This is a genomic window from Chitinophaga sp. 05T412 (assembly GCF_056396465.1).
Genome location: NZ_JBFTLN010000003.1, coordinates 115,344 through 173,014, shown reverse-complemented (window position 1 = coordinate 173,014; position 57,671 = coordinate 115,344). Strand labels below are relative to the sequence as shown.

The 57,671-nt window shown below is 44.7% G+C and carries 56 protein-coding genes (2 of these 56 cut by a window edge); 26 read left to right on the top strand and 30 right to left on the bottom strand.

What is annotated here, in order from left to right:
* On the top strand, positions 1–801 hold the 3' portion of the coding sequence (locus AC1DFM_RS07970; protein ID WP_477076178.1) for a heavy metal translocating P-type ATPase. Its footprint begins 1,245 nt before the window's first position; only the last 801 of its 2,046 coding nucleotides appear in the window; its start codon lies beyond the left edge, outside the window; the stop codon is at positions 799–801.
* A gap of 62 nt (positions 802–863) precedes the next feature.
* Here AC1DFM_RS07970 and AC1DFM_RS07965 read toward each other — a convergent pair whose 3' ends face one another.
* The 5 genes from AC1DFM_RS07965 to AC1DFM_RS07945 form a co-directional block, all read right to left on the bottom strand.
* On the bottom strand, positions 864–2,504 hold the full coding sequence (locus AC1DFM_RS07965) for a RagB/SusD family nutrient uptake outer membrane protein (RefSeq protein WP_477076177.1): 1,641 nt from the start codon (positions 2,502–2,504) through the stop codon (positions 864–866).
* 43 nt (positions 2,505–2,547) lie between these two features.
* Positions 2,548–5,886 (bottom strand): SusC/RagA family TonB-linked outer membrane protein, encoded by a 3,339-nt coding sequence (locus tag AC1DFM_RS07960; RefSeq protein ID WP_477076176.1) that lies wholly within the window; start codon positions 5,884–5,886, stop codon positions 2,548–2,550.
* Between the two features lie 193 nt (positions 5,887–6,079).
* Complete coding sequence (locus AC1DFM_RS07955; RefSeq protein WP_477076175.1) at positions 6,080–7,249, bottom strand: FecR family protein; 1,170 nt, start codon at positions 7,247–7,249, stop codon at positions 6,080–6,082.
* Between the two features lie 102 nt (positions 7,250–7,351).
* A complete protein-coding gene (locus AC1DFM_RS07950) occupies positions 7,352–7,930 on the bottom strand; it encodes an RNA polymerase sigma factor (RefSeq protein ID WP_477076174.1) in 579 nt (192 codons plus the stop codon).
* A gap of 76 nt (positions 7,931–8,006) precedes the next feature.
* On the bottom strand, positions 8,007–8,597 hold the full coding sequence (locus AC1DFM_RS07945; RefSeq protein WP_477076173.1) for a TMEM175 family protein: 591 nt from the start codon (positions 8,595–8,597) through the stop codon (positions 8,007–8,009).
* Positions 8,598–8,684: 87 nt separating this feature from the next.
* Here AC1DFM_RS07945 and AC1DFM_RS07940 point away from each other — a divergent pair, with 87 nt between their 5' ends.
* The 4 genes from AC1DFM_RS07940 (at position 8,685) to AC1DFM_RS07925 (ending at position 11,011) form a co-directional block, all read left to right on the top strand.
* On the top strand, positions 8,685–9,098 hold the full coding sequence (locus AC1DFM_RS07940) for an NUDIX hydrolase (RefSeq protein WP_477076172.1): 414 nt from the start codon (positions 8,685–8,687) through the stop codon (positions 9,096–9,098).
* Between the two features lie 58 nt (positions 9,099–9,156).
* On the top strand, positions 9,157–10,089 hold the full coding sequence (locus AC1DFM_RS07935; RefSeq protein ID WP_477076171.1) for a glycoside hydrolase family 43 protein: 933 nt from the start codon (positions 9,157–9,159) through the stop codon (positions 10,087–10,089).
* An 86-nt stretch (positions 10,090–10,175) separates the two neighbouring features.
* Complete coding sequence (locus AC1DFM_RS07930; RefSeq protein ID WP_477076170.1) at positions 10,176–10,679, top strand: anthrone oxygenase family protein; 504 nt, start codon at positions 10,176–10,178, stop codon at positions 10,677–10,679.
* Positions 10,676–11,011 (top strand): hypothetical protein, encoded by a 336-nt coding sequence (locus AC1DFM_RS07925; RefSeq protein WP_477076169.1) that lies wholly within the window; start codon positions 10,676–10,678, stop codon positions 11,009–11,011. The genes AC1DFM_RS07930 and AC1DFM_RS07925 overlap by 4 nt, the downstream gene beginning before the upstream one ends.
* A gap of 133 nt (positions 11,012–11,144) precedes the next feature.
* Here AC1DFM_RS07925 and AC1DFM_RS07920 read toward each other — a convergent pair whose 3' ends face one another.
* The gene (locus tag AC1DFM_RS07920) at positions 11,145–12,320 is read right to left on the bottom strand and encodes an FAD-dependent monooxygenase (RefSeq protein WP_477076168.1); all 1,176 of its coding nucleotides are present in this window, start codon (positions 12,318–12,320) and stop codon (positions 11,145–11,147) included.
* Between the two features lie 171 nt (positions 12,321–12,491).
* Here AC1DFM_RS07920 and AC1DFM_RS07915 point away from each other — a divergent pair, with 171 nt between their 5' ends.
* Positions 12,492–12,863 carry a hypothetical protein gene (locus tag AC1DFM_RS07915; RefSeq protein WP_477076167.1) on the top strand — a complete coding sequence of 124 codons (372 nt, stop codon included), beginning with the start codon at positions 12,492–12,494 and terminating at the stop codon, positions 12,861–12,863.
* Here the strand turns inward: AC1DFM_RS07915 and AC1DFM_RS07910 are convergent.
* The gene (locus AC1DFM_RS07910; RefSeq protein WP_477076166.1) at positions 12,860–13,378 is read right to left on the bottom strand and encodes a methylated-DNA--[protein]-cysteine S-methyltransferase; all 519 of its coding nucleotides are present in this window, start codon (positions 13,376–13,378) and stop codon (positions 12,860–12,862) included. The two genes, AC1DFM_RS07915 and AC1DFM_RS07910, sit on opposite strands and share 4 nt — an antisense overlap.
* Before the next feature lie 99 nt (positions 13,379–13,477).
* On the opposite strand from AC1DFM_RS07910, the gene AC1DFM_RS07905 reads away from it, so the two are divergent.
* Both AC1DFM_RS07905 and AC1DFM_RS07900 read left to right on the top strand, forming a co-directional pair.
* The gene (locus AC1DFM_RS07905) at positions 13,478–14,053 is read left to right on the top strand and encodes a hypothetical protein (protein WP_477076165.1); all 576 of its coding nucleotides are present in this window, start codon (positions 13,478–13,480) and stop codon (positions 14,051–14,053) included.
* Positions 14,054–14,184: 131 nt separating this feature from the next.
* Positions 14,185–14,628 carry a YqgE/AlgH family protein gene (locus tag AC1DFM_RS07900; protein WP_477076164.1) on the top strand — a complete coding sequence of 148 codons (444 nt, stop codon included), beginning with the start codon at positions 14,185–14,187 and terminating at the stop codon, positions 14,626–14,628.
* Between the two features lie 8 nt (positions 14,629–14,636).
* Here the strand turns inward: AC1DFM_RS07900 and AC1DFM_RS07895 are convergent, their stop codons facing one another.
* A complete protein-coding gene (locus AC1DFM_RS07895; RefSeq protein WP_477076163.1) occupies positions 14,637–15,143 on the bottom strand; it encodes an RNA polymerase sigma factor in 507 nt (168 codons plus the stop codon).
* 167 nt (positions 15,144–15,310) lie between these two features.
* On the opposite strand from AC1DFM_RS07895, the gene AC1DFM_RS07890 reads away from it, so the two are divergent.
* Genes AC1DFM_RS07890 through AC1DFM_RS07875 form a run of 4 tightly spaced genes read left to right on the top strand, consistent with a single transcriptional unit; the run spans position 15,311 to position 22,350 of the window.
* Entirely contained in the window at positions 15,311–16,312 is a 1,002-nt protein-coding gene (locus tag AC1DFM_RS07890; protein ID WP_477076162.1) for a FecR family protein, read from the top strand.
* A 50-nt stretch (positions 16,313–16,362) separates the two neighbouring features.
* Entirely contained in the window at positions 16,363–19,782 is a 3,420-nt protein-coding gene (locus tag AC1DFM_RS07885; RefSeq protein WP_477076161.1) for a TonB-dependent receptor, read from the top strand.
* A 19-nt stretch (positions 19,783–19,801) separates the two neighbouring features.
* Positions 19,802–20,617 carry a hypothetical protein gene (locus tag AC1DFM_RS07880; protein WP_477076160.1) on the top strand — a complete coding sequence of 272 codons (816 nt, stop codon included), beginning with the start codon at positions 19,802–19,804 and terminating at the stop codon, positions 20,615–20,617.
* A gap of 32 nt (positions 20,618–20,649) precedes the next feature.
* Positions 20,650–22,350: a hypothetical protein gene (locus AC1DFM_RS07875; RefSeq protein WP_477076159.1), complete on the top strand. Its 1,701-nt coding sequence runs from the start codon at positions 20,650–20,652 to the stop codon at positions 22,348–22,350.
* Positions 22,351–22,477: 127 nt separating this feature from the next.
* Here AC1DFM_RS07875 and AC1DFM_RS07870 read toward each other — a convergent pair whose 3' ends face one another.
* Together AC1DFM_RS07870 and AC1DFM_RS07865 are read right to left on the bottom strand one after the other, a co-directional pair.
* A complete protein-coding gene (locus tag AC1DFM_RS07870) occupies positions 22,478–22,855 on the bottom strand; it encodes a 5-carboxymethyl-2-hydroxymuconate Delta-isomerase (protein ID WP_477076158.1) in 378 nt (125 codons plus the stop codon).
* A gap of 86 nt (positions 22,856–22,941) precedes the next feature.
* On the bottom strand, positions 22,942–23,799 hold the full coding sequence (locus tag AC1DFM_RS07865) for an alpha/beta hydrolase (protein WP_477076157.1): 858 nt from the start codon (positions 23,797–23,799) through the stop codon (positions 22,942–22,944).
* 113 nt (positions 23,800–23,912) lie between these two features.
* Between AC1DFM_RS07865 and AC1DFM_RS07860 the strand changes: the two genes are divergently transcribed.
* Entirely contained in the window at positions 23,913–24,311 is a 399-nt protein-coding gene (locus AC1DFM_RS07860; protein ID WP_477076156.1) for a winged helix-turn-helix transcriptional regulator, read from the top strand.
* Here AC1DFM_RS07860 and AC1DFM_RS07855 read toward each other — a convergent pair.
* A complete protein-coding gene (locus AC1DFM_RS07855; protein ID WP_477076155.1) occupies positions 24,259–24,927 on the bottom strand; it encodes an ATP-binding cassette domain-containing protein in 669 nt (222 codons plus the stop codon). The two genes, AC1DFM_RS07860 and AC1DFM_RS07855, sit on opposite strands and share 53 nt — an antisense overlap.
* A gap of 10 nt (positions 24,928–24,937) precedes the next feature.
* Positions 24,938–25,231 carry a hypothetical protein gene (locus AC1DFM_RS07850; RefSeq protein WP_477076154.1) on the bottom strand — a complete coding sequence of 98 codons (294 nt, stop codon included), beginning with the start codon at positions 25,229–25,231 and terminating at the stop codon, positions 24,938–24,940.
* Between the two features lie 189 nt (positions 25,232–25,420).
* On the opposite strand from AC1DFM_RS07850, the gene AC1DFM_RS07845 reads away from it, so the two are divergent.
* Together AC1DFM_RS07845 and AC1DFM_RS07840 are read left to right on the top strand one after the other, a co-directional pair.
* Positions 25,421–26,260, top strand: coding sequence for a hypothetical protein (locus tag AC1DFM_RS07845; protein WP_477076153.1), 840 nt, complete (start codon positions 25,421–25,423; stop codon positions 26,258–26,260).
* Positions 26,261–26,356: 96 nt separating this feature from the next.
* Positions 26,357–27,322: a peroxiredoxin family protein gene (locus AC1DFM_RS07840; protein WP_477076152.1), complete on the top strand. Its 966-nt coding sequence runs from the start codon at positions 26,357–26,359 to the stop codon at positions 27,320–27,322.
* 174 nt (positions 27,323–27,496) lie between these two features.
* Here the strand turns inward: AC1DFM_RS07840 and AC1DFM_RS07835 are convergent, their stop codons facing one another.
* The 10 genes from AC1DFM_RS07835 to AC1DFM_RS07790 form a co-directional block, all read right to left on the bottom strand.
* Positions 27,497–29,008 carry a TolC family protein gene (locus tag AC1DFM_RS07835; protein ID WP_477076151.1) on the bottom strand — a complete coding sequence of 504 codons (1,512 nt, stop codon included), beginning with the start codon at positions 29,006–29,008 and terminating at the stop codon, positions 27,497–27,499.
* Between the two features lie 13 nt (positions 29,009–29,021).
* Positions 29,022–32,066 (bottom strand): efflux RND transporter permease subunit, encoded by a 3,045-nt coding sequence (locus tag AC1DFM_RS07830; RefSeq protein WP_477076150.1) that lies wholly within the window; start codon positions 32,064–32,066, stop codon positions 29,022–29,024.
* Between the two features lie 36 nt (positions 32,067–32,102).
* Entirely contained in the window at positions 32,103–33,200 is a 1,098-nt protein-coding gene (locus AC1DFM_RS07825) for an efflux RND transporter periplasmic adaptor subunit (RefSeq protein ID WP_477076149.1), read from the bottom strand.
* Positions 33,201–33,228: 28 nt separating this feature from the next.
* Positions 33,229–34,065 (bottom strand): O-fucosyltransferase family protein, encoded by an 837-nt coding sequence (locus AC1DFM_RS07820; RefSeq protein WP_477076148.1) that lies wholly within the window; start codon positions 34,063–34,065, stop codon positions 33,229–33,231.
* Positions 34,066–34,071: 6 nt separating this feature from the next.
* Positions 34,072–35,376 (bottom strand): glycosyltransferase, encoded by a 1,305-nt coding sequence (locus tag AC1DFM_RS07815; protein ID WP_477076147.1) that lies wholly within the window; start codon positions 35,374–35,376, stop codon positions 34,072–34,074.
* A gap of 10 nt (positions 35,377–35,386) precedes the next feature.
* Positions 35,387–36,460 carry a hypothetical protein gene (locus AC1DFM_RS07810; protein ID WP_477076146.1) on the bottom strand — a complete coding sequence of 358 codons (1,074 nt, stop codon included), beginning with the start codon at positions 36,458–36,460 and terminating at the stop codon, positions 35,387–35,389.
* A 16-nt stretch (positions 36,461–36,476) separates the two neighbouring features.
* Complete coding sequence (locus tag AC1DFM_RS07805) at positions 36,477–37,430, bottom strand: DUF1573 domain-containing protein (RefSeq protein ID WP_477076145.1); 954 nt, start codon at positions 37,428–37,430, stop codon at positions 36,477–36,479.
* Between the two features lie 7 nt (positions 37,431–37,437).
* Complete coding sequence (locus AC1DFM_RS07800; RefSeq protein WP_477076144.1) at positions 37,438–38,919, bottom strand: TlpA family protein disulfide reductase; 1,482 nt, start codon at positions 38,917–38,919, stop codon at positions 37,438–37,440.
* A gap of 59 nt (positions 38,920–38,978) precedes the next feature.
* Complete coding sequence (locus AC1DFM_RS07795; protein WP_477076143.1) at positions 38,979–40,238, bottom strand: 6-bladed beta-propeller; 1,260 nt, start codon at positions 40,236–40,238, stop codon at positions 38,979–38,981.
* 82 nt (positions 40,239–40,320) lie between these two features.
* Positions 40,321–40,761: a hypothetical protein gene (locus AC1DFM_RS07790; RefSeq protein WP_477076142.1), complete on the bottom strand. Its 441-nt coding sequence runs from the start codon at positions 40,759–40,761 to the stop codon at positions 40,321–40,323.
* A 498-nt stretch (positions 40,762–41,259) separates the two neighbouring features.
* Between AC1DFM_RS07790 and AC1DFM_RS07785 the strand changes: the two genes are divergently transcribed.
* Positions 41,260–44,451 (top strand): efflux RND transporter permease subunit, encoded by a 3,192-nt coding sequence (locus tag AC1DFM_RS07785; RefSeq protein ID WP_477076141.1) that lies wholly within the window; start codon positions 41,260–41,262, stop codon positions 44,449–44,451.
* 57 nt (positions 44,452–44,508) lie between these two features.
* Here AC1DFM_RS07785 and AC1DFM_RS07780 read toward each other — a convergent pair whose 3' ends face one another.
* A complete protein-coding gene (locus tag AC1DFM_RS07780) occupies positions 44,509–45,270 on the bottom strand; it encodes a LytR/AlgR family response regulator transcription factor (RefSeq protein WP_477076140.1) in 762 nt (253 codons plus the stop codon).
* Complete coding sequence (locus AC1DFM_RS07775; protein ID WP_477076139.1) at positions 45,251–46,273, bottom strand: sensor histidine kinase; 1,023 nt, start codon at positions 46,271–46,273, stop codon at positions 45,251–45,253. The genes AC1DFM_RS07780 and AC1DFM_RS07775 overlap by 20 nt, the downstream gene beginning before the upstream one ends.
* Before the next feature lie 253 nt (positions 46,274–46,526).
* On the opposite strand from AC1DFM_RS07775, the gene AC1DFM_RS07770 reads away from it, so the two are divergent.
* From AC1DFM_RS07770 to AC1DFM_RS07755, 4 genes are read left to right on the top strand one after another with little or no spacing between them, the layout of a single operon-like run.
* Positions 46,527–47,447 carry a heme-binding domain-containing protein gene (locus AC1DFM_RS07770; protein WP_477076138.1) on the top strand — a complete coding sequence of 307 codons (921 nt, stop codon included), beginning with the start codon at positions 46,527–46,529 and terminating at the stop codon, positions 47,445–47,447.
* 7 nt (positions 47,448–47,454) lie between these two features.
* On the top strand, positions 47,455–47,916 hold the full coding sequence (locus AC1DFM_RS07765) for a hypothetical protein (RefSeq protein ID WP_477076137.1): 462 nt from the start codon (positions 47,455–47,457) through the stop codon (positions 47,914–47,916).
* A gap of 18 nt (positions 47,917–47,934) precedes the next feature.
* Complete coding sequence (locus tag AC1DFM_RS07760; RefSeq protein WP_477076136.1) at positions 47,935–48,699, top strand: DUF1223 domain-containing protein; 765 nt, start codon at positions 47,935–47,937, stop codon at positions 48,697–48,699.
* A 59-nt stretch (positions 48,700–48,758) separates the two neighbouring features.
* Positions 48,759–49,166 (top strand): organic hydroperoxide resistance protein, encoded by a 408-nt coding sequence (locus AC1DFM_RS07755; RefSeq protein ID WP_477076135.1) that lies wholly within the window; start codon positions 48,759–48,761, stop codon positions 49,164–49,166.
* Between the two features lie 66 nt (positions 49,167–49,232).
* On the opposite strand, the gene AC1DFM_RS07750 is transcribed toward AC1DFM_RS07755, so the two are convergent.
* Positions 49,233–49,730 (bottom strand): DinB family protein, encoded by a 498-nt coding sequence (locus AC1DFM_RS07750; protein ID WP_477076134.1) that lies wholly within the window; start codon positions 49,728–49,730, stop codon positions 49,233–49,235.
* A 3-nt stretch (positions 49,731–49,733) separates the two neighbouring features.
* Positions 49,734–50,156 (bottom strand): PaaI family thioesterase, encoded by a 423-nt coding sequence (locus tag AC1DFM_RS07745; RefSeq protein WP_477076133.1) that lies wholly within the window; start codon positions 50,154–50,156, stop codon positions 49,734–49,736.
* Positions 50,157–50,291: 135 nt separating this feature from the next.
* On the opposite strand from AC1DFM_RS07745, the gene AC1DFM_RS07740 reads away from it, so the two are divergent.
* Complete coding sequence (locus tag AC1DFM_RS07740) at positions 50,292–50,840, top strand: CHRD domain-containing protein (protein ID WP_477076132.1); 549 nt, start codon at positions 50,292–50,294, stop codon at positions 50,838–50,840.
* Between the two features lie 42 nt (positions 50,841–50,882).
* Here AC1DFM_RS07740 and AC1DFM_RS07735 read toward each other — a convergent pair whose 3' ends face one another.
* On the bottom strand, positions 50,883–51,095 hold the full coding sequence (locus tag AC1DFM_RS07735) for a hypothetical protein (protein ID WP_477076131.1): 213 nt from the start codon (positions 51,093–51,095) through the stop codon (positions 50,883–50,885).
* A 154-nt stretch (positions 51,096–51,249) separates the two neighbouring features.
* Positions 51,250–51,804, bottom strand: a complete 555-nt coding sequence (locus AC1DFM_RS07730; protein WP_477076130.1) for an RNA polymerase sigma factor — start codon at positions 51,802–51,804, stop codon at positions 51,250–51,252.
* Positions 51,805–52,022: 218 nt separating this feature from the next.
* Here AC1DFM_RS07730 and AC1DFM_RS07725 point away from each other — a divergent pair, with 218 nt between their 5' ends.
* Positions 52,023–52,730, top strand: a complete 708-nt coding sequence (locus AC1DFM_RS07725; RefSeq protein WP_477076129.1) for a hypothetical protein — start codon at positions 52,023–52,025, stop codon at positions 52,728–52,730.
* Between the two features lie 5 nt (positions 52,731–52,735).
* On the top strand, positions 52,736–55,507 hold the full coding sequence (locus tag AC1DFM_RS07720) for an outer membrane beta-barrel protein (protein WP_477076128.1): 2,772 nt from the start codon (positions 52,736–52,738) through the stop codon (positions 55,505–55,507).
* Positions 55,508–55,559: 52 nt separating this feature from the next.
* On the opposite strand, the gene AC1DFM_RS07715 is transcribed toward AC1DFM_RS07720, so the two are convergent.
* Positions 55,560–56,078 (bottom strand): hypothetical protein, encoded by a 519-nt coding sequence (locus AC1DFM_RS07715; RefSeq protein WP_477076127.1) that lies wholly within the window; start codon positions 56,076–56,078, stop codon positions 55,560–55,562.
* Between the two features lie 98 nt (positions 56,079–56,176).
* On the opposite strand from AC1DFM_RS07715, the gene AC1DFM_RS07710 reads away from it, so the two are divergent.
* The 3 genes from AC1DFM_RS07710 to AC1DFM_RS07700 all read left to right on the top strand — a co-directional run bounded on the left by AC1DFM_RS07710 (position 56,177) and on the right by AC1DFM_RS07700 (position 57,323).
* Positions 56,177–56,380, top strand: a complete 204-nt coding sequence (locus AC1DFM_RS07710) for a LytTR family transcriptional regulator DNA-binding domain-containing protein (RefSeq protein WP_477076631.1) — start codon at positions 56,177–56,179, stop codon at positions 56,378–56,380.
* Between the two features lie 109 nt (positions 56,381–56,489).
* Positions 56,490–56,963 carry a CYTH domain-containing protein gene (locus AC1DFM_RS07705; RefSeq protein WP_477076126.1) on the top strand — a complete coding sequence of 158 codons (474 nt, stop codon included), beginning with the start codon at positions 56,490–56,492 and terminating at the stop codon, positions 56,961–56,963.
* Positions 56,964–56,972: 9 nt separating this feature from the next.
* Positions 56,973–57,323 carry a DUF2200 domain-containing protein gene (locus tag AC1DFM_RS07700; protein ID WP_477076125.1) on the top strand — a complete coding sequence of 117 codons (351 nt, stop codon included), beginning with the start codon at positions 56,973–56,975 and terminating at the stop codon, positions 57,321–57,323.
* 11 nt (positions 57,324–57,334) lie between these two features.
* On the opposite strand, the gene AC1DFM_RS07695 is transcribed toward AC1DFM_RS07700, so the two are convergent.
* A protein-coding gene (locus AC1DFM_RS07695) for an alpha/beta fold hydrolase (RefSeq protein WP_477076124.1) crosses the window boundary here: on the bottom strand, positions 57,335–57,671 show its 3' portion. It continues 404 nt past the right edge of the window; only the last 337 of its 741 coding nucleotides appear in the window; its start codon lies beyond the right edge, outside the window — the gene reads right to left on this strand; the stop codon is at positions 57,335–57,337.

Here is a 57,671-nt window from a genome sequence, read left to right as displayed (position 1 = left end):
ATTGTAAAAGGTGGTCTCGAGCGACTGAAAAAAGACGTGCCCAGTGCAGAAGGACTTACTGCCGTTTCCGGAAGAGGTATCAAAGCAGCGTATCAGGGAAAAGAAGTGGTGATTGGTAACCTCGGTTTATTCGAACATCTCGGCCAGCAAATGCCGGCTGAAGTAGCGGCCAAAGTAGATCAGCTGGAGCAGGAAGGAAATACTACGATGGTGGTGCAGCTCAATGGCGCCATCATCGGATTAATAGCCCTGATGGATGTACCCCGCAAAGAGGCCGCATCCGCACTGGCTTTGCTAAAAGAAATAGGGATTAAAAAGATGGTGATGCTCACGGGTGATAATCAACGTGTAGCCACCGCCGTAGCTAATAAAATCGGTATTACGGACGCCTGGGGAAGCTTGCTGCCAGAGCAGAAAGTAGCCGCCATTGAAAAGCTGAGTCAGGAAGAAGGCCAGGTAGCCATGATTGGCGATGGTGTAAACGATGCTCCCGCCATGGCCAAAAGTACCGTGGGTATTGCCATGGGTGCTGCCGGATCTGCGGTAGCTCTGGAAACTGCCGATATCGCGTTGATGGCCGACAACCTGGATAACMTGCCTTTTGCTATTGCGCTGAGCAGAAAGTCGAAAGGTATTATCCGCCAGAATTTGTGGATGAGTTTAGGCATGGTGGCGATACTGATTCCCCTCACTATTCTGGGCGTAGCTACCATTGGCGCGGCAGTGATTGCCCACGAAGGATCTACCTTGCTGGTGGTGTTCAACGGACTTCGGTTACTCGCTTTTCAGATGAAGAAATAATTGAAATAAAAAGGCCACAAACATTTGTTTGTGGCCTTGCCGATTGGAATAGCAGGGGGTAGTTACCAACCCTGATTTTGCTCTAGTACTTTCCCTGCCGGATATTTCTGTAACTGCGACAGTGGAATAGGGAAATAATACATCTTAGGTTCAAATACGCGCTTCTCTACTACTTTGCGTTTGTACTCACGTCCGCCATTCACGGTTTCAATAGATACGCCATAAATAGTGCCGCCCAATAGCTCTGCTCCTTTGTCCCAGCGACGGATATCTGCGCGGCGCTCTCCTTCAAAGGCCAGTTCCACGGTACGCTCACGCACATAAATATCCCAGGTCATTTTGCCCGGTGCCACTTCCGGCATCTTTACGCGGCGACGCAGCAGGTTCACATATTTGCGGGCTTCTTCCGGGTTACCCAATTTCAGCTGGCATTCCGCATAGTTCAGGTATATTTCCGCCAGACGCAGCACCACACAGTTTTGATAGTTGGCGTTGTTACCATAGAACACATAATTCGGATTCAGGAATTTACGGAACATGTAGCCTGTCAGCGAAGGACTACCGGCAATAGGGTTGAAGGCAGATCCCAGTTGCATATCTATCTCTTCCCCTCTCCAGGTAGTACCATCATATATAATGCTGGCTTCCATGCGGGGATCTCTGTTGGCATAAGGCTTTTTAGCATCATACAAAGCTGATTCATCCCAGGGCTTACCGTCGGTCATCAGGTATTGATCCACCATGTTTTGGGTGGGCACATCTTCCGGACTAAAGAAGCCGGTGAAGAAAGCAGAGTTCTGGTAAAGGTCCAGTGTATGTGTTTGTCCGCTTTGATCGCTGCCGTATTCTTTGTTGAAAATCACTTCTACGTTATCATCATTTTGCGGGTAGAAAATACCGGCGTAGTCATGGAATAAATCGTAGGTGTTCAGTTTCATTACTTCCAGCGCTGCTGCAGATGCGGCTTCATATTGTTTTGCATTGAGCAGCAGGCGGCACTTCATACCGAGAGCGGCGCCTTTGGTGATTCTGCCCAGATCTGCGGGGCTGGCGTATTTCACCGGTAGCAGGCTGGCAGCGGCATCCAGGTCGTTGATGATAAAGGTGCGACAAGCTTCATCGGTGCCTCTTGGTATGGTGAGGTCGTCGGTGATGTTCAGCACTTTATCGATGATCGGAAAGCGGCCGAAAATGGAATACAGCAACTGATAGTTATAAGCCCGCAGAAATCTTACTTCCCCGGTGATCCGCTGTTTCATAGGCGCGCTGAAAGGCATCTCGTCTACACGCGATAAAAACATATTGCACTTGCGGATATTTTCATAGGCCCCATTTTGGTGAAAGCCACCGCTGCTGGGCAGGGACCAGAAGGCGTCGAATAGATTGGTGGACGCATTGTATTGTCCCTGGTTGATCAGATCCGGATAGCCGCCGGGAAAATTCGACTGTGCTTCATCCGTAATATCTGCGGGTATCATGCCCTGGTTAATCGAGTTATAACTACCTACATAATCGTAAGTGGTGATTAAGTTACTATAGATATCCGCTACATACCGGGTGATCAGCGCACTGTCTTTCCACACATTTTCATCGCTGTACTGATCCAGTGGTCCTTTATTTAAAAAATCCTTGTTGCAGGCGCCGCCCATCACGAGGGCCAGTCCTAACACCAGGAATCCGGTAACTTTTTTATTTTTTATCATGATACGCCTGATTTAATGAGAATAACTTTTTTAATTGTGCATCTTAGAATTGCAGCGAAGCACCGGCTGAATATGATTTCATCAGCGGATCGGTGATCTGGCCGGCAGTTTCCGGATCAAACAATTTGAAGTGAGTAAAGGTGAGCAGGTTGTTACCGGAAACAGAGAGACGCAGGTTTTTTATGCCCGCACGCTGTAACAGCTGTTTCGGCAGGTTATAGGCCAGCTCCAGGTTTTTCAGGCGCATATAGGCCGCATTCACTACCCAGTAATCAGATACTTCGGCGTTGTTCTGGTAGGCGATCCATAAGCGCGGATAGGTGGCCGACTTGTTGTCCGGTGTCCAGTGATCCAGCAGCTGGCTGCTACCGCTAACGCCTACACGTGAATTGATAGTAGAGTTGTAGGCCTGTACATTACCTGATCCCTGCAACAATACATTTAATTCAATCCCTTTGTAGCTGCCACCCCAACGGATACCATACTGAATACCCGGGAAGAAATGCTGCCCCAGTACTACCCGGTCGTTGGGTGTAATGGCGCCGTCGCCGTCAATATCTTTGTAGCGGATATCACCCGCGGCCACGGTGCCATACAGTGGAGTAGGGCCATCGTGTACTTCTTTCTGTGATTGATACAGTCCGTCCGACTGATACCCCAGGCGGCCTACGAGCGGATCTACAATAGAATAGCTGGCTACTGACGTACCGGTTACTTTCTGCCATGCCGGTGTACTCAGGGATTCAGGGAAGGAAACAATTTTGTTGCGGTTGATGCTGATGTTGGTATTGATATAGTAAGCAAAAGCGCCAAGGCGACGTGTATGCGACAGCGTTATTTCAATGCCGCTGTTATCTACGATACCATTGTTGTAATCAGGTAATCCCAAACCTACCACAGAAGGCACCTGTAATGCCGGCGCCGCCAGGATATCGCGGGTACGCTTACGGAAATATTCTGCTTCCAGGGTGATCAGGTCGCCCTTGTAGTGTGCTTCCAGGCCGATGTTGGTCATCACGGCTCTCTCCCAGGTAAAGGACGGGTTAGGCAATACACCGGCCTGTAACGACTGGTAATACACTGGTGTGGGGCCGCCAAACGTGTAACCGCCACCGTAATAAGGGGCGCCAATCAGCGCATAGGTGGAGAGGAACTGGTAAGGCGCCACACGGTCGTTGCCCAGCTGCCCCCAGGAACCACGGATTTTTACGAAATCCAGTCCTTTGAAAGGCTCCTTATAGAAAGGCTCATTAGAGAGTACCCATCCGCCGGATACCGAAGGGAAAAATCCGTAGCGGTGGCCGGGAGGGAAGATATCTGATCCATCATAGCGGAAGTTAAATTCCAGCAGGTAGCGGGAAGCATAGTCGTAGGAAGCCCTGCCCACCACGCCTCTGCGGGCCGACTGGGAAGCGCCGCCACTATTGGATGCCTGTGTGGGATCACCCAGACTCAGTTGCGGTAAGGCACCGGAAACGAAGTTCCTCCGGGAGGTGCTGAAGTTATCGTAATTGGATTGTGTTTGCGTGTATAACAACAACCCGGAAATGTGGTGTTGATTCAATTCACGTTCATAACGCACAGATCCTTCCATGGTCAGTGCTACCGGCTGATTGAAGTTTTCACCGAGAGAAGGAGCGGGTGGATTCAGCGCTACTTTCGTATAGGCACCTGCGTTGTTGATGGTATATACTTCGTAAGGGGTGGTGAAGTTTTTACCGAATGCATAGCCTTTATCATAGGCCGCCGTACCCTTTACTGACAAGCCTTTTACCCATGGCAAATCATATTGCAGGGACAAGGTGGTGTTCAACGTATTGGTGTTGGTAGTGCTGAAACCGGCTTTGCCGATCGACTGCAGATAAGAGTTACCCCGTTGCTCCGGCACCTGTGCATAGAAGCCGTTGGTGAACTGGTTCACGCGGGTAGGAGGTGTGCCATAGGCTTGTTTCATGATATAGGTACCGCCATAAACGTCTTGTCCTTCCTGCTTGCTGAAAATGCCGGCTACATTTAATTCCAGTTTCAGGTTGCGGGTAATGTTGGCGGCGAGGTTGCTGCGCAGGTTCCAGCGACTGTAATCTTCAATAGGTACCAGTCCGCCGTTTTTTACGTATCCTATGGAAACGAAGTAACGTGCGTTGTCGTTACCGCCGGAAGCCGACAGGTTATAATTAGATTGCATAATGGACCGCTTGGTGAGCGTTCTTAACCAATCGGTGTTGGGATAGCGGTTAGGATCGGAGCCATCTTTGAATTTTTGAATCTGCTCCGCGGAGTAGCCGAGTCCCAGTGAAGGATCGTAGGTATCTTCATTTTTCAGGGCTTCGTTTTGCAGTTCCGCATATTGCCAGGAGTTCACTCTTTTATAGATATGTGTAGGCACCTGGTTGATCATATTGGCGGCAAAAGTGATTTCAGGCTTACCAATCGTTCCTTTTTTGGTGGTGATCAGGATTACGCCGTTGGCAGCTCTGGCGCCATATACCGCGATGGCGGCAGCATCTTTCAACACAGATACGGATTGGATATCCGCCGGGTTCAGGTCGTCGATATTGCGTCCTGGAATACCATCTACGATCACGAGTGGGCTGGAGTTGTTGAAGGTGCTGAGGCCACGGATTTTCAGGTCGGAGCCGGCACCCGGTACACCACTGCTTTTGGTCACGTACAGGCCGGAGATGCGACCGGCAAGCATGTCGGAAACAGCCGGGGTGGCGTGGTTTTCACTCAGTTCTTTGGCGCTCACGGTGGCGATGGCGCCGGTGAGGTTTATCTTTTGTTGCTGGCCATATCCCACCATGACTACCTCTTTTAGTTTTAAGGTAGATGTTTGTAAGATGATGTTGAGCGTGGTGTGATCTTTTATGGGAACTCTTCTCGGTTCATAGCCGATACAGGATATTTCCAATGTATAGCCGGCTTTCACGTCTTTCAGTTCAAAGGCGCCATTGGTGTTGGCAGGCGTGGATTTCCGGGTTTCGGTGACCACGATGGTAGCGCCGGGAACAGGGGCACCTTTCTCGTCGGTGATGGTACCGCGTATATCCATGGGCGTATGCGTGGTATCAGCGGTAGCAGCTACCGCCGTGGGCAGTGGTTTAATCACTACGGTGTTGCCCTGCATATACCAGGTTAAGCTTTTACCTTTTAAAGTGGCTTCTATGGCCGCTTGTACAGATACGTTGCGCACGTTCACGGATACTTTACCGGCTTTTTCCAGCAGTTCGTAAGTACATAAAAAATCATAGCCACTTTGTTGCTGTATTTCTTTGAATACTTTTTGCAAAGGACTGTTTTGCTCCGACAACGATATTTGAGCATATCCGGTAGCGCTCACGGTGAGACATACCGATAATAATAGTACGGCTGTGAGTTTCATGATCATCAGCATTTTGGTGATTGTCCTGCCTCGTGCAGGGTTACAAAGAGCTTTAAATTGCATAGCTTTGCATTTGTTTAGGTTGATAAATTGAGCAGTCCGAACAGACGGTATCAGTAGGTAAACCTGAACGTTTTCCCGCTTCGGTCTCGACCCCCGGAGCGGTTTTGTTTTTGGTCACCTTTATTCCTTGTTATTTTGATGCGGGCATCACGGTTACTTTCTTCCCTTCCAGGACAAAGTGTACACCACCAGTGGCTTCCAGCAGTTTGAATACCTGGGAGGCATTGGCTTCGCGCGACATAGATCCCCAGAAGTGTTGGTTGACTTTACCCTCATATACTACGTCAACATCGTACCAGCGCGCTATCTGACGCATCACGGTATAGATATCCGCTTTCTCGCCGAAAATGAATTTGCCATTTTTCCAGGCCATTACCTGGTCCAGGTCCGCATGCTTGATATAGGTCATTTGCCCTTCGGGCGAGATGTTAGCCTGCTCACCCGCTGCCAGCTGCCGCGATTGGTTTCCCTTGCTCACTTTTACACTTCCTTCCAGCAGGGTAGTACTTACGCTGGCTTCATCCGTGTAGGCGTTTACGTTAAAATGGGTACCCAGCACATCTATCGCCAGGCTACCGGCTTTGACCCGGAAGGGCTGATGGACATTTGGGGCCACTTCAAAGTATACTTCTCCCGTAATACTTACACTCCGCTCTTTTCCGGCAAAAGTGGTGGGATAAGTAATAGAAGAAGCAGCGTTGAGCCATATCTGTGTACCATCGGGTAATTGCAGTTGGTATTGTCCGCCGCGGGGCGTGGTCAGCGTATTATATACAATGCTGCTGGCATTGTTTGCGGTGGCCTGGTATACCAGTTGCCCATTCACCACCTGTTGTACCTGTGCATTGCCTTGTTGGGGCAGCTGCCCGTTGGCGGCGCTGTCCAGCAAAATATGTTCTCCGTTGGACAAGGTCAGTACGGCTTTATTACCACCTGGCTTTGCATCTTGTACCATAGGAGCTGCTTTCTGCGCGGGTGGCGGGGTAGACATGCCCATCCAGTATTTTGCGCCTGCTGCGAGCAGGAGCAGCAAGCCGGCGGCTGCGGCCATGCGGTACCATTTTTTCTGGTAGAAAGGGATCGCTTTTACGGGCGTGGTTTCTCCGGAAAGCGATAGCCGCTCCAGCATCCGGGCTTTGATCCGGTTACCGGTAATGGCTTCTTCTCCCGGCTGAAAATCCCAGGCCGACTTGTCCAGCTGCTGCTGGTACCAGTTTTCGATGAGCTGTATTTCTTCCGGAGTACATCGTCCTTCCCGGTAGCGCTGTAGCAGTATCCTGATGTGTTCACTGTTGGGCATACATACAGACTTTTAATAACGCCTGTAATAGTATGTGTGTAAAAGAAGGAAGAGGTGGTAGAGAAAATGAAAATATTTTAAAAAAAATTTTCAGAGAGGGTGTCAAGCGGCATAAATTGCGGTGATCAGCATACCCAATGGTACCGCACCCAGATGTTGCCGGATGGCCTTCAGAGCGTTGTAGACCTGCTTTTTGACTGTTTCCTCGGAGATCTGCAGCTGCTCCGCGATCTCTTTATGGGAGAGATGTTCCCGGCGGCTCAGGAGAAATACCATTTTCATTTTATCCGGGAGAGTATCTATGATTTTATCGATGGCCGATTCCAGGGTTTTGGCATCCATATGGGATTCTACCAGGGGAATTTCTGCCAGTTGGAGGGCATCCGCGTATTCTGCTTTGGTGACATTTTTTTCTATGAGATGAAGGGAGATATACCGGGCGCTGGTGTGCAGATAGGCGGCCATGGCGCCGTTAATTTGAAGCACTTCCCGGCGTTTCCAGATAGATTCAAATAGTTCCTGCACCACATCTTCCGCATCATTGGCATCGCCCAGCAACTTCATGGCATTGCGGTAGATGTCGGCCCAGTAACGATCATAGAGGGTGGTGAACGCCACTTCATCGCCGTGTTTCAACAACTCACATAAGTCTTTATCTGTATAGGAACTATATCGCGTCACGTCTCAATTAAAAAGAAAGTCCGATAAAAATAGTGAAAATAGGCGCTTTTTACCGGATTTTCTCGTGCAGTACTGTTTATTCGCCTTCTCCTTCCAGTACGCGGGCAATATTTTGATCGGGAATCAACCAGATAATGGCGACCACTACAAACAGGGCGCCAGATAAGGCTGCGCTGTAAAAGGCCATCGGAATAGCCAGTATATACAATCCCACAGAAAGCAGGGCTTTCTTGCGTTGTTGCGTTAAAACCGCTATCATAGCCGGTTCATACGACGGATGACATTTCACGATGACCTGTTGCAGTATCGTAAAAGCAACGCCACACATCATCAGCAGCAGGGCATACAGGATGAGGGTATGCGGCGCGAAGTGGTTATCGCCCATCCAGGCAGTAGCAAAGGGGATGAGTGATAGCCAAAACAATAAATGCATATTGGACCACATAATGCCCGGGCCAACTCTTTTCACCGTATGTAACAGATGGTGATGGTTACACCAGTAAATGCCTACATAAATAAAACTGATAATATAACTGAGTACCGTAGGATAGAGTGGCAGCAGGTCTTTCCACTCGGCACCATGCGGGACTTTAATTTCCAGCACCATGATGGTGATGATGATAGCGATAACGCCATCGCTGAAGGCTTCAAGGCGACTTTTATTCATACAGAGCATTAAATGTACCCGTGAATATATAATAAACACTTGAATTTTTGGAGGGCAGGAGTGGCCCCGCTTCATTATTTTTGTGGCATGAACTATATCAATTGTGCCGGCCTGATTGTAGTAAAAGACCGGAAATTATTATTGGCATTCAGTAAGAATAAAGGGGCCTGGTATTTACCGGGTGGAAAAACTGATCCCGGTGAAACCGCATTGGCAGGCTTGCAGCGGGAAATCCGCGAGGAGCTGAACCTGGATTTGCCGGCCGACAGCCTTCGTTGGTATTATCATATTACGGCGCCTGCTTTTGGAGAACATCAGCTGGAGATGCGGCAGGATTGTTTCCTGCATGAGCTGCAGCAAACGCCGCGTCCTTCTGCCGAAATAGGTGCTATCCATTATTTTGATCTGGCGGAATATTTAAAAGAAGAACACCAGGTGGCAGGGGTGTTGATGGCGTTTAAAAAATTACAGGAAGATGGACTGGTAGATGTTGTTTCTTAAAATAAGTGCTTTTATCCTTGCATAATTCGCCGTATTTTATCTCTCCTAAAATGCGGTGATGAAAAAAATACTCCTTTTTATACTGTGTTGCGGACTGGTGAAAACCAGTGCCGCCCAGCAACCGGTCTATCTGTTTTCCTATTTTAAAGATAATGGACAGGATGGTTTGCACCTGGCGTATAGCCGTGACGGATATACCTGGAAAGAACTGAATAATGGCCGTTCCGTGCTACCACCCCGGGTAGGCGATGATAAACTGATGCGGGACCCTTGTATTATCCGCGGGGCTGATAGCTTGTTTCACATGGTATGGACCGTGAGCTGGAAAGAGAAAGGCATTGGTTATGCTTCTTCTCCCGACTTATTGCATTGGTCGGAGCAAAAAGGGATACCAGTGATGAAGGAAGAGCCGGCTGCACGAAACTGCTGGGCGCCGGAGATCACCTACGATGCGCGGCATAAAACCTATATGATTTACTGGGCTACCACCATACCAGGCCGGTTTACCGCCGGAGAAAAAGAGGGAGATGATCAATACAATCATCGTTTGTATTATGTGACCACCAAAGATTTTAAGCAATTCAGCGCTACTAAATTATTATATGATCCCGGCTTCAACGTAATTGACGCCACCATTGTACCCGATCACGGGCGATATCTCATGTTCCTGAAAGATGAAACGAGAACCCCTCCACAGAAAAATATCCGCATCGCGACCAGCAAAAAATTAACGGGTGGTTACGGGAAGCCATCTGCCCCTATTACTGGTAATTATTGGGCCGAAGGCCCTACCACTTTAAAAATTGGTAACCGCTGGATCGTGTATTTCGATAAGTATATGCAGCATAGTTATGGTGCGGTCACTTCCACGGACCTGGTTCATTGGGAAGATGTTTCTGATAAATTAATGATGCCTGCAGGTCTTCGTCATGGTACGGTGGTGGAGATCACCACCGGTGAGCTTGATCAGTTACTTAAAAATACCCCTTAAAGCGTGATTTTTGCATTGTCGGTTTTGTTCTATTTTGCGTTCTGTGCCCGTAGTAATTTGCACTAAGAAATAAAAACAACACCGACATGTTTAAGTTCTCAACATTAATGCTGATTATCACAGCTACTTCCACCGCCCTGATGGCGGGTCTTTTCTACGCCTGGTCCTGTTCTGTAACCATCGGTATTGCCCGTCTCCCGGATGCCGCTTACTTGTCTGCTATGCAGGTAATGAACCGTGCTATCCTGAACGGATTCTTTCTGAGTCTTTTTATGGGTACGCTGATATTGTTACCGATCTGCACTTATATGTATTATCAGCAGCCGCTCAACGGTACTTTCCTTTGCCTGCTGTTTGCCACCTTGTTTTATGCCATCGGCGTATTTGGGGTAACCATGGCAGGTAACGTTCCGATGAACGACGCATTGGATGTGTTTAATATCCAGGGCGCTTCTGCTGCCGAACTAGCTGCACAACGACTCCGTTTTGAAGGCCCCTGGAATAGTCTTAATCTGGTAAGAGCTATCTGTGGTACCATCTCTCTGATATTTGTCATTATTGCCTGCATCCTTTCAAACAAATCAAAATGAAACCCTTCACCATTGTAACCATGCTACTGTTGGTATTAGCCAGTTATCCTTTTCAAACAACGCGTGCTACTACCGGCCCACTGGTACCCGGCAACATCAATAAACTGCAACAAACCGCTTTATCTGTGCTCACACAAAAATGTAATGTTTGTCATCGCACCAATAATCCGGGGAGGGTATTTACAGTTGATAATATGGAAAACCTGGCGCCGAAAATTTACAAGCAGGTTTTTGTGAAGAGAAGAATGCCCAAAGGCCGCGATATAAAATTAACAGTGGAAGAAGAACAACAGTTGAGGGATTGGTTGGATACCGTGGTTAGCCACGAGTAGATGAGCAGAAAGCATAAAGCAGAAAGCAAAAAGCTATTGAAGCGATTGATCAGTGCGGATATTTGACCTAATAAACCGCTTCGATCAATCGCTTCAATAGCTTTTTGCTTTCTGCTTTATGCTTTCTGCTCTGCTAATATGTTTTCAGCTTAATAGAATTCGCTACTTTCTTCGGCATTTCTATCATCATATTTTTCCATGGGGTATATGGAAGTATTTTCCATATTTTTTCGCTCATCCAAAGTTTAAACGGAGTAGCTGGTACAAACCATTCAACGCCTTCGGCGAGTTTTTGACAACCGGTTACAAAGTCCCGCATTTGTGCTTCATAGCGGGCAAAGGCGATGGTATGTTCTCCACTGGCAGCTTTGAGTTCTCCTGCTAAGATGTAAGCGCCTACTACGGCCATGCTGGTGCCCATGCCTGACATAGGAGAAGCGCATCCTGCAGCATCACCCAACAACGTTACCCGTCCGGATGACCAGCTATCCATTTTAATCTGACTGGCGGCGTCGAAGTAAAAGTCGGTGGCCTGATCCATGTATTGTAGTAATTGTGGCACCAACCATTCATCGTTGGCAAAGCGATCGTGGATGATTTGTTGCTGTGCTTTGGTATCGCGATAGTCGTATTGAAGTGGAGGAGCGGCAAAGTAAAAACTGGCGCGGGCTTCCTGGTCTTCTTTGGCACTGAAAACGCCCACACGCTTGCCCAGTGTGCCATAGAATACGCCGGCCATGTTTTTCAATGGCAGGAAGTTAGGAACAGTGAATACGGCCAGATATACACCCAGGTGATGCAGGTAGCGGGACTCCTCCCCGAAAGCAATAGAGCGGACTTTCGAATGAAGTCCATCGGCGCCTACTACCATATCAAAACGGCGGGTATCGCCGTTGAGAAAGGTGACCGTTGCACCGGTAGCATCTTCCGCGATGGCGGTGATGGAATCATCAAAGATATATTCCACGTTATGTCGGGTGGCTTCATAGAAAACGTTGGCGAGGTCGCCCCGCAGGATTTCCAGTTCTCCGCTGGAAAAGCCATCCGGCATCCGTGCCACTTCTTTGTGGTGTTTATTGACCAGAGAGATTTTACCGGAGCGGGTTTCAAACTGACGAATGTCACCCAGCAAATCCATATGGTCTAATACCTGCATAGGGGCGCCACGAAAGTCTATGGCATAACCGCCGGGCCGGATATGAGCCGCGCGCTCCACAATGGTCACCTGGAAACCATAACGATGCAGCCAGTAGGCTAAGGCAGGACCAGCAATGCTGGCGCCGGATATCAGGATGTGTTTTGCTTTCATATCGTCAAAGCTAGAATAGCCCAAAGCGAACTTCAATCTGAAACAGGTAAGTCCACCTGATAAGTCGGTGAAAATGGGCAGGGCTCCGGTAAGGAGCCGCACCATCGGTGTTGTATATCTACCAATGTAACATTCCTCCTGCAGGGAGCGTTACACAGAAAATTATGACCTATGAAGTGGCTGTACTGTTTCTGTTTCTGTTTCATCGCCATAGCGTTATCTGCACTGGCCTGTAAAAAAGACAAACATCAGGAGAACAACGTAAAAGTTTGTGGAGTTACCGACCCGGTGAAGAATATTCCGTGGTTAAAACACGCAGTAGATAGTTTCCTGCAGATTAAACAACAGGGAGATGTAAAGGTAGTTACCTATAACGGTCAGGACTATGTGAATATACAGGCTGATTTCTTGTCGTGCTGGGCCTGTCACCTGCATACCTGCGATGGGAGGCCGTTAATCTACCCTGCAGACAGTACCCTGCTTAAAGAGCTGTTAGGTAACGGACACCTGAAAACTGCCGTGGTGGCTAAGTTTGGATACTAACATTCCCAGTTGATTTCCATTTGTGGAGAAGGGCTTTTAGCGCCTTCCAGCGATAGCAGTGCCGCTTTTACCGGAAGCCCGCCGGCGAAGCCTGTCAATGCACCGGAGGTGGCAATCACGCGGTGGCAGGGTAGTATAATAGACACGGGGTTTCTGCCATTAGCGGCGCCTACTGCCCGTACGGCTTTAGGATGATTCAATTGTTGGGCTATCTGCAAATAAGTGCGGGTTTCTCCATAAGGAATGGCGGCCAGTATGGCCCATACGTCTTTTTGAAAGGCTGTACCGTGCAGGTCCAGCGTGATAGAAAAAGTAGTTCGTTTCCCCTCAAAATATTCCTGCAATTGCTGTATCGTTGCCAATAGCACGGGATGCTGATCTGCTTTGATATCCGGCGTAGCCTGCACCCGTCCTGGACGGTCATTTTCCCAAAGGATAGCCGCCAGTCCTTTGTCGCTCCCAATCAAGGTAAGTTTGCCTACCGGTGAATCCATGTACGTATATACAAATCCCATCGTTCTCCAGTTTATAAATCTATAGCAAGATATTTACTTTTTGTTTCTTACCATGATATCCGGCGGAATTAACTAATTTAAAGTCTTATTCTAAAAACTATGATACACTATCTATTCAGACTATGCCTGTTATGCTGCCTGTACCTGCCGGCGATGGCGCAAAAGAAAGCCAACGAATTACACTTTACGAGCAGCCAGCGACAATTAATTACCGTATATAAAGGCAATATTTTTGTGAATGGAAACAAAGCGTTTGTGCTCCATCAGGATATTATCAATTATCCCAGCAAACGTAACCGCCTGGTAGAAGATGGTGCTTCTGTATTTCTTTTTCTGGAGGTAAATGATAGTCCCAAAAAGAATAAGCTGTATGTTTTCCGGATTGACCATTCCCTGGCTGATTCTGTGTTGACAGCCATCAGCTCTGATGTGAAAGATTATGATCGTGATGGTAACCTGGAGTTTGGTGGTAGTGAACAGGCGCCGCCTAACCCATCGGCAGATACGATTTATTATGTGCCTTCCAGATTTTATGAGATCCGGAAAGGCAGGATTAGTTTTGATGCGGAGCTCACTGAAACCACCGACAAAAAAGTAAATGGTACTTATATCGCAGACGCGTGGGATGAAAAAGGAACATTCCGGTTGATTCCCAAACCGAAAAAGAAACACTAATTAAAAAGTTGATTTGCAAAGGGCTGCGGAACAGTTGTTCCGCAGCCCTTTGTGTGCCAGGAAGGATTTTTTGCAGCTCCTATCCGGATTTTGATCCGTACATTAGGGCTTTAAAAGTAGTTGCTGTTAAGATGATCAACGCAGGCATTTATATAAAGAGCACGCCATTGCTGGATGATACCGTTTTTGAAAAAACGGTGATACTCATTACGGAATATAATGAAAAGGGAGCGATGGGATTTGTGGTCAATAAATTATTCCCACGTACTTTCAACGAACTGCAGGAATTTAGTAATAGCCGGCCTTTCCCGTTATACGAAGGTGGCCCGGTAGATCAGGAGCATCTTTTCTTTGTACATCGCCGGCCGGAATTAATCAGGGGAGGTGTGTTGATAGCAGAAAATATTTATCTGGGGGGAGATTTCAAAGCCGCTGTAAAGCATATCAATAATGGCACTTTGCCGGAGCAGGATATCCGCTTATTTATTGGTTATTGTGGATGGGATTTTGGGGAGCTGGATGCGGAAATAGCAGAAGGTAGCTGGCAGGTGTTGGAAGAAACGAAATTATTCTAGTATCGTTATCAACAAAAGAAAGTAAGGATTTTACGCAGGGCTTTCAGGCTGCCCGAAACGCGCTTCTCCAGCGTGCTTACAGGTACATTCAATAGTTGCGCTGCTTCCAGGTATGATTTTTCTTCTTCTTTAATGAGATGGAAGGCCGCTCTTTTTTCCGGTGAAAGTTGCATCATTCCCTGTTGTATACGATGCCGGGTTTCTTTCAGCTGATATTGTTGTGCGGGGTCAAGTTGATCAGGGTTGTTTTCTGCATCTTCCGGAAGCGGAGCAACGGTGATGGCTACACGAATTTTTTTCCGGTGATATACTTTCAGCATATTATAGGCGATACCAAATACATAATGTGCGGGATCTTCTATAGTGGTCCATTTTTTCCATAATTCCAGATAGCATTCCTGTATCAGGTCTTCCACCTGAAATTCATCCGGTACCTGTTTCCGGAAAATCCGGTACAGGCCATCCCGGGTGCTTTCAAATATCTGTAAGAATGCCGCTTCTTCGTGTTTAGACATTGATAGGGAAGTTACGGCAACAAAACTATCGCTTTCCTTTTCACATCTGTATCCTGTTAACAATAAGTTCATATTGGCAGTTGGCGGAAAATGAATGCTGCCAACAGTTTATTGGAAAGCATCGGATGTTGTTATCCGGCGAATGGAAAAAGATAAACGATCAGCAGATGAAGCCACCTGTATTTATATGGAAGAAATATCTCGATGCCACTGCATCCCGCGAGGAGCTGGAAGTATTGGATACCTGGTTACAGCAGGCCAGTCAGGAAGAGCTGGCGGCATTGCTACCGGCGCATCCGACGGGGACGGACACCATGCCGGCAGAGATGGCGGCCCGTCTGGAGATGAGGTTACGGGAAACCATGACTGCTGGTCGCCGTATTCATTCTATCCGGAAGTATACGCTCCGCTGGGCGGCTGCTTCCGTATTGCTGGCGGGTATTTCCAGTCTGCTGGTATATCAGCCCTGGCACCGGCGTGTGCTGGCACAAGTAACGCCAACGCCTGTACTTTGGGATAGTATCGCCAATACATCGACGGGTGTAAAAATGCTGACGCTGCCGGATCAAACCCGGATCTGGCTGAACAAAAAGGCCATCCTTCATATTCGTAAAGACTATGCCAGCAGCAGGGAAGTACGTTTACAGGGAGAAGGTTACTTTGATGTGACCCACGATGCGGCGCATCCTTTCCGTGTTACCGCCGGCAATGTACAAACATTAGTACTGGGCACCGCTTTTAATATCGATAATACACCCGGACAAAATGCGGTATACGTTAGCCTGGTGAAAGGCAGTGTAAAGGTACAGCATCACCACAGCGCTTCCGGGAATGACACTACCGGCGTGATGCTGCAGCCGGGCGAAATGGTGAGTGCCGGACAGGAAGGCGGACCTATTCCGGTGAGCAAAACCGGCGTAGCAGATGTAGCCGGCTGGTTGAGAGGCAACCTGGTATTCAACCAGCTGCCGTTAGCAGAAGCTTTGCCCAAACTGGCTGCTTACTACGGTATCCATATTGTAGCTGATGCGGCTTTATTACAACAAAAAACAGTGACCGCCACCTATCGGCAGGATCAGACCTGGCAACAGGCGTTGCATCACCTGCTATTCATTTATCAGTTATCTTATAAAACAGGACCTGATCACACCATCATTATACATGCCTGAGATATCAGGCACACCATTGCGTAAGCGCTAAAGATTCAAACAACATATACATGACTAAAGTCTTATCCAGGTGGAGGCGAAGCCGCTCCATCTGTCAGCACCTGGTGCTGCTGTTATTGCTATGCCTGTCCACAGCCATTGGCTTTGCACAGGTATCCCACCTAACCGGCAACGTTACATTACAAGCCAATACCATCACCGTAGCCGATGTGATTGCGAGTTTACAAAAACAAACCAATTTTATTTTCTCCTATGATAAAACCCGGTTGTCTGCCATCACGGTACACGACATCCAATGGAAACAGCTGCCATTGGGAAAAGCGCTCACCGTCCTGCAGGGAAAAGCAGGGCTGGAATATACGCTGCTGAGTAATAATATAGCCGTTACCGTTAAATCCCCTCAACCCGCCAAGCCGGTTGGAAGCGGAGGCGCAAAAGGCCGTGTGGTGGATTTTGAAACCACACAGCCTATGCCGGGGGCTACCATCAGCATTCCGGAAGCAGGACAAACAGTCGTATCTGACGAAAAGGGTTTTTATCAGTTCAAAAAAATACCGGCGGGTACTTACGCTTTAGTGATTACGTATACCGGTTATCAGAAAAAAACGATTCCCGGAGTGCGTGTACAGGAAGATCGTGAAACCGTGACGGATATTAAAATGCAGGCAGGTAAAAACCTGGATGAAGTAGTAATACAATCCGGCCCCCGCAAAGTGAAGGCGGTGACACACTCTACCGAAAAAGAGCTGCTGGCAGAAATACGCGGCGCTACCGGTGTGGTTTCCGGTATCTCCAATGAAATGATTGCCCGTACTACCGACCGCAACGCCGCTGAAGTGGTGAAACGTATTTCCGGTGTAACGGTAGTGGATAATCGCTTTATTGTAGTACGCGGTATGAACGAGCGCTATAACCTTACCTACCTGAATAATAACCTGGCGCCGGCAACAGAAACGTACAGTAAGGCCTTTGCATACGACCTCTTACCGAGTAGTATCATCGACAAAATATTAGTATATAAGTCGCCCCGACCGGATCTCAATGAAGAATTTGTTGGCGCTGCGGTGAAAATATTTACAAAAAATGCAGTGGCGGTAAAGCACATGGATGTCGGTGTACAGCTGGGGCATCGCCCGGGCGCTACCATGACTAATATCGACAGCTATAAAGGCGGAAAAATGGATTGGCTGGGGATAGACGACGGTACCCGTAAGTTGCCTGCCATAGCACCCAATTACGCCCAGTCTGATAAAAGCCCGGTGAATATGTCGCAAACAAATCTGCTGCAATCTTTTTCTTCTACGCTGAACACACAGAAAGTATCCACTACGCCGGATATGCAGTTGTTTTTTAATTATTATGATGCGTATCCTATCGGGAAGGCATGGCTGTATAACCTGAGCTCCGTTACTTATACCAAAGAGACGACCAGCTATGATATTTATCGCCAAACCGGTAATACCGATATGACCGGAAGTGGCGATGTAGATTTGAACTTAGGAGGCAATAATCAGAAAGGAACATCCAGACAAAGTACGGAAATAGGGAAAATAAATATACTGGAAAATCTCACCTTGAAACTAAACCCCCGTCATACGTTTCAATTCAAGAATTTTTTTGTGAATGATGGCCGCCGGTATACCGCTATCAACAATCAACAAGCCAACGTAACGCCGGCAGCAGACTCGGCGTTGTACAGTCTGAGCAGGCAAAGGAATATTGTATTGTCTTTCCAGCAGCGTACTTTATACTCTGGTAACCTGGGAGGGCTGCATAAACTGGGGAATGGCCAGCAACATGAAGTAGAATGGAATCTGGGATATACCTATAATCAACAGAATGTACCGGATCAGCGAATCAGTCGTTTTCAGACTTCTACACGTGGATATCCCATTGAAGCGCCAGCCCTGGCTTATATTGCTATGGGCTCCAATTTAGGTGATAAGGAAGCCTTCATAGGAATGATTTCCAGGTTGTTTGTAAAAAATACAGAACGGATATACAACGGTGCTATAGACTATACATTTCATCTTTCTCCTCAATGGTTATTCAAAGCAGGTACTTTCCAGTCGTATAAAGTACGGGAATTAAGTCGCCGCTTTTTCCGGGTGAACAGGGGAGGACTGGCGCCCACAGAAGTGAGCATGCCATCTAATGAAAATGCTTCTGGTGGCTGGTCCCAGGGGTATGGCCTCAGCAATCTGGCATTAATCAATTTCCGTTTGCAGGATTTGGATCAGGTGTGGAGTAACAAATATTTTCCGGAAAACAAAAGTGGATTACAGGTATATGATGCTACCAGTCCGGTAGACAAATATATAGCCAGTGAGCAGAATAATGCTTTCTATGGTATGATGGAATGGAAAACGCCGGATGAAAAACTGACGCTGAATGGAGGCGTACGGGTTGAATATGACCGCCAGAAACTGGCAGGCGCCACTGGTGCAGACAATGGCGCTGTTAGTACCGTATTTGTGAATCAGCCTAAGACAGCTGTATTGCCTTCCGTGAATTTCAGTTATCGTCCTTTCAGTACCGTAGTTGTTCGCACTGGGTGGGGACGTTCTGTAAACAGGCCTGAGTTCCGTGAGCTGACGCCTTATAACGACTACGACTTTGTTAACAACGAACAGATTACCGGTAATGAAAAACTGGTGACAGCTACCGTAGATAACTATGATCTGCGGCTGGAATTTTATCCACGTAATGCAGAGCAGCAGGAAACCTTTAACCTGGGGGTGTTTTATAAGCAACTGACGAACCCGATAGAACGCATGCGCGCTGAGAAAAGTGGTTATGCAGACGGTTTAGGATTTACCAGGATCTCTTTCGATAATGCGAAAAGCGGTATTGTATATGGCGTGGAAGCAGAAGTAAAGAAAAGCCTGGCTTTTCTGGGAGGTGGTTTTGCCAAAAAACTGAGCATTGTATTAAACGGTACACTGGTAAAGAGCAGCACCCGGAGATATGTATATAACCATTATACGCCCGGAGCAGGAGTAGATACGTTACTTGTTTCCGGAAGACCGTTGCAGGGACAGGCCCCCTATGTATTGAATGCCGGACTTTTTTATGAGCACCCGGCTACCGGTACCAAGATTGGGTTGACATACAACGTAAGCGGACCCGTAATTTATACCAAATCATCCGCCCTGAAAGATGTAATGGTGAGTAAGCAGGATTCACTCCTTTTCAGCAGTACCCGTCCTGACCTGCTGCAACTACCGTTGCATTTACTGGACCTGTCTATCACACAGCGTATTGTTAAATCCCTGAAGGTGAAATTAAGCATACAGAATCTGCTGGACCAGGAAGCACGTATTGTGGAAGACTATGACTACAATCAGCGCTACAATAAAGAATATCCGGTGATGAGTATGAGAGGACAAGTCTATTACAAGGGAGATAATATTTACAGTCGGTATAAGCCGGGCCGATACTTCCTGTTGGCATTTACTTATGCGTTTTAATGGTGCAAAAAAATAACTCATGAATACAATTTATACTTCAATAAGAATGTGTGTGGTAGCTGGTTTGATGCTATTGTTGGCCTGCAGCCGGAAAGATGATCTGTCGCCGGTAGATACAAAGGTGGGATTTTATAATGCGTCCGAATTTGTGCGGTTGCAATTACAAAACAACTATCGGCCTGGCTACCTGTTCATTGATACGAAAGATACGGTAGGCATAGCCACTACGCCGCGTTTTCAGACAGGCACATTTGTCAATCAGTTTCCCAATATATTTTATTACCAGAATCATCCGCAGCCGTGGCTGGACTATATGCACCTCTTCGCAGGCACGCATCAGTTACTCCTGATGGATACCAGCGGACATCGGGTATTGGTAAAAGACTCGTTGGTAGCACGTCATGATCAACAAACCACGATCTATTTTGCAGATAGCCTGGGTAAATTCCGCACGTGGAAAGTATCCGATGAGGCAAACATTGCTACAGATGCTATCGGCTTGCGTTTGATACATCTGAGCCCCGATTTTGGAAAAATGTACTTTACCGTGAACGGACAGAAGGTGACTGGTTTCCCTGCCAGTGTAGATTATGGAGACGTGACCGCATTTATTCCACGGCCGGTAAAGGGCCCGGATACACTGAAGATCCGCATTTATCATCCTGAAACGCCTGAACAATCCGTACTCAGCGCTACCTTATTGACTACGCCGGGCAGCGCCTATAATATTGTGCTGAAAGGATACGAGAATGCACAATCATTCAATGATCCGGTTACCGGGGATTTTCTCAGCTTCGATGGAAGCCTGAGAGTAGCATTAACACAGGTGAAGTAGGCCCTTATATTATTCATATTTAAACGAAAACAATGCTCATCAAGTATAATATGCGTCATCGCCTGATTGGTTTGGTGTTGGCGGCACTCTCATTTTCTTCCTGTAAGAAAACAAACGAGTATGCACAGGAGGTAAATGATACGCCTTACCTGATTACGGGAGAAGTGGATTTTCAAAGTATAGGAAAGGGCTACTACAATGGCTTTAAGCGCTCTTATTTATTCGGAGATACTATGACAATAGTAGGCCGGTTCTTTTTCGACAAGCCGGGAGCACAGACACGCCTGGGCAACCTGACGATTCAGCCCTTGGAGAAATACCGGCTGGCGAATGGTGTGAACACTTATACCCAACAAACTGAATACCTGGATGTGATGCGGTTTTTGATCACGAAGGAAATGGGGATAGGAAATCATATTCCTTTTACCATTACCGGCAATGGGAAGACGATTCAGGCGCCGGATATTTCTATCCAGCAATTTACGGCAAGTCTGCACCAGACAGATACTACATTGTATGTGGAGCAGCTGGCTAACTGGGTGCCTGATGATTTGGCGTATTACCAGGGAAATTCTCTGCCGCTGATCAGTCATCAAAGTACGACCGCTGAAGGAGATGTTTATTTTGGAAACTATACGGTGATCAATGCCCTTCATGCCGGAAAGATTACCAGGGTAGTCAAGGTCAATGATCAATTTATGGAGAATGGCAGTACGTTCACTATTAAATCAATTGCCAGTAGTGTGGTTACCTATGATGGGCGTAAACTGATATTCTCTACCGAAGTAACAGAAGGTAGCCCGGAAGCGGCAGCGTCCTATATTTTACGGTTATGCAGTATGGACCTGGCCACCCGGCAGGTGACCACCATAAACCGCACCCTGGTGGCCAAAGAAGATGCCCTGGTGAATGAAAAAGCTGGACCGTTTGAAGGCGCTATTGGTAGCCTGAAAATTGCGGCGATGAGGCTGAAAACAGATGCCATTGGCAATATCTATTTTCTTAACAAGTATTCGCCGGCACGTACTAACCACGCTAATTCGCAACGGTGGTATGCAAATGGTCAATGGCCAGAGATATATCGTATTGACCCTGTGTTTTATAACAACATTTGCAGGATGGATGCCGGTGGTACGGTGAAATCTCTTTTCACCCAGCATGATGCATGGTATGGCTCTTCTTTATTTAGTATACCGGGAACGCCGATTCAAATGACGTTCGATTATGTGATTAGCCCTGATGGGAAAGCGCTTTTCTGTAATAACCTGGCATCTACGAATTTTGCCTACAGCTACGCCTCCTACGACCTGGAACAGGACGAAATACAGTATACTACCGGGTTCAATCAGCCGTCGTTCCGGTTCTTCTCCTATGATACGTCGGCTACAGGTGTTCATCAAAACACATTCGATCTCTTTTTCTATCTGGGGTACAGCAATTATTTGAGCACCTTCCTATACACCGCAGATGGCGATCTGCTGACGTTGCAGACCTCGTCCATTGCAGCAGTTAATTTAGCGAACAAATCGATGTATTGCTATGCAGGCACGGAGCTAGGAATGCAAATGCCTGTAGACACACAAAACCAGCTGACAGGTCCGGCAAAAAAGGTAGCATTTGCAGATTTTTTCTGGTTAACCGGAATAGATAAACTGGGTAGCGTGTTTTACACCGGATCATTGACCGACTATACCCATGGCGTGAATTTTTATCGGATGTATTCCCGTAAATAGTTGTCTGATTTGATGACCTATATACCTAAAGGGCCGTCTCCATGGAGGCGGCCTTTATTTCAGATAACTATTTTCCAAAACTATTTCTACGAAAGAAATAACTACGGGAAATACACATGCTGAACCATCAGAAATGACGGTTTTTTTGTGTGTTAAGCGGATGGATTAATGATCTATTGCAATAAGTAGCGGCTTCAAATTCACTGATGTTAATGGATAAGAAAGATGTATCGGGTAGCAGTGGCGCTATCTTTTCTATGATCACTTTAGAGAGGTGAGCTCTTTGCTCAGTGGTGCGGCCTTGCATGATATAGGCAAAGATGTGCAGGAAGCTCTCTTTCCCAGCGCCCAGCTTATAATATTCAAAGGGAATCATGCGTACTTTGATATCATTGTCTGCAAACAGTCCCGTGGCCGCAGCTGTATCGTGTACGGTATTCATGATAACATCCGCGGATTGTTTGGTTAACACATTGGCGGAGCATTCAATGACGAAATGAGGCATATGTTATTTTTTTTAGGGAGATGATCACCGGAAAGGATGTTGCTTTGAAACAATTCCCTCCCGGTGATGCGATCCTGTAATATCGGCTATAACATTCGCTTTAGAAAATCAACTATTTCCTCCTGGGCTAAGCGGGCTTTATCTTCAAATGCCAGTCGCAATAAAAGCGCATGTTTGGTTCCGGCATAAAAGGAATACCGGACGTCCACACCGGCTTCCGTTAGCCGCAGTAGTAGCTGTTTGCCATCATCATGCAGCGGGTCCTGATCTGTGCCTATGATTAGGGTCGGTGGGAAAGTGCTGAAATCATTATGAATAACGGAGGCGGATGGCAGTTGCCTGTCTTCCGGAGCAGGAACATATGCCTCCCAAAATCCTTTCATGAGATCGGTCGTTAGGCCATGGCCTGTTGCATACTTTTCGTAGGAATTCGTATGGAAGTCGTGATTGACCGGCGAATAGGCGACTACCAATGCTTTGATAGGAATAGCCTGTGCTTTTGCCTGCGCCACTACGGCAATGGCAATATTTCCTCCTACGCTATCGCCGCCAATAGCCAGGCGATGAATGTCTACGGCGATATCGTTTGCATGTTCCCGTATCCAGTGAAGGGCCAGGCATCCATCTTCCACCGGTGCAGGGTAGGTATATTCAGGCGCCAGCCGGTAATCAACGGAAATAACGGTAAAGGCGCCACTTTGCGCCATATGCCGGCAGAGGTAGTCGTGTGTATCTATGCTGCCTCTGACCCAACCGCCTCCATGCAGATAGATAAAAGCCGGTAGCTGCTGGTCAGTACTATTGTTCCGATAAATGCGTATGTGAAGAGTGTCATTAATTGGATAGTCGGTTACCTGCCCGATAACAGGGGTGGGCTTCACTGCATACTTTACAACGATGTCATTCAATTCCTGCCTCAGTGCGGGGATATTTAGTTTTTCCATGATAGAAGTGTTAAATTATGTTCCGCAAATTTGCCAGTTATTCTTCTTGATTTATTTTACATACTCATTAGTGCGATACTTACTTTTTTGAAAGAAATAAAACAGGATTAGATATGCCCGAGTTTACCCATGACGGAAAACTATATTACAACCCAATAGAACTGGCGCTTTCACATATTGGAGGGACCTGGAAAATGCCGATACTCTGGCGGTTGAAAGATCAGGTGCTGCGATATGGTGAGTTAAAGAAAGACATTCCACATATCACGGATAAAATGCTGACTACCCAGCTGAAAGAGCTGGAAGCTGCGGGGTTGATTTTAAGAACGGCCTATGCGGAGATACCTCCCCGGGTAGAATATCGTATCACGGAAAAAGGGAGGAAGGCGCTTCCTGCTGTTGAAATGCTGATCCGGTATGGCCTGGAGCTGATCAAAGAATATAATATCGAATTACCGGCTAACGGTTTGCCGGAAGAAATTGCCAGAATTTCAGGTCTTCCGGAGAAGTGATTCGCCGGCAGGCGCCGTTCGCCAGCAACATATTTTTCGTGCCCAGCTGAAGAATAAGTTCATACTTGTGATCCGTAATTACAATGCCCTGTGTAGTACTTTGATGCCGGATGACTTCCATCATGCTTTCTACCAGCAGTGGTTCAATTCCTGTAAAGGGCTCGTCCAGTAAAACGAATTTTGTCTCCAAAGCAAAAATTAATAATATCTCTAAAAATCTAAGTTCTCCGCCCGACAAATCTCCTACTTTTTGCAGCAAATTTTTTTGAACAATGGTATGTTGCAGGAGGGGCATCTCCTCCGGCGCGCGCCCGGTGAATGTTTTTATTAAACGCGCTACCGTCATGTTTTTCGGCAGAAAACGATGTTGCGGTAAATAGGCAATGAGCTGCTTTTTCCGGTAAGGATGGTCATAGATAACATGATCTATCCGCACAAATTTATTATAGGCGGGTTCAACGCCGAATATTATCTTCAATAAAAGTGATTTACCAGCGCCATTTCTGCCCAATAGCCCAATGATATCACCCGTTTCGCAGGTAAAGTAGCAGTCGGAAATAATCTGACGCTCTTTGATATATTTAATGATACTTTCTACTTCAAGAATACTTTTCACGATCAGTTTTTTAAATAAGCAACAGTAAAGTCAGCAAGGGCATATTGAGTACATATGCCAGGATATTCAATGTTATTTTAGAAAATCCTTTGTTATAGTAACTATAGTATTGGTGTGAAAACCGCAGGTTATAAAAGAAAACCGCCAGCAAAAATCCGCCGGTGAAATACGTAAACAGAAAGAATTTCAGGAACCAGGAAAACATAGCGCCGCTGGTGATGGCGATTCCTGCCAATCCCAGGACGAGCGAAAAGAGGAAGTTGAATTTGAATAGTTCTCTGAAATAATACCATAGCATTCGCATCCTTCCATTTTTGTGGCAGAAGGTAGGATTTAATCTGCTGGTTACCTACAAATTTACGGGATACCGCAGCCAGCAGCCTGTTCTTTGAAGACAAACTTTTCAAGTATTAAATCTTTCGCTATGTACGTAGGGGTAACCAATTGCGGCGAACGTTACTAATTGTATATTGACCACAAATATTTAGTGTACATGAAAAAGCATCTGATGCTGTTAGGGGGCCTGCTTTGCCTTCTCATTGGTAATTATTCGTTAATGGCGCAAAAAAGTACGCCGGCAAAAAATATTGGGGTGAAAGAAGATACCCTGATGATGATGAATGGAGAGGTTAAACATGGAAAGATAGTGGCCATGGCAACAGATGCCGTTTCTTTTGTACATAGCGGTGAAGCGCTGGAATATGCTTTAAAGAAAGGCGACATCCAAAAGATTACATTTGCCAGTGGCAGAACGGAAGTCTTCACCACCCCGCTTGCCAACGCCGACAATTATCCGCCGGTAGTACATAACCTTATCGCCGTATTGCCTTTTAAATACCGTAGTGTAGGAGAGCCGTTGGAGCAAATAAATGCCACTAAAGAAAAGTTGCAGGATGATACTTATTCTTATCTCAGCAAGCGTAATGGGTTGTATCGGTTTCAGGACCCTCAAACCACCAATGCGTTACTGATCCGGAGAGGTATTGATGAAAATAGTATCAAAGCATATACTTTCGATGAGTTGTGTAAAATATTGGGTACCGAATATATTGTGCAGGGAGGGTTATCACGTAGTACGAAGGAAAGTGTATCCAGTGCTGAAACCAAAACAATTAACCGTGACCGGGATCGGGATCGTGAGAGAGAGCGGCAAAACAAAGCTTCACATACAGTAGTGGAAAGAGACTATCAGAATGAGGTGTCTATACTTATTTACAACCACCAGAACGAGAAAGTATTTGATAATCATCGTACGGCGCTCCTTACGGAGGAAAATTCATATAAAGACGCGCTGTTTTATATGTTGAAAAGATGCCCTATCTATAATAGATAGTTTTCCTGTGGTTGGCGGCCCGCTTGAAAATTTTATTTCCCGTTGATTTCACCCTTTTTGACAATTGTGATGCCTATATGATATCAACCGGTAAATATGAAAAAAATCTTTCTTTGGAGCATGCTCCTGTTTCCCCTGACAACATTTTGTCAGGAACAAGCCGAACAGAATGTCCCCGACAGCTGTACATTTGATCAGAAAATAGACGACGTGATGGCCGTCCTGAAGAAAGACAGTGTGAAGGAAAGCGAAGTGATAAATGATTTCAACGCCATGAATTCGATTTTGAGGAAGGATATTGGGGAAATAGCCATGTTTAAGGAGTTGCGTGCATTAGACATGGTAAAAGATAGTGCAGCCTTTGTTACATATGTGACCACCAGGCCAGCAGCGCTCTACAAGAAAAAGTTGCTGTTGATGGTGGATTTCATCAAAGCACATCCCGATTCGTGGTTGAGCCTATATATGCTGGATGTTCACAATGACATGTATACTACCACGTCTTACGCTGCGGCCTACGAGGCCATGAGCGGGCGGCTCAAAAAAACGCACCTGGGTGAACAGATCCACAGCAGGGTGGAGAAATGGAAGAAGTCATCTCCTATAGGTAAGCAGGCAATTGATTTTACCCGCAAAAACCAGTTCGGTAAAACCATTAAACTGAGTGATTATAAAGGAAAGGTAGTGATGCTGGACTTTTGGGGCAGTTGGTGCGGCGCCTGCAGACAATCCCATCCCCATTTAAAAGAATTATACAGCGAGTATAAAGATAAGGGCCTGGAAATTATTGCGGTGGCTAACGAAAATTCACATGGACAAAAAACAATGAATGAGCGCAAAGCCGCGTGGTTAGGCGCCATTAAGAAGGATGATGCCAACTGGATACATGTGCTCAATGATGATATGATGGGAGGATTAGACATCATTAAAGCCTATGAGATCACCAGTTATCCAACAAAAATTCTGATCGGTAAAGATGGTAAAATACTGATGCGGGCTGATTCTATGATGACTGCCGACATGGATAATTTAATTAAGTCCTTATTGGACACGCAGCAATAATCGTATCTAACGACTTACTTTCTGTAAAGTTACACTCATTGTATCTTTTCCTACAGTGCCGGTTAATGTGAGTGGTGCATTCACGTTAACCGGCGAAATAACCCCTGGTTTAATGGGKGGCCATTTGATAGGCGAGAGATTCGATGATTATATAAGAGATGTTGTTCCGGAAATTTATTCCGTGGTAATTAGTGATTGCTGCTTCTCAAAGTCGTAGAGCGTCAGCTTTCGGAGCGTGTAGTAGCTATTCCAATAAGCCCGCAAAGCATTGATAAAAGAGCGTCGGGAGTCATCTTTCTCGGATTGAGCAATATTAAGGTCTGTCACTGTTAATTTACCTATTTTAAATAGGCTGGTGGCAAGTGTATATCTTCTTTGAGCAAGGCTATCTGTATTTTGGGCTAATCTGATATTCGATTCCAATAATTCAATATTTTTCACCAGCGTAGTTATTTCCTGATATATTTTAGCCTCATCTAATTCATTAGTGGTTGCTGCCAGCTTTTCCAGGGTTTTTGCTGTATTATATCTTGCTTGTCGCCTTCCCCAATCTACTATGGGGACGTTGAATCCAATATTGAAAAGTTGTTGACTGTTAGACGTATTATAGACTTTGTCGATTTGATTTCCCATTCCGTTAATTCCAAAGCTCGCTGTCAGATTAACTTCCTGCCTGGCTGCTTTGGCAATAACGACATCCCGTTTGGCTTCTTTCATCTTCCTTTGGAAAGTAACGAATTCTGGTCTGTTGTTTTGTGCAGATTTAAAAGCCAGGGATAAATCTATCACTAATGATGGTATTACATCGGGTTCTTCCGGCAATATATCAGTATTGTCTTTCACTCCTATAAAACCTTTCAGCTCGAGTTGAGCGATGGTATAGTCGTATTTGGCTTTCTCCATGGCTTGTTTATTTTTCAGGGTTTGCAATTCAAGTTGTAGTAGCCGGTCTTCCGTAGTAGTTCCCAGGTTAATTCGTTTCTTTTCAATATCATAGTTAGCGATAGCAACCAGCATATTTCCTTCTGCAATTTCCATGTTGTTCTTCGCATCCAATACATTGAAATAGAGATAGGTGGCTTGCTGGGCCACATACTCGATTTCAAAAAAGAATTGTTTCCTGGATTCTTCAAATTTTAAAGGCTCAATTTTCCGATTCCATTTAAGGTCATTAATTGCAAAAAGTGGCTGGTTCAGACGTAGATATACAGGCGTTCCATTAAATTGTGATATTTTGGCATTAAAATCATCGAACCTGGTCAGATCGGTATTGAGTGACAGGGTACCTCCGGAGAAAGGAAGCCGCTGGCTGAAGTCCAGACCCATGGTGGCCATATTTTGATTGATTGATTGGTAAAGGATAGCGCCATTGGGCTGACGTACGGCGAAGAGTTGTTTATTATAAGAGGGGGCATTTCCTGAGAATGAGATCTGAGGTTTATATTCGCTTTTATAGGCAACGAATTGATAATAGCTGACTTGCTTTCGCGTGGCGGCCAGTTGTGCATTATAGGAATCTGATTGCGCCTGTGTTACTATTTCTTTGAGAGAAGAGTGGTGGGACTGGGCCGAAACAGGCATGCCAGGCAGGAAAAAGCAAATGAAAAGAAGGAAGATAGTCTGCATGTGCATAGTATGTTTTTGGGCCGGGATAATCATCATCAATATGATATCAATACTGGACATAGTTGAGAAATATTTATCGGATACGTTTTTGCCATTTTGCGACATACCAATATGCCAATGGAATAAACCAGGTAGTAAAAAATGTTCCAATCGTAAGGCCTCCAATAATGACGATAGACAGGGGCTTTTGTAAATCATTGCCAATGCCGGAAACAAATAAAACAGGAACCAGCGCAATACTGGTGGTGAGAGATACCAGCAGTAATGGTTTTAGACAGATATCGCCAGCTTCATGTATCATGCGTTCCAGGAGTTGCTGACTATCAGCCCTACCTTCAGCACGATATTTTTTTTCCAGACGATTTAGCGTTTCAATTTTTAAAATGGGATCATCAACGATTAGTCCAAGGATGACAATAAAGCCAATAGCCGCCATTACATCAAGCGTACCGCCTGTTACCCATAGCAGGAACATTCCGCCGCTAAGCCCCAATGGGATAGTTAACATGACAATTAGCGGCTGAATAAGACTCTCGTAATGAATGGCCAGTATAAAATAGAGAAGAACTAAAACAAGCAGAAAGATGAGCCCCAGTTGGTGTAGCTGAGCACTGTTTTCAAAATATTTTCCGCTAAAATCTACAGTGAATCCTTGATCTATGGCAAATTTGCTGATTTTATTCTTTAGCAGGTCTACATTTTTTATGTTGGCATCAAACGTAATGGAGCGATAGGGCCCTCCCCGGTCAGCCGTGATAAATTTGGGTTGTTCGGCATTGGCAAGCGTTACCAGCTGATGGAGTGGAATTTTGTTTCCTGTATTGCCGGACACAGTTGCCATTAGTTTGGCATCAATAGTAGTCCGGTCAGTAGTCAGTTGCACTGTTTGTATTTCACCATATCGCTTTATTTCGGAAACATTGTAGACACCGAATTGTTGTTGAAGCACATCTTCCAGGGCATTTCTTGAAATACCGTAGACATTCATTTTATCATAATCCGGTAGAACGGCCACATTTGGCTCCTGCACAAATCCCATACCCAGGGTATAACCCGGATTGGATAGTTGGTTAAGTTGAGTCAGCAGCCTGGTCCAGGATTTTTCGGACGCTACCTGTTTCATCGGTTTAAATCTGACTTCCAAATAAGGTTGTTCCTGGCTGAATAGTTGTGTAAACGCATTCGGAGCATCAATAATTTCTACATTGGTTTGTGGATATCTGGTCTTTAACCACTCCTTTACAGCCTTATCGGTTGTTACTTTGGAGGCTTCGTTGGTACAATCAAAATAAATTTCCGCTTTCTGAACAGTACTATTATCCTGTTGGAGCAGAAATTGTTTGATGCCAATTTCTGCTTCAGCAGTGGTATAGTTTTTCGGTATGTCTTTTAATAGTTCCCGTACTCTATTATAATTTTCTGTCACATCAATCGGCGCATTCCAATCTAAGCGCACCAGACTTTCTTTTTTTTCAATTTTGGGTAGTGCATTTACGGGCAAAAAAAATGCAATTAAAATACCGATGGGCATCACCATTACGGTAATGAGTGTATAGCTCAATTTGTGCTTTAAAATATGTGAAATCATTCTGTGGTAGCCTTTTGCGACCCATTTATAGAATACAGTATCTTCTTTTAGTTTGTCCGGTGATGTTTTTAGAAAGATTTTGTAAAGTAGTGGTGTTAAGATGAATGACACCAGTAATGATACACAGAGACAAATAGTAAGACCGATAGCCTGATCAAAAACTAAAGCACCAGCCATACCATTTAAAAGAACCAATGGTATATATACTGCAATAGTGGTGAGTACCTGACTGATTACAGGAGCAATTACCTCATTTGTTCCCTGTACACTGCTTTTAATCATACTAATGCCTGTACTTCGTTTTCGGGTAATGTTATCTATCACCACAATAGAGTTATCTATCAGCATTCCCACACCCAATGCTAATCCGGAAAGGGAAATGATATTGAACGAAATATTGAACAGGTAGAAGAAAATAAAAGTAATAATCAGGGACAACGGGATACTGATACTCATTAAGATAGGGGAGGCCAGGTTGCCCAGAAAAGCGAATAATAACAGGATGGTTAATATACCGCCATATAGCAAATCCTGTTCAAGATTACTGATACCTGCATCTAATAAAAATGTCTGATCCTGGCTTAAGGCTATGTCTATTTGCGGATAGTCATTTTTGAATTGTGTGATAGCTGTTTCAATGCGTGGCACCAGGTCGTTCATCCGGCTGTGCGACTGTTTTTGTACTGTCATGACCATTCCCTGTTTCCCGTTGTATAAATGATAGCCACCGGGAGTTGGCGTTTCCAGTTTCACGCTGGCAATGCGACTGATAGGAATAATGCTGCCATCCCTGCCGATTACGGGAAGAGAGGCAATGGCGTCTTCATCTTCCAGGATGTTAATCACTTTTACAAAATATCGGTATTGTCCATCTTTTACGTTTAACCCCCCCAGGTCCCTGTTAGCATTTTGAATAGCATATGTAATGGCATTTTCATTCAGATTTAAGGCTGCCAGCGCTTCCTTATCGGGAGTAATAGCAATTGTTTGGGCCGATGCACCATTAATGTCTACTATCGAAACGCCGTCTATTTGCTCAATCCTCCGTTTTAAAATTTTCTCGGTCAATTTTGATACTTCAAAATATCTGGTACTGTCTTTAGGGATAATTTGTATTCTTATAATCGGAATATCAGACGTATTTACCCGGATCACCTGGGGGCGTTGCATATCGCGGGGCATGGATGAGGTGAGCTTATCGATTTTTTCGTTTACCTCAATATAAGCCATATCCATTTTAGTCCCATAATCAAACGTCAGCTGCAGCATACCGGTATGATTGGCAGATTTGCTTTCGATAGATTTGAGATGGCTGGTATTTCCAATACCTTCCCTGATTGGAGCAATAATATTTTGTTCTATGACCGAGGAGGTAGTATTAGGATAGTTTACTTTTATGATGATTTGTGGAACATCTATATCAGGTAAAAGTGATACAGGAACTTTTGGAATAATCAAAAGGCCGGTTATTAACAATACTGTGAATATCATTAATACGGCAACGGGTCGTTGGATAAGGTATCTGACCATTTTACCAGGAACAATTGCTAAGTGAGTGATCGTTTGTTAATTCGTGCTTTCTGTTACAGGTGCATCGTCAGCCAGCTGTAAGTTGTTGGAGGTGATTACTTTTTGACCGGCGCTGATACCCTCCAGGATTTCTACCATTTTACCATTTGTTTTTCCCGGTGTTACATAATTCCATTGCGCTTTTCCACCGGCAATGGTAAACACAACAGACCGGTTACTCCGCATGACCACACCTTCACGGGGTATCATCAGCGACTGTTTGGAGGGGACGGCAATTACGGCAGTACAATTCATTCCGGGAAACAAAGCGTCCGTCGCTATTAACCGTAATCTTACCAGTGCCATTCCATTTTCGTCAATATAAGGGTTCACCTCCTGTACTGTGGCCTTATATTTTTTGCCCGGAGAGGCTACTGGCGCTATGCTGGCAACGGTCCCCCGCTGTAATAACAAAACGTCGGCCTCCAGCACTTTTATTTCTAATAACAGGTTACCGGGATCATAAATTCTGAAGAGCTCCTGCCCAGGCCTGATTTCTTCACCATTTTCAACGCGTACATCTGACAAGATTCCGGTAAAAGGAGCGCGGATGGTCGCTTTTTCGAGTTCAAGATTGGCTTCTTTTATGTCCTGTTCCACCAGCAATAGTCCCGTACTGATTTGCAATTTTTTTCTTATTGGAGCTGCTTCCGCTTCCGGTTTCCCTTTAAGCAATCCCTCGTAACCCAATAATTGACTCTGATATTCTTTTTCACTGTTAAATCGGGATAATTCTGCCTTCCGGAGGCGGTATTCAATAGCAGTTGTTTCCAATTGCGCAATCAGTGCTCCTGCTCCAAAGGTTTTACCCGTAGCTGCATGGCAGGTAATAAGTTTCCCTCCCAATGCTGTATGAATGATTTGCTCGTGTGCGGACTTAATTTTTCCTGACGCCTGAATCAGATATTCAAACGGCGCGATCTGTGCAACAGCAGTTTGTACTACGGTAGCAACAGAATCAGGTGGTAATAGAACGGGTGCAGCTTTCTCCKGGAAGTTATTGGATGGTGCTGTGCTACAGGAAAAGCAGCAGCCCATAAACAATATCAGGAGACCATTTTTTTTAATAAGGAAATCCACTTTTTTTCTTTGCAAGGGTGAGTTAAGGAAATAATGTCATTCGTCAGGGTTCTAATATAATATGAATGATATCAGGATTTATAAAGGTGACGAAGACGGACATCGATGACTTATGAGAACTGATGAACAGGTCGCATCCCGCTAACAGATATGCTTCCATGATCGCATTGCGTGCATTCAGATAAGGAGAACTGCCTTCGATAAAATGAAGGCCAGTAGAGGGGATACTTGCTGCAGACGTTTGATGCCCCTCAATATCATATAGGATGGCTTTTTCTCCATATCGGTTTTTTACATAGGTCCTGAGTTCCAGTTCGTCAGTAGCGAAGAAAAGTTTATCGCAAAAATTACCGTTAAATAAATAATCGATTTTTTTAACGTATTCTGAGAAATGCAACAGCGGTGTTTCCGAAATTTTATCTGTTCCCCGGTAATGTACCCCCAGCATTCGGTTACCGGAGAAGAATCTGTTTTGAAAGCGGGTGATGGCTGCCGTCACTGCATCATTAAGAATAAAGTATTTTTTAATGAGCAGATTCGAAAGTACTTTTTCTTTTATGGAGATGTTGACCCAGTTAAGATAACCACCCAGATTGGTGACCGTCATTGTAGGTACGGCAATATCAGGAATTGCGTCCTGTTTATAAAAGTAGGTGAAGATGTTTTCGCCAATTGAATTGTCATAATAGAGATGATTACTTCCCAATGCTATCAAGGGCTTAATACCTTCTTCCTCGCAGATATATAATCCATAGAGTATGCAATGAAAGCAGGCATACAAGCCATGAACCCTGCTGTCTATAAGGCATACGGGGGAATCATTTTCTCCATATGAAATGGCAATGTTAGGATACTTCTCTGTAAGATGGTTGATGTTCATAATTGTTTAGTGGTTGGCGTAAGTGCTACTTAATTGATTGAATATCTCCAGATAAGCATCGCCCATTTTAGAGATGTTAAATCGCCTGCTGGCTTTTACAAAGGCATTAGCCCCCAGTTGGGCAGCTTTATCCGGCTGAAGCAGCAACTGTTCTATTTTTTCGGCAATTTCGTTATGATCAAGGTATTTGATGCCTTCTTCATCATAGCAGACCTTCACTTTTAAGGCGTCCTGTTCATCCTCAAACATTTCATCCAACCCAATATCGCTACTTACTACCAATGGAATTTTATGCAGACACATTTCAATTGCTGTAAAGCTGCATTGTTCAATCAGGGATGGCTGTACACCGATATCAGCAATGCTGTACAATTCATATATCTGCTCTTTGGACAATTCGCCCGTGTAAATAACCCGGCTCCAGTATGGAGCTGCCAGTGGAATATATTCAGGAATACTTCCGTTACCGGCAATTAGGAGGCGGACATCTTCCCTTTTTGCCGCTAGCAGGCTAAATGCCTTTAATGCAAACGGAAGACCTTTCTCCGCTGTAATGCGGCCTGAATAAAGAATGATTTTTTCTTCATTCCTGAATCCATATTTCTTTCTGATAGCGTTTTTGTCGTAAACTTTGATGGAATCAGGATCAATGCCGTTATGAATGGCAGTTATTTTAGCAGGAGGTACGGCCAGGAATTTTTCAAAGAAATATTTAGCGTGATCAGTCACCGTAATTACTCGGTCGGCCACAGTCGTCATTTCTTGCTGATAGTATACCCATTCTTTCGGATGTAATGCATTATTTTCCGTTAGTAATTTTTTGCCAAATTTCTCATCTGAAATATTCAGGAAGTGTTTCCAGCTCCATGCATGATGAACGTAAACAATATGGATGCCAGTCAGGCGATTCCTTAATTCTTTCGCAATATTCAGGTAGTCGACGCTGTTAACCCAAAAGATCAGATTTTCTTTTTCTGACAGATAATTGGCGCTTATATCAATAATTCTCCTGGCATATGTTTCCTGTACAATCCCCTCCCAACCGCGAACTGTAATACCATTCTGGGGGCTGGGGATCAACAGATAATCTATATTGTTGTCAGATTGGTAGGTTACTTCGGTAATGTTTTCCTGCAGATCTGTTTTAATAATAGTGACTTTAATATTGTGCTGTTTTTTTACAAAATCTAAAACAGTTTGCACAAATGTTCCCTGTCCAAAGTGGCCGGTCCTTGCTGCGCAGAAGAATAGCACAAGATTAGTGATAGTTGTATCTGGTGAAGCGGTTGCTTTCATTGTACGTGCCTGCATATCTTTTTTTTTATATTGAGATGCCTAATGTTGATAGCCATTGATAATTTTGATGCTGAAGGCTCCATAGTGAGAGCGCCATTCCGCTTGCTCCGCCGTCTAATCCCAACGGCACACCTTGTAGCTCATCGTCATAAGGGACAATTGTTGCCAGTGAATTTTTTTGCAGGTAGGACCGGATGCTTTTTACCATGTTTTCACTTAAATGGCGGGCAGAAGGGAGTGAATGTTCTTTATGAATCAGATGAAGTAACAAGGCGGTAAAGGGTGCTTTAAGAAGATCCATCCTTTCAATGGATAAGGGCTCCGTATGCAATTTTTTTTGAAATGAGGAAAGCAATGCCGGGCAAATGGTTTTGTTTTCCAGTCTGTTACCTGCATATAGTAACAGATACCATATATCCACGGTATCCCAGGAAAACTTTTGACCAGCCAGGCGGGTATGCAGAAATGAGATAATATCCTGTGTGATGAGTTCCAATCTTGGTTCGGGAATTGCGGCAGACCGGGCAGCGGAGAGGAGTAACAGCGAACTGGCCGGATGTTCCCAGCAACTTGTGCCCTGCGGAAAAACAGCATTGCCCAGCCGATAACTGACGAACATTTTTTCGATCTTGAAAATGCATTTCATCACGCTATCGATCAATCGGTGGTTAAAGAATAGCATGTTGCGATGAGGTTGATTGGTTGTTAACCGGTGAAGCAGATACAGGCCAATACCACTCACGCCATTTGCGATGCTGATGTCGTTAACAAGGCTGGACTGCGCAATTTGAGTAACTGTTTTATCACACTCTTCCAGTATTTCGTTCGCGTCTTCTTCAAGAAGCCCTGATTGTATCAGGTGTTCAAGCACAATACCGAAGCCGGAAACACCGTTGGCGAAAGAGGAAGATGTGCCGGCATTGATCTGGGAAATTATTTCTTCCAGAAATGAAAAACTTTCGATGGTATTTCCCATCGTGTAATAAAGGTACAGCGGCAGGGCAGATTTACCTCTGGACAGCCCTACATTATCCATGAAACTGCCATTCAGTAACAGGTAATGATAAAAACGGGAATTTATGTCGGTAGTAGTGATCATATAAATTATTTACAGGCTATTGAATGACGGTACCCTGGGCCCTCAATACAATGGGGGTATCAATATTGGCAAATACTTTTATCGTTTTTTCGAATTTTCCGACTGTATTCGCATTATACCGGATGCTTATTTCGGCACTGTCTCCTGGTTGAATCAGGTACCTCGGCCATTCTGATACCATACAGTTGCAGTCTGGCACTACTTTTATTAACTGAAGCGGATGTACGCCGTTATTAGTAAACTGATATTTACCAATAACAGGGTGTTCGTAGTGGATATCCTTAAAGTCAATAACATTACGTTCAAACTTTATTTTCGATGTAGGTAGATTATCCTGTGGGCGTTCATTGGCAAACCGAATCAGAAATGCGTTCGCTACCGCACTATAGTAGATGTCAGATAGTTCAGGCAGGGATTTTTCGGGAACAAAGAAGTTGCGTAAGCCGTTGCTGTCACCTACAAAGAGATAGGGGGTATTTAGGCCCTCAATTTCGAGCGATTTCAATTGATCCTGTGCAACGTCAAATATGGGAAATTCAAGCTGGTAATTACGCTTTATAAACTGAATGGCTTTGCTGCCAGGTTCATTTGAAGTCAACACGACAATTTTATCTTTCCCGATTATTTTAGCAAGTGCTTTTAGTTTTGGAATTTCTGCTTCAATACAGGCGGTACAATTTTGCTCTGTAAACCTGAAGAAAAGTTTGGGCGCGTCATGAACAAATGAAGAGAATAACAGGGGTTTGTTTTGCGAATCATTTAATTGAATAGTACTATAATGGCCTTGCAGATTGTTGTTATACCGAACTTGCCGGGCATAAAATTCCAGTAGCTCTTCTTTATCTGCTGCAAGCTGTTGCAACCATTTTTTCTCGTGCTTAGTTTTAGAAACGGTCCATGAGAGTAACAGCACACAACAAGATAAACCAACTATGACTAAAGAAGGAAGGCTATTGATTATTTTCTTCATGTAAAAACTATTTAAGGAATAGGGTGTCGGTAAGTTCAAAGAGTCCCGGGAAGCTGGCATCCTCAATAATCCCTTCCGGAGAGATAAGTATATGTCTGGGAATAGAGAAAACACCAAAATCTTTTACAAATTGGCTGTCCAACCCTGCAGTAGCCAATACATTTACACCGGCTGGTTTATATTTCCGAATCGCATCCAGCCATAATTTCCGGTTGCTATCCAGGGAAATGTATAATAGCACAACATTTTTGCCTTTTAATTTATTGGCAACGTTTTCACTATGTCGGGAGATCTCAGCAATGCAAGGGGCGCAATAGGAACTCCATACATCAATGAAGAGGTACTTCCCTTTGTATCGCGTAGTGGAATCCAATTGGCCATTTTCAGTGCTGAAGGTAATAACAGGTGCTTTAATCCCTTTCTTTAAGTGGGCGAAAAGATTATAGTATTTTGTAAGCTGGTCAGTTAGCGCACTATCCTGTACCAGGGAAAGCTCCTTTTTGAATGCCGTTTCGGGGAAGCTGTTAATGTCATTAAAGGCAACCTTATTCCGGATACGACAAGCAATTAACCAGTTGGTGATTTTCTGATTATCTGTGAACGCATGGAGTAAATTAGCGTATTGATAGGTGGATTGCTGCGCATCTTTGCCGAGCTTCCTATTGTAAATGGTTAGCAGAAATTGTTCAAAATATTGAGAAAGAAAATTACGATAGTTTTCGCTTTGATAAAGTGCAGATGCGTTTAGTACGGAGTAATTGGTTCGGAAATCCCATTCTGTTTCGGAACGGCTTGCGTTTTCAAGTATTTGAAGGGAAGCCGTTGAACTGGCGCTTTTCATGCGCTGAAAGGAGACATTTTGCAGACTATCGAATCGTTTGTCGAAAAATGTAATAAACGGAAACTCCGCTGTTTGGGCCGCATCTGAAAAATCAAACCCCTTGAAGCGCTCTGAAGTAATAATGGCGCTTAGATTACGATAGAATATATCAGTAGCACATTTTTTATATGCGATGTCATCGAGTTGTGTTCCTGCTTGTTTGAGGAAAGTAAAAGCGCTGTCGTTTTGCTTTCTCACCATTGAAATTACCCGCTCCAGTGAGGTAACTGTATCCAGCTGTTCACGAATGTCCGGAAATTGCTGCTGATAGCTAATGAGAAAACGATTAATTGGGTCGTCCGGTGCCAAACTGTGTACAGATGCCGGGAAGTTGTTTTTATCCCATTCCAACTGAATACCTGACCTGTTTCCGGTGTATAGATTGATCTGCTCACTGTCATTGAATTCCAGTGAGATATCAGTGTTGGGGGCTATCGATATCTCTTTGTGAAACCGTCCGTTATTGTCTATTTCAATACGCTCTCTGAATGGGAAGAATAGTATGTCGCGGATATAAATGACAATAGAATCGGCAGGGCTGCCATTTTTTACCTTTCCCTCGATAGTGACAAAGGTAAATGACTGGCATACCGCTGTGGATGCCGACATAATAAGTGTTGTCAAAAGCAATAAAGATATTCTCATCTGTAAGTAGTTTTGTTGATTAGCTAACGAAGTGAATAATACATTAAAATGGGATTATCGTCAGCTTTAACGCTTTCATATAGATTGACCAGCTCTTTATTTTTTTTAAATACTTTCAGATCCTTTTTAGTTTCAACAATTTTGTGGGCATACAGTGGTGAAATGAAGAAATTCTGGTAGCTAGTGTAAGGGAAATTGAAAAGAATTGCATCTGGTCTGTCTGTAACAATACCTGAAAAACTAGTGGATTTCTTCGTCTTATTGTTATAGAAACAGCCGAACATTTCTTTTCTGTTATAAATCCTGCAGTAGAAAGCATTGTTGTTGACTGCATATTCACCATTGAACAGGAAAAAGTTCTCGTCGCCGACACGTTTTTGGTAAATGTTATTTGTCATTGTCTCCATTTCTTTAGGCGAAAATCCCATTCCGTGGAGATTAAGATAATATAAGGGATTAATAGCCGCGCTATCTACTTTAAAGATGAAAGTGGATAGACGGGGATTGTAGTAGAGGGTTTTGTCACTTCTATATAATGGTTTTAAATTCCAATAGTTATAAGGCGATTCCTGTGGGCTATCGCCAGATGGAAATTCAAAAGCCTTTTTTAAAACCCGCATAGAGGTGTCTGTAAGAAAAAGAGAATAATCCGCCAATGTGGGAATATGAGCATTTACCATGTTTTTATTGAACCAAACAATTGCTTTCCCAGGTAGATACTCAAGTGATTGTACCAGTATAGGAATTGGTGCTGCTCTTAAGAATTTACCGCTGTAGTCATATGTAAGGAGCTTAAGTTTGGTAAAATCCAGTATGCCTATTTCGTTTTTTATAAAGTCTGCACTAACGTCAGATAGCTCATTATATTCTTGTGGACCAGGCCCAAGTCGTGATATTTTCGAGAGAAATGTACCATGGTTATCGAATATAAAAACTTCTTTGGCCATTCTTTTATCGACTACTACTATTTTATCAGATGACTGATATAGTTTATCAATGTGCCCAATGATGTTGTCTGCTTTGGTTTCCAGTTTTACATAATATAGACTGTCTACTAACTGAGACATATTTAGGCTAATGCCTCTGCCATCAGCTATATCTACTGTTTCGGGATTATTCTCCTTTATCTGCCAGTTGTTTTCGCCGCCAGTCAGTTCTTTAAAATGACTGTTTTTGAATAATGATTCCAATGATTTTTTTTTGTCCTCATCGGGGCTGGCATGGCATCCATTTAGGAGTACCATTGCTATCAAAAGTTGAAAAAAAATAGTCAATTGCTTCACAATACATTTCCTTTGAAGTAAAGGGATTGTAAGATAGACTTCAATCCCTTTACTATTTTTTAGGTGAAAGAATTAATACAGATTATTTGATGGCGGATCTGATCTGAGCAATAGCTACTTGAAGACAAGGCTCAGTAGGCGTGCATTTCTCTGTTCCATTTGGGTAGCATACTATCCGTTGGACAGGTATTTTATTCCCGCTGGAGTCTTTTGGAAATTTCACCACATAGTTGGCGATCGTTCCGGAACCCGAATGGCTACTGCCAGAACCTTCTACAGATCCCTCGTATTTGCCAAGTTTACCCAGATCTGCAGATATGGCAAATTTTCCATCGCTTTTTTGTGAGAAACCGATATTGACGGTTACATCATCACAGGTGATGCTTTCTGTAATCTTAGTCCATTTAGGTTTGTCATATTCTTCGGTGCCAGTACCGGTACCTCCGCCACCAGAGCCGGAGTCGGTAAACGAAGACATAGAGCTAATAATGCCAATACCCATTGTGAGTATGCCAGTAGCCATACTGACTTTTTTAAGTTTTCGGCTTTGCGCCATCTCTTTGATCATGAAATTTGGGTTTAAGGGTTTGAAAAAAAAGGGCACAGCAAGTTGGAACCACATGGCACGGGAACATTCATTTGGGCAAACTTTTGTTATTCTTTCTTACTGATGAATGAGTTTTTTATGATAGTGTGACAACCGAAGCAGGTGTTTTTTATGCTAAGGAAAATAAGTACAGTTTTTTTATTTAGAAATAGGGTACGTCAATGTCATTGTCCTCTGAAAATACCATGCCTTGAAGATGTGAAGCCAAACGATTAAATCCAGTAATTAAAATCAGGCACTATACAATAATACAATATTTATTAAATTATGAAGAAATTATTAAGCATCTTTCGGAGATAATTTTTTCTGGATAAGTTTTATTATCGTGAAATTTAAACTTCATAAATGAATATCAGAAAAGCAATATTTTCATGTCGATTTATGATATTTTTTTCATCCTTTTAACCGCTTTCATTGGCTTCATTACTATCCCCTGTTCGGGTTATCCTACTGTTTGCAGCATTGTCTGTGGCTGCCATTTTTATTTTGCCGGCATTGAAAGTGGAATTGATGCCCGGAGAGCGTACTACTTCAATTAGTATTTATTTCTCTTTCCCTGGCGCCAATCCGGATGTTGTAGAACAAGAGATAACATCCGTATTAGAAAATGCCTGCTCTCAATTAAATCAGTTGAAGAATATTAACTCTGTATCTAATTATAATGGAGGTGTTATACAGCTTGATTTTGATAAGTCGGTTAACGTTCCCTACAAAAAGCTGGAGATCGCGGGTATTATTCGCCGGTTGTATCCGCAGTTGCCACAACGCGTAAGTTATCCACTGATCAGTGAAGGTAGTAATGCGCCTAATAGTTCCCCTTTATTGGTATATTCCATCAATGCGCCGCTGCAAAATTTCAAAATAAAAGCGCAAATGGAAGATATCTTTAATAAGGCTTTTGCAGGTGTTTCCGGTATCAGAGAGGTAACTGTGTCGGGAGCAGAGGAGGTACAACTTACTATAAGATTCAATAAAGACAAGTGCGCGGCATGGCACATCTCTCCATCTGAGATACTTCACACATTGCATACTTATTTTGATGTGTCTTATCCTGGTTATATACTGAACGAGAATAATKAACGCCTTTTTTTGCAGGTGCCTGCGGCAACAGCAACGATTCAGGTAATAGAAAATATTTTGATACCCACTCATCAGAGGAACTATATAGCTTTGAAAGATATTGCAGCTGTTTATTTACAGGAACGGGAAGAGCAGTCTTTCTTTCGGGTAAATGGCCGTAATGCAGTGCGGCTATCAATATACTGCCAGAAAAATGAGAATAAGGTACTCCTTGCAGAGAAAGTACGCGCAATAATAGCAACCTGTGATAAGCATTTGCCACCAGATTATGAATTGCATGAAGAATATGATGATACCTTGTTTTTTAGGGCAGAAATGAAAAAGAACTATGAGCGGATTGGATTGTCGATGTTGGTACTCATTGTTTTTGTTTTATTGGTGTACCGGAGCTGGCGTTATCTGATCATTCTGTTGGCAGGACTGATGTGTACACTTGCGCTCTCATTGCCCATGGTATGGCTATTGGATATACCGATCCATTTGTATACGGTAGCCGGACTTGCGATTGCATTGGGAATTGCTATCGACAATAGTATTGTGATGCTGGATCATTATCATTATATCCATAACAGGAAGATATTTTTATCTATGTTGGGTGCAAGTTTGACGACGATTGCGTCGCTGTGCCTGGTGTTTTTACTTCCGGAGGAAGAGCAGCGTATTTTCAGAGATCTCGCTTTTATTGTTATCGTTATTCTATTGGCATCCTTGTTGACAGCCTTGTGGTTGACGCCCGCACTATATACCTTACTGCGTATTAAGAAAAAACAAAAGCAGCAGCCCGATTTTATGCAGTCCGATACTCCTGTGTTCCCTGCTCAGGCAGGCCGATCGGTTTATGAAGACGTATTKAAACTATTGGCGCGCTATCGGAAAACATGCATTGCCGGCCTCGTGCTATTATTTGGATTACCTGTTTTCATGCTTCCCGCAACATGGGAAAACCCTGGCTGGTTTCAACAAGCATATAACCTGACATTGGGTAATACATATTATCTCAAAAATATTCGCCCCAAAATTGATAAGTGTCTGGGTGGTACACTCCGGCTTTTTATGGAAGATGTTTATGAGAACGGAGGACACCAGGATTTTGGGAAGACAACACTTTATGTGCAGGCGCAATTACCTAATGGGAACACACCCCAACAAATGAACACCATTTTAAGCTCTTTTGAACGACATCTTTCTACCATTAAGGACGTTGATAAGTTTATAACTACGATCCCTTCTGGTCAGTCCGGCAATATTGAAATAAATTTTAGGGATGATGTGTACCAATCCACATTGCCTCAGGAGCTTAAATCCCAACTCATCAACCGGTCGCTTAACTGGGGTGGAGTAGATTGGGATATTTACGGAATAGGACAGGGATTCAGCAATGTTGGGAGCGATGATGTGCCTGTATTTCAGGTGCAGATGAAAGGATATAATTATGATGGACTTGAGAAACAGGGGCATATACTGGCGCGGAAATTAGGTGAAAGTAACCGTGTCAGGAAAGTGAATGCGAATGCCAAACTTTATCAGCGTGAAAAGGAGAGTAAAGAATACATACTCAGTCTGGACGCAAGATTACTGGCCCTGAATAATGTCAGCAAATACAAAGTGCTAAATGCTTTTGCAACAGTAGCTGGTCAGACAGCTCCTTCTGGACTCTTATTTATTAATAACCAATATTATCCGGTGGTTGTTTATGAGAACGGTGCATTGGACTATTCCAGTTATGATTTATTACATAACAACCTGTTTATTGATTCAAATAAAATAGTAACTGCAGGAAGGATGGGAACAATGTTACCTTATCCAACGGTTAGTAGTATTTATAAGATAGGCAGGCAATATGTACGACTGGTTAGTTTTGAGTTTCTGGGAGCCCCGGAGTCGGGGAAGGATTATCTGAAAGAGAAATTGAATGAAATGAAGATGTTGATGCCAGTTGGTTATAGTGCCGAAGTAAGAGGTGGAAGTAAAAACGAGGGGGATGAGGTGTCTGGTCGGTATTATCTGCTTATATTCCTATTGTTAGCAGCAGTCTTTTTTGTATGTAGCATAATCTTTGAAAGTCTGGTTAAGCCATTTTATATCATTGTTATAATACCTGTTTCGTTTATAGGGTTGTTCCTGACTTTTTATATTKGAGGCTTTCACTTTGATCAGGGGGGTGATGCTGCGTTTATTTTCCTCGGCGGGCTGGTGGCCAATGCTTCCATCTTTATAGTGAATGATTTTAATGCGCTAAGGAAGGAATTCCCTCAGATAGATAGTAATGTATTGTTATTACAAACAGTCAGGAATCGCTCCCGGACGATTTTTCTAACCACTATTTCGGCCTGTTGCAGTATGGTTCCCTTTTTAATAAGTGGTAAAGAAGAAGTGTTCTGGTTTTCCTTCGCAGTTGGGACTATAGGAGGCCTGCTCTTTTCTCTTTTTACGGTACTGGTGATATTACCTGTTTTGTTATGGAAGCGTATATCTGTCACTAGTGAGGCGTTGACAGATATACCAATAGACAATAAGGTACGTTAGCGCATTATGCCAGACAGCGCCTTTTTTGAAAAATGGATTGGTTGCATGTGATTATATTTATCTATTCTCCATCCACTGCAAGAATTGCGTCATCTTATCTTTACCCACTACCAGTTGTTCTTCTGTGGCTACCGTAAGATGCAGCCCCAGCTTACGGGAAGAATAATTTTCTACTTCTTTGATCGCATCAAAGTTTACCAGGTATTGCCGGTTTAAGCGATAGAACTGTTTGGAAGATAGCTGTGCCTGTAACTGTTCCAGCGTTTGAGGAATGATGTATTTCTGTTGCTGGAACGTGACAATATAAGGTGCATCGTATTTGATGTAGATGTAGGCTATCTGTTCTGTGCGCACCGTGATATACCGGTTGTTATGAAAAATCAGGAAGCTGCTTTTACTCTCCGGCTTATCCAGTCGCTTGATCAGGTCCTGCCAATCGGTTTGTGTTTGTTGCTGGAAGAAGTTTTTGAATTGTGCGACCTTCTGAAACGCCGCTTCCAGGTCTGCTGCAGAAAAGGGTTTCAGCAGGTAGTCGATCCCATTCGATTTGATAGCGTCCATGGCATATTCTCCGAAAGCAGTGGTAAATATTACGGGACTGGAAATTTTTGCCAGCCGGAATATTTCAAAACAGAGCCCATCAGATAGTTGTACATCCATAAAAATCAGATCAGGCGGCGGGGTAGCCGTTAAATAAGCCACTGCCTGTTCTATGCTGTGCAACATCGCTTCCACGGTAGCTTCCGGACGGATCTTAGCCACCAGGCTTGCCAGCGATTTAGCTGCTTTAATTTCGTCTTCAATAATGACTATCCTCATGAATAATCGGGAGTTTTACAGTAAAGGTGTTTGGTGTGGGTAATATATCAATATTTTTTCCGAGAAGATGATCATATCGCTCGTTGATATTCTCCAAACCAATCCCGGTAGACACTTCAGGGGTCATCTTAGGTTGTACATTATTGGAGACAACGAGGTAGTCATCTTCAGTATAAATTTTCACATATAATGTTTTATCAGGTGCTACCACATTGTGTTTGATGCAGTTTTCCACCAACAGCTGTAAGGTAAATGGCGGTATCATTGTGGTACTCAGTGCAGGCGTTACCGTTATCTGTACATCAAAGCCTTCTTCAAAACGCGCCTTTAACAGGTAAATATACGCATGCAGGATTTTTAGTTCTTCTGATAACCGGATCAGGTCCAGCTTCCGGTTTTCCAGTGTAAACCGGTAAAAGTCGGATAGCTTCAGAATGAAATCTACGCTGTGTTCATCACCGCTTTCCACCATGTACTTCAGCGTATTCAGGGTATTAAAGAGGAAATGGGGATTTACCTGTTGCCGCAACAGCTCAAACTGTGCCGCCAGGTTATCCATTTTACTACGTTCCAGTTCTATGCTCACCCGCTCGTTCTGATACGTTTGATACAGCAGGTGGATGAACATGTAGAAAGTCAGGTTGATCAGTACTCCTCTTACCTCAAACATCAGCATCACCGGCCCAAAATTGATATGTGTGAGTATCTGTTGTTGTAAATAAGATAACAGGAACATCACCACCACACCGACTAACAGGTTCTTAAGCAGGGGATACAACGAAAAGCCCCTCGCTACTTCCTGCGACGTATACACGGGCAGTGTGTACATGTTATAATACCATACAAAAAGCGAAAACAGGAAGGTAATCGTAGAATTGGCGATCACCTCGTATAAATTGTACTGGTGCTGGATCAGGCTGGGTAATGATACAATCACCCCTAAAAACAAGGAGCTTAACCATATAATGCGCCCGGATATTTTAAATGGCTTCCTTTTATTCATAGCGGACCAAAGATAATAGTATTTCGGCGCCATGGGTCATCCCGAAGGGTGAAGCCGGCATTCCGGCCCCTGAACCCGGCAGCGGGGAGGCTCATCCCGCTAGATACCTTATAATGGCTGTTTTACCCGGAAAAAAGCCTTGCCGGTTCACCCGGAAATCTGTCCGGCTCGCCCCCTCATTTGCCGGATACAGGGTATTCCGTTTTACCGGGAGCGCCGGTTTTTTTCTCTTTGTGTCATAATACTTCGGCACATGAAAATAGCAAACAAACGCAGTTTAATAGGGATGACCGCAGGGATCGTAGTACTGGCTACCGCGGCTTTTTCTTTTACCACCACCGTGGCAGACCATCCGGCAGTTGCAGGCGATCTGGACGCCCCGGAAGCCGTAAAGCAGATCTTTCAACATGCCTGTTACGATTGCCACTCTAATACCGGACAAGTGCAATGGTTCGATAAATTGCCTGGTATTGCCACCGTGGTCAGTCGTGATATCCGCGAAGCCCGCAAGCACCTGAATTTCTCCGAATGGGATCGGCTTTCCAAAGCGGAACAGGAAGGCGCACTCTGGGAAGCTTATAATATGATCAATTCCGGCGCCATGCCCTTGCCAGCTTATAAAACGCTGCATCGCAATGCTACCGTAACCGCAGCGGAGTTAGCCACACTCCGCAATTATCTCAACACGAAGCGTAAAACAGTACCAGTAGCAGCCGGTACAACGGTAACGGATACACTCCATACACCGGCCACCTTACCGGTAGCCGCCACCGGGATACGCTTCATGCCCGAATTCCGGACATGGCAGGTGATGAGCACCACGTCGCGCTTCGACAATACCACCATGCGGGTGATGTTTGCCAATCCCGTGGCGATGCAGGCCATCCGCAACAAACAAATCAACCCCTGGCCTGATGGGGCTATCATCGCCAAAGTAGTATGGGAAAAGGAGCGGGGTAGCGATGGCACCATTCATTCCGGCAAATTTCTGAATGTGCAGTATATGGTAAGAGACCAGGATCGGTACAAGCACACCGATGGCTGGGGCTATGCAAAATTTGAAACCCCGGCACTTAAACCCTATGGTACTGTACTCACCGCACAAACCTGTGCATCCTGCCATAAAGCAGCCGCTAATACCGGCGGTATTTTCGATCTCTCCACCTTTAATTAATATAGTCATGCGCGTTATCACATTACTCACCGTTTTAGTTATCGGCATCACCAGCTGTTCCGGCAATAAAACAGCCACACCCGCCATCCGGCCATTTGCTTTCAATGATAGTGGCATGCAGGTCATTACTACCATCATCAACGAAAAATCCGGCGAAGTAGCAATGCTATATGGTAATCCTGCCGCGATGGCCAATCATTTTAATCAGCCTGCTACGCAGCGGCCGGGGGCTCAGTATAAGCTGGTTACCTATCGCGAACAGGCCAATCAGTTTTGGTTTGGCAGCGATATCAACGGCGAACTACTCCGCGTAGAAACGGTAGAGATACAGCCCGTTGTCACCGGGAAAGCGCCGACCTATTCCCTGCAGCACTATAACGGCGACCAATACACGCCGGCAGATGCCGCACAGAGAGCTTCCTTTATTCCCACTATTGACCGCGCATGGTACCCATGCGATCCTCATTGATCTTTTAAAAACTGACAGATGAAAACAATCATGATATCCGCCATTTTTGCGCTGTTATTGGGCGCCTGCAATATTTCCTACGGCAACAACACCCACACCCTGCTGCCTGTGGCCGACAGTACCAATGGCTTCGCAGTAGTAGAACTGTTTACTTCTGAAGGATGTTCCAGTTGTCCGCCAGCCGATGAATTGCTGGCACGCCTGGAAAAGGAAAGTGCCGGTAAACCACTGTACCTGCTGGCATTTCATGTGGACTACTGGGACCATCAGGGGTGGAAAGACAGCTTTAGTCAGCATAGCTTTTCCGAGCGACAGGAAGCATACGCCGGATGGTTTCACCTCAACAGCGTATATACGCCACAGGTAGTTATTAATGGTATCAGTCAATATGTAGGTTCAGATGCGGGTAATATTACCGGGGGCATTAACAACGCCTTCAATGCCAATGTCGGCCAGCATCTTGCCTTGATAGGACAACCCGCCAACGGGAAGATGAATGTATCCTGGACCCTGTCAACGCCTCAGCAGCATACCCGTCTACACCTTGCCTTCGTACAGAAAAATGCACAAAGTAATGTACGGGCAGGCGAAAATGCCGGCAGAAAGTTATCGCATGTGCAAATTGTACAACAGCTGACAACAGTTGATCCGAATAAAAGCCAGTACGCCACTTTAAATATGCCTGCCGGCTTCAATAGCCAGGACTGGGAGCTGATAGGGTTTGTACAGCGCAACAGCGACGGGAGGATTATAGCCGCCGGCAAAGTCGCCATTTCACATTAATAATCATACGGAACAAACGTCAGTATCTATCTCACAAAAAAAATTAAAAGCATATTATCATGAACAAAGTATTATATACCGGAAAAACACATACCACAGGTGGCCGCGAAGGCCTGGCAATCAGTAATGATGAGCAACTGCAAATTAAACTGGGCACACCAGGTAGTGGAAAAGGAACCAATCCTGAACAATTGTTTGCCGCAGGTTGGTCGGCTTGCTTCATCGGCGCCATGGGTATTGCAGCACAGGCAAAAGGGATTCGCCTGCCGGAAGGAACAGCCGTAAATGCGGAGGTAGACCTGGTATTAAACGGTAGCGACTATCACTTACAGGCACGGCTAAACGTAGTACTGCCTGGCCTGGAGGCTGCCATCGCGCAGCAGGTGGTGGAAGCCGCACACAATACCTGTCCTTATTCAAAGGCGGTAAAGAATAATATCCCGGTGACGATAGCCTTTAGCCTGTAGTTATTGGCTTTTAGCAAAATGCGGCGAAGAGCATATCAGATGTTCTTCGCTGCATTTTGCTAAAAGTTAACGGCTTCTTTGCGCTACTTCTTCGGAGGTGAGTCCGTACATGGGAGGTGTTTTTATACCCAGCAGGTTCAGGTAGATATATAATTCACCCCGATGGTGAATCTCATGTTCTACCATGGCTCGCAGCCATTTCCAGGTGCGCATGTTAGCATTCCCGGGAGTGGTACAGGTACGTTGTAAATCTTCATCGCTTAAGCTACGGAAAATATCGAGTGATTGCTGATGTAGTTGGTGGAAGAAGGCCAGCACATTATCGTAGCCATCGGCGAGATCTTTGCCACAGCCCTGGTAGGCGCTTTTTCTACCGGCAATGGTTTCTGCAAACATGTATCTTTCGATGGTGGCAATATGCCTGATTTGATCGCCGATGCTGAATTTGCCGGGGCGGTAAGCCCAGTCCAGCTGATCTGGCGGCACTACTTCGATCAGGCGAAGGGTACGGCCGCGTACTTTGTCGTAGTACTCCAGGAAAGGCGCTATAGTAGTAATTTCCATGGTTTATTTACTGGCTTTCATAAAGGTGAGTAATGCAGTGGCCACCTGTGATTCTTTATCCGCATTTAATATAAACAGATCCGTTTGCACCACCGTGATGGTAGCGCCTCCTTTGATCACCCTGGCCCGGGCGATCAGCTTTTCCCCTTTGGCTTGCCGGAGATAATTAATTTTAAACTCTATGGTCAGAAAGGATACATCTTCTGCATAGCCGGTAGTAGCGGCATATCCACCGGCAGAATCGGCCAGTGCGGCGATTACGCCACCATGAAAAATGCCGTTGGTACGGAGCAGAAAATCGGTAGGAGGTACCGTGATGGTAATGGCGCCGCTGTCGATATCTTCAATGGATGCACCATAAAACTGCATAAGTTTCTGCCGGCCAAAACTGGCGCTGATTCTTTCGCTGATCTGTGGGTCTAACATAAGTGATTGTTTGATGGGAAGATAGACATTTTTAAGTATTTATATGACAGAAAGCCGGTAGTTGGGCTGCGTTAATGACCTGTTAATTAAGCAACTATTCACACTCATTTCACGTATTACCTATAAACAACTGTTATGAAAAAGATAGCGCTCTCCCGCCTGTGGAGAAGACAGTGGTTGGCATACAGTTCTTTATTTTTTGCTGTGTGTATGACTGCCTGTAGTGGCGGAGGTTATGGTAGTAATAATGGTAATCCTGGTGGAGGTAATACGTATTCCATCAGCGCATCGCTGACTGGCGGACAAGAAACTCCTGCCAACAGCAGCATGGGCACAGGTACTTTAACAGGTACCTATGATCCATCAACGTATAAAATTACTTATACGCTTACGTGGAGTAAAATCAGCGGAGCGCCAACAGAGATGCACTTTCACGGACCAGCCGCAGTGGGCGTTTCAGGGCCGGTAGTAGTGAGTATCACCGGTTTCCCTGCTACTGCCAGCGGTACGCTTTCCGGAACAGCGGTGATCACCCAGGGTCAGGCGGGCGACTTGCTGTCTGGCAGATGGTATGTAAATATTCATACCGCCACTTTCCCTAATGGAGAAATAAGGGGGCAGATTACCAGCACCCAAATGAGCAGTAGCTCAGGTTCGGGATCAGGCTCCGGCGGCGGATATTAACGGAAATCAGGATGCCTCTTTTTTAGATGCATCCTGATTCCATCAGGAGGGGTTACTATCTTCTACCCGTTTCGGCTTTGTCATACGGCGAAGGCTATACGCAATACTCATCGTAACGCATAGCGGACATACACCAAACCGGAACAGGGCTAAGAAGGCTTTTTTATACCACGGCAGGTGAGCCGGAATAATAGGACAATGTGGCCCCGACGCTTCAAATTCTTTGATCCCCCAGATATTAGCGGCTGTTTTCATGGTTATTTTTTTAACCGAAGAAATGATAAAGACAGATACCTGTTAATACGAGGGAGACAATGCAGAGCATTATTTTTGTTTTTGCAGACATATGAAATTGTTTTAAAGATGATTTGTTGATTAATACCTATTGGTCAACAAAATCACCCAACAACTATTTGTCCTCTTCCTGTTGCTTTATTTTTTTTACCTGCTGAATGCACTTGTATTGCTGATTAGCAGCTGTGTGCCTGTTTTTCCACTTCATTTTTTTCATCAACGTGTCCATCGGTTCCCGGTAGAAGAAGATGGCTTTTAAAATGCGTTGACAATTCAGGGTGATCCGCGTTATCCAGGATTGTACCTGTTCGTATTTGCTTTTTTCGGGGTGCAGGGTAGTGACGAAGGCATCTTCGGGACCTTGGTAGATAGCGATATCGTTGACCGGTAGTAGTTTGTTATCCCGCAGGCGTTTCAGCCAAAGATGTCTGGCAATGGAGAAAAGATACGTTTTGAGAGAGGACGTTAATTGAAAATGGGGTTGTCTTACTTTTTGAAGTAATACGATAATAGCTTCCTGGAAGATATCTTCCGCATCGTGGGAGGTACCGTGGTTATTGGTGATATAGGCGGCGATGGAGGGGGAATAGCAGTGGTAAAGTAGCTCAAAGGCGGCACTTTGGCCGCTGCTGAGCCGGAGGAGTAAGTCACTGTCTGATATTGTTTGCATACGATGGTGGCGTTTAGTCGCTACTATATACCGGGAAGCGTGTTTTATCACCCGCTAAGGTAGAAAATTTAACAAATTAGGAAAGAAATAGCGGAAACCCATTGCTATGGCTGGTTCTGTATTTGTTTAGTGTTCGTTGTATGGAACTGGATAATTATCCAGTTCTTTTTTGCCTTCACCCTTTTTGCTGTATTTGTTGTCTATATGGAAAATAAACCATGTTCCTTCGCAGGATACTGTATACGCTATTAGTTATTTGTTGTGGATTGTTCAATGTAGCCAAGGCCCAGTCATCGGGCCCGGAGAATGTCATTGTGGATGGTAATCTGTCAGAATGGGGTAAATCGCTGCGTACGTATAATAAATCGGCCGTGCTTTGGTACGATATACACAACGATGCCGACTTTTTGTACATCGCTTTTAAGCGGCCTAAGCTGGCCTGGAATATGGCTTTGTCTAAACGTATGGTGATCGAGATCAGCGAAGGCAATACACCTGGTGTTCAAATTGTTTACCCCGGACATTACGCCGACAATAAAGAGGAGATGTGGAACTACCTGGAAATTAAAAAAATGGGGGCCACTTCCTTCGATACACTCACCATCTATAACGATCTGGGCCTTCAGGCCGCGGGTGGCTTCTGGTACAAGCAGGTGCCGGCAAAAGAAGTCGGTGGTGTGGCCGATCATGGAGATATTGCTTATGTAGCAGGTGCAGATGGAGAGCTGGCGATTCCGCGAAAATTATTGCCGGTGGCTACGGGTGTGTGTACTATCAGGATGACTATTGGAGGGGAGGACGATATGATGGCTGCGATTGAAAAATTAAGTGTAAAGGCTCATTTTGATATGGCGAAGGCATCGGGTGATGATGTTGGTGCGGTGGCTAAAGAATTCAAATTATCTGTTACCTATCTCTTAAAATAAATCTTTTGTATAAGTTCCCGTTAACTGTCGCACTGTCGTTCATTACCGGCGCATCGCTTTTTGCGCAACTACCATCAAAGCCTAAACCTGTATCGGTAAGGAGGGTGAATGGTGTTGTTCGGGATAGCCTGGGAAAGGCTATCCCGGCTGCGGCGGTACGGTTGGTTTCCCCTAAAGATACCTTACGCGCGCTTTCTTCTGAGTATGGTGTATTTAACTTTCCATCTGTACATAGTGAGAACTTCACGATGGAAGTGCAAATGTCGGGTTACCGCCCTTATCTTAAGAGATATTTTCTGAATGATACCAAACCTATCCTGGTGTTACCACCGCTGATACTGACTTCCACGGCGGTGCAACTGAAGGGGATTGTCGTTTCCACGGAAAAGGGGCCACAGCAAAGGGGAGATACTACGGAGTTCTGGGCAAAGGATTATATCGTTCGTGATTACGCCCGTCTGGAAGATATGTTGAAACGGATGGAAGGATTTTCTACAGATGCCAATGGGATGTTGAATTATAATGGAAAACCAGTGAACAGAGCACTGTTTAATGGCACAAAGTATTTTGATGGAGATGTGGCAGCTGCTATCAAAGAATTACCGGCGGATATTGTGGAGCGTATACAGGTGATCCAGGATAATGAGGATGGAACAGGGCCTAAAACGTCGATGTCTGCTCCTTCTTCTCAAACGCTGAATATTGTGACTAAAGTGGATAAGTCGGCGGCCCAAATGTACCAGGCAAGTGCTGCCGCAGGTACGCTGGATCGTTACTCGGGCGTGCTTTCCGCCAAATCTATAGATGGCGTCAGGATGTATGGTGCAGCCGCTTCCTATATGCAGGAGCCATTGGGCATCAAAAGAGAAACGCCCATAGGTACGATTAGTAATATGACTGAGCGTATGGTGGCGCCCACGGGTGGCGGTGGATCAGGTGGCAGGCTACAAGGGACTGCTGTTCGATTGCATTACGGTGATAGAAAAGGGCACTTGGGATATAACATGGGGTATACGCTTACCCAATCGCATACCTTAAGTGATATGGAGAATATGTCAGAGGAGTTTTACAAGGATGGTACGTTGAAAAGAAGTACTAAAAGCCGGGAAGACAATACCAGTACGAGACATGAGCTGAACCTGAATACAGATGTCCAATACCGGGATTTTAGTATGATGACGCTATTCGCAGCCAGTATTGGCAGTAGTGTGAGTGAGAATACCCGTGAAATCCGTCAAACCGGGATATTAGATAATCTGCAGCAGCTCTCAACGGGAACACGCAGACAAACGCCTTCTTATCGGCTAAGCTCTTCGTTGAATTTCTTTCAGCATAAAAAGGTGAAGCTGGATGTGCGGTTTCAGTCAGCTGTTGAGGCTACAGATGGGGCAGGACATGATAATACCGATATTTATGGTGGTACCGGTGGTGGGAAACCAGATAGTTCCCTGTATCTGCTGCAACGACAAAAGAACAGCTCTTCCAGCCATTCTGTGGGTGCTACTTTGGCGTATAACTGGCGGGAGAAATATGAGTTTAGACTGGACATCATGCCTATGCTATTGAAAACTACCAGTAATAATTACCGGGATCAGGTGACGGCTGGTCAACCCGTAAAACGTTTGAATGATCTCAGCAATGATGACGTATTATTAAATTACAGGTTGCCTTCTATTTTATCAGTTACCTATAATTTTCGTCGAAATATTTCGCTGGAATTAAGAGGGGAGTACCAAATCTTTTGGCAACAAACCCAGCTTCGTCTGAAGGACCTGGATCTTTCTACCCGTTCCAGCTTTTTTTCACCGAATGTCAGCTTCAAGTATCGTTTTACGGAAATGAGCCTGTTTACGTTGTCATATAACAGAGGCGTAGTTACGCCTTCATTGCTGCAATTGAATCCGAAACCTTACTATAACACACCTTTTGATGTAACATTTGGAAACCCGGATCTGAAAAATGGCGTGAACACTTCCTTATCGGCCGGCTATGATAGTAATATTCCCCAAATGGATATCGCCCTCAATATCTCAGCGAATTATTCATTTACGAATAATGGTATTGGTGCTAACAGGCTGGTGCGGGTAGATTCAGTGACGAATACCATCCGTACAGAAACGTATTATCTGAACCTGAAAGGAGGGGATGCGAAGTCCTTCAACTATTTATTTTCCAAAAGTTTAAAGCCCATGAATATTAGGCTCAGTTTGGGTGGCCATGCACAATGGGGGCAGCAGCTGTTTTTTGCAGATGGCAGTCTCGAACAAACCGATCAGCGTAATATCAGTTATAATTTCAGCGCTTTAATGACTCCTGTAAAATGGCTGGATCTTTCACCGGCAGTGGATTATACGGATGTCAGTAATAAGAACTCTTTACAGCCTGGGCGCCCCTTGTTTAACAATGAACTGACGGCACAGTTGAATGCGGCTATTTTTCTTCCGGCAGATCTGAAAATGAATATCAATGCCAGACAAACCGTTAGCCGCGCCAGCAGCCTGCCGGTGAGTCAACATCCTTTTGTGCTGAATGCCAATATCGAGAAACGATTTTTAAAGAAAAAAGATGCCATCATCAGCTTTATGGTAATGGACGCCTTCCAACAGAATAATAACAATATCATTTCCCAATCTGCCACCGGGTTTTCCAATTCCATGTCGAATCTGAAAAGCAGGTACTTCTTATGTCAGTTGTCGTGGAGTCCGCAGCGGTTTACCCGCAGTAAATCCGCCACAGGCTCGCGTAGAGGGGATGGTAGTTTTGAGCCGAAAAAGTAGCGTATGGATGCAGAAAGTGCTCACCCAATATCCGGGTGGGCACTTTTTTTCGTTATATCTTTTCAATCAGAGAAATAGTAATTCCCCTAAAGCAATCGTCCTGGCAACCCTTTTCCACGTATCCACAATCGGACATCATCCCGTTGTTTTTCGCCTCAAAGTAAGTATCCGCATTACTTCTTTTTAGCAACCAGTTATCTTTCGCCTCCTGGTAAATATCATCCAGGGTGCGGAGCGCATATCCTTCCGTGTGTGAGCCCAGAGAGCTGCCATCTTCTGTCCATTCTTTCACCGTTTGTGGCAGATGGGTATTCCGGTCTATCACCTTAGCGATGTAAGCACGCTGAATCACTTTGCCTTCTTTCACAGTAATCGTTGTTGCTGAGCTGGACCCTGTCCAGGAACCGAAATTAACCGTATAGCGATAGGAGTTGCCTGAAGCCGCTTTGAAGCCTATCCAGGCATCATAGCTTCGGTTAAAATCGTTCTTGTACTCGATCTTATCCTTTTTGCAGGCCATGAACACGGTACTGATGAGTAAAAGAAAGAAGAAGTAGATATTAGCTTTCATACGTGCGTTTAGGTGGTTGAACGGGTGAAGTAGCGCAAATGTTACTGACCCATACATTTTCATGCAGGCAAACTGTTTGTTCATGCCATTAGTTCCCCCTGCCGGCAGATAAATTCATCCGGGTACATAAATCGTTTGTACTCGCCATACCCTACATTACCATGATTCATTACAATGTAGTACACATGGCACATACCACCGTCACGCTTCCGGTAGGCTCCAGTTATCGGGAAGCTTTTATGAGCAGAATGAAGGATAGGATCATTAGTTACCGGATATTTTTACCAGCATTATGTCAGTAAATGTGTTATTGAAACTTTGCAGACGTATATTCGTTATGTTATGGCGCACATTTGAATAGGATTTTGAAAATATTATAATGTTGGTAATTTACCGGGAAAAATAGCTACTATGGCCAAAGAAATAGAAAGAAAATACCTGATAGATCTGGATAAATGGCAAAAAATAGAAAAGCCTGCCGGGCAACACTACCGGCAGGGATATCTGGTAACAGATCCTCAAAAAACTATCCGCGTAAGACTTACGCCGGACAAAGGTTTTTTGACGATAAAAGGGATTACCACCGGCGCCTCCAGATTGGAATATGAATATGAAATACCCACTGCAGAAGCAAAGGAGTTGTTGGATAATTTCGCCGTGTCAGAGCTGTCTAAAATCAGGTACCTTATTGAGTTTAAGCATCACACCTGGGAAGTAGATGAGTTTTTGGGAGATAATGCAGGACTTTTTATTGCTGAAATTGAGTTAGGCAGTGAAGATGAGGCATTTGAAATACCGGAATGGGCAACGGAAGATGTGACCGGGGAGAAGCAATATTATAATGCTAACTTAACGATACATCCGTATAAAAACTGGCAGCGATAATATTGATATATGAACAATACAAAAATATTCCATACAGCTTTCTCCGGTGTTTACCCGCTTTACGTGCAGAAAGTGGAAAGGAAGGGCCGTACCCGGGAAGAAGTTGATGAAATTATTTTCTGGCTGACGGGGTATGATAAGGAGTCACTTCAGCAGCAAATTGATCAGCAAGTTGATTTTGAAACTTTCTTTGGAGAAGCGCCACAAATGAATCCCAATGTTTCAAAAATTACGGGCGTAATTTGCGGGTATAGAGTAGAGGATATGGAAGAAGGACTGATGAAGCAGATCCGGTATTTGGATAAGCTGATAGATGAATTGGCGAAGGGAAAGGCCATGGAGAAGATATTGCGGAGTTAACCTAGTAGTTATTACTCTCCAAAATAATTCGTAATAATATGCCCAATCGTATCCGCTTTATCTAGAATCATTAAATGCCCGCCACCTTTGATCCGATATTCCGGATGTACCAGTCTGCTGGTAATTACCCGATCAGCGGTACCGTGAATCTGAATCGTTCTTTCCGGTGCTTGTTTATTATTCCAATAGGCCAATCCTCTTAACGCCCAGCGGAAAAAGGTAACGTCGGTATCTTTCAACAGGTTCGTCAACGCTTGTTTATCCTCCGGTGATTTGGCGCCAAAGTAACGATAGGTGAAGAAATTAGTACGTTTTATCAGGGACCCGGGAATGATACGGTACATCCCC

Coding starts and splice junctions, on each gene's coding strand:
- AC1DFM_RS07735 (WP_477076131.1), bottom strand. CDS start 51,095: ATGAAAACAGCCGCTAATATCTGGGGGATCAAAGAATTTGAAGCGTCG.
- AC1DFM_RS07900 (WP_477076164.1), top strand. CDS start 14,185: ATGATCAACGCAGGCATTTATATAAAGAGCACGCCATTGCTGGATGAT.
- AC1DFM_RS07940 (WP_477076172.1), top strand. CDS start 8,685: ATGAACTATATCAATTGTGCCGGCCTGATTGTAGTAAAAGACCGGAAA.
- AC1DFM_RS07960 (WP_477076176.1), bottom strand. CDS start 5,886: ATGAAACTCACAGCCGTACTATTATTATCGGTATGTCTCACCGTGAGC.
- AC1DFM_RS07805 (WP_477076145.1), bottom strand. CDS start 37,430: ATGAAGAAAATAATCAATAGCCTTCCTTCTTTAGTCATAGTTGGTTTA.
- AC1DFM_RS07705 (WP_477076126.1), top strand. CDS start 56,490: ATGGCCAAAGAAATAGAAAGAAAATACCTGATAGATCTGGATAAATGG.
- AC1DFM_RS07760 (WP_477076136.1), top strand. CDS start 47,935: ATGAAAACAATCATGATATCCGCCATTTTTGCGCTGTTATTGGGCGCC.
- AC1DFM_RS07715 (WP_477076127.1), bottom strand. CDS start 56,078: ATGAAAGCTAATATCTACTTCTTCTTTCTTTTACTCATCAGTACCGTG.
- AC1DFM_RS07885 (WP_477076161.1), top strand. CDS start 16,363: ATGACTAAAGTCTTATCCAGGTGGAGGCGAAGCCGCTCCATCTGTCAG.
- AC1DFM_RS07740 (WP_477076132.1), top strand. CDS start 50,292: ATGAAAAAGATAGCGCTCTCCCGCCTGTGGAGAAGACAGTGGTTGGCA.
- AC1DFM_RS07890 (WP_477076162.1), top strand. CDS start 15,311: ATGAAGCCACCTGTATTTATATGGAAGAAATATCTCGATGCCACTGCA.
- AC1DFM_RS07810 (WP_477076146.1), bottom strand. CDS start 36,460: ATGATCACTACTACCGACATAAATTCCCGTTTTTATCATTACCTGTTA.
- AC1DFM_RS07840 (WP_477076152.1), top strand. CDS start 26,357: ATGAAAAAAATCTTTCTTTGGAGCATGCTCCTGTTTCCCCTGACAACA.
- AC1DFM_RS07880 (WP_477076160.1), top strand. CDS start 19,802: ATGAATACAATTTATACTTCAATAAGAATGTGTGTGGTAGCTGGTTTG.
- AC1DFM_RS07935 (WP_477076171.1), top strand. CDS start 9,157: ATGAAAAAAATACTCCTTTTTATACTGTGTTGCGGACTGGTGAAAACC.
- AC1DFM_RS07700 (WP_477076125.1), top strand. CDS start 56,973: ATGAACAATACAAAAATATTCCATACAGCTTTCTCCGGTGTTTACCCG.
- AC1DFM_RS07835 (WP_477076151.1), bottom strand. CDS start 29,008: ATGTCCAGTATTGATATCATATTGATGATGATTATCCCGGCCCAAAAA.
- AC1DFM_RS07850 (WP_477076154.1), bottom strand. CDS start 25,231: ATGCGAATGCTATGGTATTATTTCAGAGAACTATTCAAATTCAACTTC.
- AC1DFM_RS07905 (WP_477076165.1), top strand. CDS start 13,478: ATGATACACTATCTATTCAGACTATGCCTGTTATGCTGCCTGTACCTG.
- AC1DFM_RS07815 (WP_477076147.1), bottom strand. CDS start 35,376: ATGCAGGCACGTACAATGAAAGCAACCGCTTCACCAGATACAACTATC.
- AC1DFM_RS07820 (WP_477076148.1), bottom strand. CDS start 34,065: ATGAACATCAACCATCTTACAGAGAAGTATCCTAACATTGCCATTTCA.
- AC1DFM_RS07790 (WP_477076142.1), bottom strand. CDS start 40,761: ATGGCTACTGGCATACTCACAATGGGTATTGGCATTATTAGCTCTATG.
- AC1DFM_RS07765 (WP_477076137.1), top strand. CDS start 47,455: ATGCGCGTTATCACATTACTCACCGTTTTAGTTATCGGCATCACCAGC.
- AC1DFM_RS07830 (WP_477076150.1), bottom strand. CDS start 32,066: ATGGTCAGATACCTTATCCAACGACCCGTTGCCGTATTAATGATATTC.
- AC1DFM_RS07725 (WP_477076129.1), top strand. CDS start 52,023: ATGTTCCTTCGCAGGATACTGTATACGCTATTAGTTATTTGTTGTGGA.
- AC1DFM_RS07955 (WP_477076175.1), bottom strand. CDS start 7,249: ATGCCCAACAGTGAACACATCAGGATACTGCTACAGCGCTACCGGGAA.
- AC1DFM_RS07770 (WP_477076138.1), top strand. CDS start 46,527: ATGAAAATAGCAAACAAACGCAGTTTAATAGGGATGACCGCAGGGATC.
- AC1DFM_RS07800 (WP_477076144.1), bottom strand. CDS start 38,919: ATGTCGGCATCCACAGCGGTATGCCAGTCATTTACCTTTGTCACTATC.
- AC1DFM_RS07750 (WP_477076134.1), bottom strand. CDS start 49,730: ATGGAAATTACTACTATAGCGCCTTTCCTGGAGTACTACGACAAAGTA.
- AC1DFM_RS07755 (WP_477076135.1), top strand. CDS start 48,759: ATGAACAAAGTATTATATACCGGAAAAACACATACCACAGGTGGCCGC.
- AC1DFM_RS07915 (WP_477076167.1), top strand. CDS start 12,492: ATGAAGTGGCTGTACTGTTTCTGTTTCTGTTTCATCGCCATAGCGTTA.
- AC1DFM_RS07845 (WP_477076153.1), top strand. CDS start 25,421: ATGAAAAAGCATCTGATGCTGTTAGGGGGCCTGCTTTGCCTTCTCATT.
- AC1DFM_RS07860 (WP_477076156.1), top strand. CDS start 23,913: ATGCCCGAGTTTACCCATGACGGAAAACTATATTACAACCCAATAGAA.
- AC1DFM_RS07730 (WP_477076130.1), bottom strand. CDS start 51,804: ATGCAAACAATATCAGACAGTGACTTACTCCTCCGGCTCAGCAGCGGC.
- AC1DFM_RS07775 (WP_477076139.1), bottom strand. CDS start 46,273: ATGAATAAAAGGAAGCCATTTAAAATATCCGGGCGCATTATATGGTTA.
- AC1DFM_RS07965 (WP_477076177.1), bottom strand. CDS start 2,504: ATGATAAAAAATAAAAAAGTTACCGGATTCCTGGTGTTAGGACTGGCC.
- AC1DFM_RS07865 (WP_477076157.1), bottom strand. CDS start 23,799: ATGGAAAAACTAAATATCCCCGCACTGAGGCAGGAATTGAATGACATC.
- AC1DFM_RS07875 (WP_477076159.1), top strand. CDS start 20,650: ATGCTCATCAAGTATAATATGCGTCATCGCCTGATTGGTTTGGTGTTG.
- AC1DFM_RS07930 (WP_477076170.1), top strand. CDS start 10,176: ATGTTTAAGTTCTCAACATTAATGCTGATTATCACAGCTACTTCCACC.
- AC1DFM_RS07910 (WP_477076166.1), bottom strand. CDS start 13,378: ATGGGATTTGTATATACGTACATGGATTCACCGGTAGGCAAACTTACC.
- AC1DFM_RS07895 (WP_477076163.1), bottom strand. CDS start 15,143: ATGTCTAAACACGAAGAAGCGGCATTCTTACAGATATTTGAAAGCACC.
- AC1DFM_RS07920 (WP_477076168.1), bottom strand. CDS start 12,320: ATGAAAGCAAAACACATCCTGATATCCGGCGCCAGCATTGCTGGTCCT.
- AC1DFM_RS07780 (WP_477076140.1), bottom strand. CDS start 45,270: ATGAGGATAGTCATTATTGAAGACGAAATTAAAGCAGCTAAATCGCTG.
- AC1DFM_RS07945 (WP_477076173.1), bottom strand. CDS start 8,597: ATGAATAAAAGTCGCCTTGAAGCCTTCAGCGATGGCGTTATCGCTATC.
- AC1DFM_RS07745 (WP_477076133.1), bottom strand. CDS start 50,156: ATGTTAGACCCACAGATCAGCGAAAGAATCAGCGCCAGTTTTGGCCGG.
- AC1DFM_RS07925 (WP_477076169.1), top strand. CDS start 10,676: ATGAAACCCTTCACCATTGTAACCATGCTACTGTTGGTATTAGCCAGT.
- AC1DFM_RS07870 (WP_477076158.1), bottom strand. CDS start 22,855: ATGCCTCATTTCGTCATTGAATGCTCCGCCAATGTGTTAACCAAACAA.